At 68.7% G+C, this 55153-nt stretch carries 58 protein-coding genes and 2 pseudogenes (1 of these 60 cut by a window edge); 32 read left to right on the plus strand and 28 right to left on the minus strand.

Annotated features, from left to right (window positions below; all coding sequences use genetic code 11):
• Window positions 1-225: 225 nt before the first annotated feature.
• The gene (locus ACGFU7_RS08400; protein WP_393693592.1) at window positions 226-1050 is read right to left on the minus strand and encodes a hypothetical protein; all 825 of its coding nucleotides are present in this window, start codon (window positions 1048-1050) and stop codon (window positions 226-228) included.
• 571 nt (window positions 1051-1621) lie between these two features.
• Between ACGFU7_RS08400 and ACGFU7_RS08405 the strand changes: the two genes are divergently transcribed.
• Both ACGFU7_RS08405 and ACGFU7_RS08410 read left to right on the plus strand, forming a co-directional pair.
• On the plus strand, window positions 1622-1969 hold the full coding sequence (locus ACGFU7_RS08405; protein ID WP_393693594.1) for a transcriptional regulator: 348 nt from the start codon (window positions 1622-1624) through the stop codon (window positions 1967-1969).
• Window positions 1966-2637 carry a nucleotidyl transferase AbiEii/AbiGii toxin family protein gene (locus ACGFU7_RS08410; protein WP_393693596.1) on the plus strand — a complete coding sequence of 224 codons (672 nt, stop codon included), beginning with the start codon at window positions 1966-1968 and terminating at the stop codon, window positions 2635-2637. Before ACGFU7_RS08405 ends, ACGFU7_RS08410 begins: the two co-directional genes overlap by 4 nt.
• Window positions 2638-3091: 454 nt before the next feature.
• Here the strand turns inward: ACGFU7_RS08410 and ACGFU7_RS08415 are convergent, their stop codons facing one another.
• Both ACGFU7_RS08415 and ACGFU7_RS08420 read right to left on the minus strand, forming a co-directional pair.
• Window positions 3092-3532: a PIN domain-containing protein gene (locus ACGFU7_RS08415; RefSeq protein ID WP_393693598.1), complete on the minus strand. Its 441-nt coding sequence runs from the start codon at window positions 3530-3532 to the stop codon at window positions 3092-3094.
• Between the two features lie 45 nt (window positions 3533-3577).
• Entirely contained in the window at window positions 3578-4027 is a 450-nt protein-coding gene (locus ACGFU7_RS08420) for a helix-turn-helix domain-containing protein (protein WP_393693600.1), read from the minus strand.
• 468 nt (window positions 4028-4495) lie between these two features.
• On the opposite strand from ACGFU7_RS08420, the gene ACGFU7_RS08425 reads away from it, so the two are divergent.
• The 3 genes from ACGFU7_RS08425 (at window position 4496) to ACGFU7_RS08435 (ending at window position 6220) form a co-directional block, all read left to right on the plus strand.
• Window positions 4496-4711 (plus strand): DUF6243 family protein, encoded by a 216-nt coding sequence (locus ACGFU7_RS08425; protein ID WP_266360141.1) that lies wholly within the window; start codon window positions 4496-4498, stop codon window positions 4709-4711.
• A 493-nt stretch (window positions 4712-5204) separates the two neighbouring features.
• Window positions 5205-5552, plus strand: a complete 348-nt coding sequence (locus ACGFU7_RS08430) for a transcriptional regulator (protein ID WP_393693602.1) — start codon at window positions 5205-5207, stop codon at window positions 5550-5552.
• The gene (locus ACGFU7_RS08435; protein WP_393693604.1) at window positions 5549-6220 is read left to right on the plus strand and encodes a nucleotidyl transferase AbiEii/AbiGii toxin family protein; all 672 of its coding nucleotides are present in this window, start codon (window positions 5549-5551) and stop codon (window positions 6218-6220) included. The genes ACGFU7_RS08430 and ACGFU7_RS08435 overlap by 4 nt, the downstream gene beginning before the upstream one ends.
• 593 nt (window positions 6221-6813) lie before the next feature.
• On the opposite strand, the gene ACGFU7_RS08440 is transcribed toward ACGFU7_RS08435, so the two are convergent.
• Window positions 6814-6999, minus strand: coding sequence for a hypothetical protein (locus ACGFU7_RS08440; protein WP_393693606.1), 186 nt, complete (start codon window positions 6997-6999; stop codon window positions 6814-6816).
• A gap of 9 nt (window positions 7000-7008) precedes the next feature.
• Complete coding sequence (locus tag ACGFU7_RS08445; RefSeq protein WP_393693608.1) at window positions 7009-7293, minus strand: hypothetical protein; 285 nt, start codon at window positions 7291-7293, stop codon at window positions 7009-7011.
• Between the two features lie 10 nt (window positions 7294-7303).
• On the opposite strand from ACGFU7_RS08445, the gene ACGFU7_RS08450 reads away from it, so the two are divergent.
• Complete coding sequence (locus ACGFU7_RS08450) at window positions 7304-9730, plus strand: DUF6531 domain-containing protein (RefSeq protein ID WP_393693610.1); 2427 nt, start codon at window positions 7304-7306, stop codon at window positions 9728-9730.
• A gap of 698 nt (window positions 9731-10428) precedes the next feature.
• Here ACGFU7_RS08450 and ACGFU7_RS08455 read toward each other — a convergent pair.
• Genes ACGFU7_RS08455 through ACGFU7_RS08465 form a run of 3 tightly spaced genes read right to left on the minus strand, consistent with a single transcriptional unit; the run spans window position 10429 to window position 11999 of the window.
• A complete protein-coding gene (locus tag ACGFU7_RS08455) occupies window positions 10429-10998 on the minus strand; it encodes an AAA family ATPase (RefSeq protein WP_393693612.1) in 570 nt (189 codons plus the stop codon).
• Complete coding sequence (locus ACGFU7_RS08460; protein ID WP_393693614.1) at window positions 10995-11480, minus strand: hypothetical protein; 486 nt, start codon at window positions 11478-11480, stop codon at window positions 10995-10997. The genes ACGFU7_RS08455 and ACGFU7_RS08460 overlap by 4 nt, the downstream gene beginning before the upstream one ends.
• Window positions 11481-11489: 9 nt before the next feature.
• Window positions 11490-11999 carry a GNAT family N-acetyltransferase gene (locus tag ACGFU7_RS08465; protein ID WP_393693615.1) on the minus strand — a complete coding sequence of 170 codons (510 nt, stop codon included), beginning with the start codon at window positions 11997-11999 and terminating at the stop codon, window positions 11490-11492.
• A 285-nt stretch (window positions 12000-12284) separates the two neighbouring features.
• On the opposite strand from ACGFU7_RS08465, the gene ACGFU7_RS08470 reads away from it, so the two are divergent.
• Genes ACGFU7_RS08470 through ACGFU7_RS08480 form a run of 3 tightly spaced genes read left to right on the plus strand, consistent with a single transcriptional unit; the run spans window position 12285 to window position 16952 of the window.
• The gene (locus ACGFU7_RS08470; RefSeq protein ID WP_393693616.1) at window positions 12285-12641 is read left to right on the plus strand and encodes an SDR family oxidoreductase; all 357 of its coding nucleotides are present in this window, start codon (window positions 12285-12287) and stop codon (window positions 12639-12641) included.
• 13 nt (window positions 12642-12654) lie between these two features.
• Window positions 12655-15654 (plus strand): ATP-binding protein, encoded by a 3000-nt coding sequence (locus tag ACGFU7_RS08475; protein WP_393693618.1) that lies wholly within the window; start codon window positions 12655-12657, stop codon window positions 15652-15654.
• A gap of 59 nt (window positions 15655-15713) precedes the next feature.
• Window positions 15714-16952, plus strand: coding sequence for an FAD-dependent monooxygenase (locus ACGFU7_RS08480; protein WP_393693619.1), 1239 nt, complete (start codon window positions 15714-15716; stop codon window positions 16950-16952).
• A 179-nt stretch (window positions 16953-17131) separates the two neighbouring features.
• Here the strand turns inward: ACGFU7_RS08480 and ACGFU7_RS08485 are convergent.
• Window positions 17132-17215: pseudogene (locus tag ACGFU7_RS08485) on the minus strand (VOC family protein); the annotation flags it as partial.
• A 234-nt stretch (window positions 17216-17449) separates the two neighbouring features.
• Window positions 17450-17980, minus strand: coding sequence for a MarR family winged helix-turn-helix transcriptional regulator (locus tag ACGFU7_RS08490; protein WP_393693621.1), 531 nt, complete (start codon window positions 17978-17980; stop codon window positions 17450-17452).
• 91 nt (window positions 17981-18071) lie between these two features.
• Between ACGFU7_RS08490 and ACGFU7_RS08495 the strand changes: the two genes are divergently transcribed.
• The 4 genes from ACGFU7_RS08495 (at window position 18072) to ACGFU7_RS08510 (ending at window position 21036) form a co-directional block, all read left to right on the plus strand.
• Window positions 18072-18665, plus strand: coding sequence for a malonic semialdehyde reductase (locus ACGFU7_RS08495; RefSeq protein WP_393693622.1), 594 nt, complete (start codon window positions 18072-18074; stop codon window positions 18663-18665).
• A 135-nt stretch (window positions 18666-18800) separates the two neighbouring features.
• Entirely contained in the window at window positions 18801-20042 is a 1242-nt protein-coding gene (locus tag ACGFU7_RS08500; protein ID WP_393693624.1) for an MFS transporter, read from the plus strand.
• Between the two features lie 77 nt (window positions 20043-20119).
• A complete protein-coding gene (locus ACGFU7_RS08505) occupies window positions 20120-20641 on the plus strand; it encodes a cupin domain-containing protein (protein ID WP_393693626.1) in 522 nt (173 codons plus the stop codon).
• The gene (locus tag ACGFU7_RS08510) at window positions 20638-21036 is read left to right on the plus strand and encodes a VOC family protein (protein ID WP_393693628.1); all 399 of its coding nucleotides are present in this window, start codon (window positions 20638-20640) and stop codon (window positions 21034-21036) included. The genes ACGFU7_RS08505 and ACGFU7_RS08510 overlap by 4 nt, the downstream gene beginning before the upstream one ends.
• 523 nt (window positions 21037-21559) lie before the next feature.
• Here ACGFU7_RS08510 and ACGFU7_RS08515 read toward each other — a convergent pair.
• Entirely contained in the window at window positions 21560-21907 is a 348-nt protein-coding gene (locus ACGFU7_RS08515; RefSeq protein ID WP_393693630.1) for a hypothetical protein, read from the minus strand.
• Window positions 21908-21917: 10 nt separating this feature from the next.
• Window positions 21918-22115 carry a hypothetical protein gene (locus ACGFU7_RS08520; protein ID WP_393693631.1) on the minus strand — a complete coding sequence of 66 codons (198 nt, stop codon included), beginning with the start codon at window positions 22113-22115 and terminating at the stop codon, window positions 21918-21920.
• Between the two features lie 1404 nt (window positions 22116-23519).
• On the opposite strand from ACGFU7_RS08520, the gene folE reads away from it, so the two are divergent.
• From folE to ACGFU7_RS08555, 7 genes are all read left to right on the plus strand, one after another.
• On the plus strand, window positions 23520-24053 hold the full coding sequence (folE, locus tag ACGFU7_RS08525) for a GTP cyclohydrolase I (RefSeq protein WP_030932776.1): 534 nt from the start codon (window positions 23520-23522) through the stop codon (window positions 24051-24053).
• A 119-nt stretch (window positions 24054-24172) separates the two neighbouring features.
• The gene (locus tag ACGFU7_RS08530) at window positions 24173-25477 is read left to right on the plus strand and encodes a CynX/NimT family MFS transporter (RefSeq protein ID WP_393693633.1); all 1305 of its coding nucleotides are present in this window, start codon (window positions 24173-24175) and stop codon (window positions 25475-25477) included.
• A gap of 63 nt (window positions 25478-25540) precedes the next feature.
• Complete coding sequence (locus ACGFU7_RS08535; protein ID WP_393693635.1) at window positions 25541-26209, plus strand: NUDIX hydrolase; 669 nt, start codon at window positions 25541-25543, stop codon at window positions 26207-26209.
• 27 nt (window positions 26210-26236) lie between these two features.
• Window positions 26237-26563 carry a hypothetical protein gene (locus ACGFU7_RS08540; protein WP_393693637.1) on the plus strand — a complete coding sequence of 109 codons (327 nt, stop codon included), beginning with the start codon at window positions 26237-26239 and terminating at the stop codon, window positions 26561-26563.
• A gap of 676 nt (window positions 26564-27239) precedes the next feature.
• Window positions 27240-27581 carry a PadR family transcriptional regulator gene (locus tag ACGFU7_RS08545; protein ID WP_393693639.1) on the plus strand — a complete coding sequence of 114 codons (342 nt, stop codon included), beginning with the start codon at window positions 27240-27242 and terminating at the stop codon, window positions 27579-27581.
• Window positions 27578-28537, plus strand: coding sequence for a hypothetical protein (locus ACGFU7_RS08550; RefSeq protein WP_393693640.1), 960 nt, complete (start codon window positions 27578-27580; stop codon window positions 28535-28537). The genes ACGFU7_RS08545 and ACGFU7_RS08550 overlap by 4 nt, the downstream gene beginning before the upstream one ends.
• A 97-nt stretch (window positions 28538-28634) precedes the next feature.
• Window positions 28635-29546 (plus strand): phosphatase PAP2 family protein, encoded by a 912-nt coding sequence (locus ACGFU7_RS08555; protein ID WP_393693642.1) that lies wholly within the window; start codon window positions 28635-28637, stop codon window positions 29544-29546.
• A gap of 182 nt (window positions 29547-29728) precedes the next feature.
• Here the strand turns inward: ACGFU7_RS08555 and ACGFU7_RS08560 are convergent, their stop codons facing one another.
• Complete coding sequence (locus tag ACGFU7_RS08560) at window positions 29729-32140, minus strand: PA14 domain-containing protein (RefSeq protein WP_393693644.1); 2412 nt, start codon at window positions 32138-32140, stop codon at window positions 29729-29731.
• Between the two features lie 454 nt (window positions 32141-32594).
• Here ACGFU7_RS08560 and ACGFU7_RS08565 point away from each other — a divergent pair, with 454 nt between their 5' ends.
• Window positions 32595-33341: a DUF1838 family protein gene (locus tag ACGFU7_RS08565; protein WP_393693646.1), complete on the plus strand. Its 747-nt coding sequence runs from the start codon at window positions 32595-32597 to the stop codon at window positions 33339-33341.
• Between the two features lie 64 nt (window positions 33342-33405).
• On the opposite strand, the gene ACGFU7_RS08570 is transcribed toward ACGFU7_RS08565, so the two are convergent.
• Together ACGFU7_RS08570 and ACGFU7_RS08575 are read right to left on the minus strand one after the other, a co-directional pair.
• Window positions 33406-33609 (minus strand): hypothetical protein, encoded by a 204-nt coding sequence (locus ACGFU7_RS08570; RefSeq protein WP_393693648.1) that lies wholly within the window; start codon window positions 33607-33609, stop codon window positions 33406-33408.
• 473 nt (window positions 33610-34082) lie between these two features.
• Window positions 34083-34865 carry a polysaccharide deacetylase family protein gene (locus ACGFU7_RS08575; RefSeq protein ID WP_393693650.1) on the minus strand — a complete coding sequence of 261 codons (783 nt, stop codon included), beginning with the start codon at window positions 34863-34865 and terminating at the stop codon, window positions 34083-34085.
• A 159-nt stretch (window positions 34866-35024) separates the two neighbouring features.
• On the opposite strand from ACGFU7_RS08575, the pseudogene ACGFU7_RS08580 reads away from it, so the two are divergent.
• Window positions 35025-35360 (plus strand): annotated as a pseudogene (locus ACGFU7_RS08580) (IS1380 family transposase); the annotation flags it as partial.
• An 87-nt stretch (window positions 35361-35447) separates the two neighbouring features.
• Here ACGFU7_RS08580 and ACGFU7_RS08585 read toward each other — a convergent pair.
• On the minus strand, window positions 35448-36047 hold the full coding sequence (locus tag ACGFU7_RS08585; protein ID WP_393693651.1) for a hypothetical protein: 600 nt from the start codon (window positions 36045-36047) through the stop codon (window positions 35448-35450).
• Between the two features lie 526 nt (window positions 36048-36573).
• On the opposite strand from ACGFU7_RS08585, the gene ACGFU7_RS08590 reads away from it, so the two are divergent.
• Window positions 36574-36822, plus strand: a complete 249-nt coding sequence (locus ACGFU7_RS08590) for a hypothetical protein (protein ID WP_393693653.1) — start codon at window positions 36574-36576, stop codon at window positions 36820-36822.
• On the plus strand, window positions 36819-37220 hold the full coding sequence (locus ACGFU7_RS08595) for a PIN domain-containing protein (protein ID WP_393693655.1): 402 nt from the start codon (window positions 36819-36821) through the stop codon (window positions 37218-37220). The genes ACGFU7_RS08590 and ACGFU7_RS08595 overlap by 4 nt, the downstream gene beginning before the upstream one ends.
• Window positions 37221-37774: 554 nt before the next feature.
• On the opposite strand, the gene ACGFU7_RS08600 is transcribed toward ACGFU7_RS08595, so the two are convergent.
• From ACGFU7_RS08600 to ACGFU7_RS08610, 3 genes are all read right to left on the minus strand, one after another.
• Window positions 37775-37987 carry a DUF4287 domain-containing protein gene (locus ACGFU7_RS08600; RefSeq protein ID WP_393693656.1) on the minus strand — a complete coding sequence of 71 codons (213 nt, stop codon included), beginning with the start codon at window positions 37985-37987 and terminating at the stop codon, window positions 37775-37777.
• 69 nt (window positions 37988-38056) lie between these two features.
• Complete coding sequence (locus tag ACGFU7_RS08605) at window positions 38057-38731, minus strand: DUF998 domain-containing protein (protein WP_393693658.1); 675 nt, start codon at window positions 38729-38731, stop codon at window positions 38057-38059.
• A 502-nt stretch (window positions 38732-39233) separates the two neighbouring features.
• A complete protein-coding gene (locus ACGFU7_RS08610) occupies window positions 39234-40652 on the minus strand; it encodes a helix-turn-helix domain-containing protein (protein ID WP_393693659.1) in 1419 nt (472 codons plus the stop codon).
• A gap of 175 nt (window positions 40653-40827) precedes the next feature.
• Here ACGFU7_RS08610 and ACGFU7_RS08615 point away from each other — a divergent pair, with 175 nt between their 5' ends.
• Complete coding sequence (locus tag ACGFU7_RS08615) at window positions 40828-41547, plus strand: DUF4232 domain-containing protein (protein WP_393693661.1); 720 nt, start codon at window positions 40828-40830, stop codon at window positions 41545-41547.
• A gap of 406 nt (window positions 41548-41953) precedes the next feature.
• On the opposite strand, the gene ACGFU7_RS08620 is transcribed toward ACGFU7_RS08615, so the two are convergent.
• The 4 genes from ACGFU7_RS08620 to ACGFU7_RS08635 form a co-directional block, all read right to left on the minus strand.
• Window positions 41954-42085: a hypothetical protein gene (locus ACGFU7_RS08620; protein WP_393694284.1), complete on the minus strand. Its 132-nt coding sequence runs from the start codon at window positions 42083-42085 to the stop codon at window positions 41954-41956.
• On the minus strand, window positions 42045-42392 hold the full coding sequence (locus ACGFU7_RS08625; RefSeq protein WP_393693663.1) for a hypothetical protein: 348 nt from the start codon (window positions 42390-42392) through the stop codon (window positions 42045-42047). Before ACGFU7_RS08625 ends, ACGFU7_RS08620 begins: the two co-directional genes overlap by 41 nt.
• A gap of 180 nt (window positions 42393-42572) precedes the next feature.
• Window positions 42573-43883, minus strand: coding sequence for a carotenoid oxygenase family protein (locus tag ACGFU7_RS08630; protein ID WP_393693665.1), 1311 nt, complete (start codon window positions 43881-43883; stop codon window positions 42573-42575).
• Entirely contained in the window at window positions 43883-44434 is a 552-nt protein-coding gene (locus ACGFU7_RS08635; RefSeq protein ID WP_393693667.1) for a hypothetical protein, read from the minus strand. The genes ACGFU7_RS08630 and ACGFU7_RS08635 overlap by 1 nt, the downstream gene beginning before the upstream one ends.
• Before the next feature lie 91 nt (window positions 44435-44525).
• Here ACGFU7_RS08635 and ACGFU7_RS08640 point away from each other — a divergent pair, with 91 nt between their 5' ends.
• Both ACGFU7_RS08640 and ACGFU7_RS08645 read left to right on the plus strand, forming a co-directional pair.
• Entirely contained in the window at window positions 44526-45038 is a 513-nt protein-coding gene (locus ACGFU7_RS08640; RefSeq protein ID WP_393693669.1) for a PadR family transcriptional regulator, read from the plus strand.
• A gap of 189 nt (window positions 45039-45227) precedes the next feature.
• The gene (locus ACGFU7_RS08645) at window positions 45228-46346 is read left to right on the plus strand and encodes an NADH:flavin oxidoreductase (RefSeq protein ID WP_393693671.1); all 1119 of its coding nucleotides are present in this window, start codon (window positions 45228-45230) and stop codon (window positions 46344-46346) included.
• A gap of 34 nt (window positions 46347-46380) precedes the next feature.
• Here ACGFU7_RS08645 and ACGFU7_RS08650 read toward each other — a convergent pair whose 3' ends face one another.
• On the minus strand, window positions 46381-46866 hold the full coding sequence (locus ACGFU7_RS08650; protein ID WP_393693673.1) for a hypothetical protein: 486 nt from the start codon (window positions 46864-46866) through the stop codon (window positions 46381-46383).
• 59 nt (window positions 46867-46925) lie between these two features.
• Between ACGFU7_RS08650 and ACGFU7_RS08655 the strand changes: the two genes are divergently transcribed.
• From ACGFU7_RS08655 to ACGFU7_RS08675, 5 genes are all read left to right on the plus strand, one after another.
• Window positions 46926-47264: a P-II family nitrogen regulator gene (locus ACGFU7_RS08655; protein ID WP_393693675.1), complete on the plus strand. Its 339-nt coding sequence runs from the start codon at window positions 46926-46928 to the stop codon at window positions 47262-47264.
• 169 nt (window positions 47265-47433) lie between these two features.
• Window positions 47434-47745, plus strand: a complete 312-nt coding sequence (locus ACGFU7_RS08660; protein WP_393693677.1) for a trypco2 family protein — start codon at window positions 47434-47436, stop codon at window positions 47743-47745.
• 10 nt (window positions 47746-47755) lie between these two features.
• Window positions 47756-50710, plus strand: coding sequence for a trypsin-like peptidase domain-containing protein (locus ACGFU7_RS08665; RefSeq protein ID WP_393693679.1), 2955 nt, complete (start codon window positions 47756-47758; stop codon window positions 50708-50710).
• Window positions 50711-51149: 439 nt separating this feature from the next.
• Entirely contained in the window at window positions 51150-51377 is a 228-nt protein-coding gene (locus ACGFU7_RS08670; RefSeq protein WP_393693681.1) for a response regulator transcription factor, read from the plus strand.
• Between the two features lie 205 nt (window positions 51378-51582).
• Window positions 51583-51813 carry a hypothetical protein gene (locus ACGFU7_RS08675; RefSeq protein ID WP_393693683.1) on the plus strand — a complete coding sequence of 77 codons (231 nt, stop codon included), beginning with the start codon at window positions 51583-51585 and terminating at the stop codon, window positions 51811-51813.
• A 17-nt stretch (window positions 51814-51830) separates the two neighbouring features.
• Here ACGFU7_RS08675 and ACGFU7_RS08680 read toward each other — a convergent pair whose 3' ends face one another.
• From ACGFU7_RS08680 to ACGFU7_RS08695, 4 genes are all read right to left on the minus strand, one after another.
• Window positions 51831-52292, minus strand: a complete 462-nt coding sequence (locus ACGFU7_RS08680; protein ID WP_393693684.1) for a hypothetical protein — start codon at window positions 52290-52292, stop codon at window positions 51831-51833.
• A gap of 140 nt (window positions 52293-52432) precedes the next feature.
• Complete coding sequence (locus tag ACGFU7_RS08685) at window positions 52433-53494, minus strand: helix-turn-helix domain-containing protein (protein ID WP_393693686.1); 1062 nt, start codon at window positions 53492-53494, stop codon at window positions 52433-52435.
• A gap of 180 nt (window positions 53495-53674) precedes the next feature.
• Window positions 53675-54541: a JmjC domain-containing protein gene (locus ACGFU7_RS08690; RefSeq protein WP_393693688.1), complete on the minus strand. Its 867-nt coding sequence runs from the start codon at window positions 54539-54541 to the stop codon at window positions 53675-53677.
• Window positions 54542-54576: 35 nt separating this feature from the next.
• Window positions 54577-55153 carry the 3' portion of a JmjC domain-containing protein gene (locus ACGFU7_RS08695; protein ID WP_393693690.1) on the minus strand. 293 nt of this gene lie beyond the right edge of the window, so the window shows 577 of its 870 coding nt (coding positions 294-870); the start codon falls outside the window, past its right edge; its stop codon occupies window positions 54577-54579.

The raw sequence follows: 55153 nt of genomic DNA on the forward strand, positions 1-55153 counted from the left end.
AAACGCTCGGCTGGGAAACCCCAGCCGAGCGCCTGTCTAAACTGCTCGCGGCCTGATCAACCGACCACGTGTTGCAACGACCCCTCGAATTCGCCCATTGCCCGGGGGCCCTTTTGCTGCCCGCCTCATAGACTCCGGGCAACGAGGTCATCCCACACCGCAGCATGTCTCTTTTCAGGTTTGATAGGGCTCTCCTTTGAGTCAAGGGCCGTCTGAAAGTGCCAGTCAGCTGCTGGCTGACCTATTCACGTCCGAGCCAGCGGAGAGGCGAAGAATCTTGTCCCAAATAGCCATAACAGCCACAGCGGCGGCCGTAGCCAGGGCGACGCCGACGGCTGATGAGGCCAGGGCAAATACGATGCCGGCGAGACAGAGGGTGAACGCAGATCCTCGCAACACCTGCTGTCGCCACGCTCTGCGCTCCCGGTGGCTATGCAACAGCTCATCGCCGGATGCGTCACCGGGCGCGAGATCTTGCAGCTGACCGCTGGCGAGGACTTTCAGGATTCTCTCGACTCCGAGCAGAGCACGCTTCGCACCGTCGATGCGATCAAGTTCAACCCCGTCCCGAAGCTCGCGCACGAGGGCAGCGGCTGCTGAAAATCGAGCCACGACCTGGGGCATGGGGTTGCGGCCGTCGGGAAGCGCACGTTGCAGGGCGTATCTCTCCAGCGCAACGGCGAAGTCCTCCAACGCTTGGACTGCCGCGACATGCGGGGAGTTGAAGGGCGATGCTGTCAGAGGCACCTTCCCCTTCACTTCCAGAGGCTTGAGAAGTGCCTCATAGGCCCTACGCACCGTGGCTGTCACAGCCTCGGTTGTCCACCGTTGCATACCTTGGTTCGAGACAAGTGAAGCAATCACGCCAGTGATCAGAATGGGCGTCATGAGGGCCCCGACAGCGAGGGCGTCGCGCCAGGCATGCCAGGCTGTGCTTTCAATGGTTGCTGCAAGAACCAGCCCCGTTGAGAAAGATGTCAAGACAGGGACGATCACCTTTATGCCGAGTGCCCTCCTCGACACCTGGTAGAGGACGTCTTCGCGCTCCAAGTAGTCCAGCGTTGGATAGTCGGGACGTGTCGCCAGGGAGCTGCCGCGGATCTGACGCACCAAGTGAGCGCGACGACGACGTGCACGCACCCGCGCACGAGCCCAGCAGAGCCGCTCCAAGAATGTCCTTTTACCTCGGCGCTGCGACGTTGCCGTCATGGTCAGGGCCCATATTGACGTTGTCCAGGCAACGAAGACGAGCGCCACAAGGTCGGTTTTCGACACACTCTCCCCCTCCAGAAAGTTGTAAGACTCAGCCCCCACCGCGCGCAGCGAACAGTCGGCAGAACTCGATAGAGAGCATGTCAGAGGTGCCGGATCCGGTCGGCCGGCATCGACGCCTCCTCCACAGCCAGTCCAGTGGCCAGACACTCTCGATCGCCGCGGGCGATCTGGGGGTGGGCATCACGTTGGTGCTGGGGCCGAGTTCCACCGCCGATCTCCGAGATAGGCACTGCGGGCAGCGGCGTCTTCGGCCCCGTCGGCGGGGCAACGGGCCGGTGTCCTGCTCGCAGGAGTGATGTCTGCGGTCCGAGCGGCTCATCGTCGGCTCTTCCTGGATAATCGATGCATGGCATCACAGCCTCGCCTCTCCGACCTCCGTCGTGCCAAGTTCGTCCGGCGCCTGCCCGCAGCGCTCTCCGAGCTTGCCGGTCCCAAGCACGGCCCGGTACACCTGCCGCTCCACCTTGCCTGGTCGGGGTTGACCACGTTCGACCTCGACCGGCCCCGGCTACGGATGAGCTACTACCGAATCGTGCTGGCCGAGGGCCGGCACGACGACCTGGTCCAGTACCTCGACCACGACCTTCTCGTCGGCCTGTGGCCCACACTGCGCACACTGGTCAGCCCTGATGTCCGCGAGGTCTGGGAGAGCGCCTTCGGCGAACTGGCCGACAGCGCCCGGGCCGCTGCGTGAACCTCACGGGCCTGCACCCCCGCTTGCTTGCAGACGTGCTTGCCGTAGGTGGCGCCTACCCCCTCGCGCTCACCGGCGGCTACGCGGTCCAGGCACACGGTCTGGTCGACCGGCTCAGCCAGGACCTCGATGTCGCGACGGAGAACCCAGATCCTATGGAGGACATCGCGACCGTCGTGCGCACCGGACTGGAGCAGCGCGGATGGCAGGTGGAATCCCTGGAGACAGATCCGCTGTCCGCACGTCTGATCGTCACCGATCCCGCCAGCCGTGAAGAGTGCGAGGTCGACATCCTCAAGGAAACACTCTGGCGGCCGCCGGTGCGCACCGAGCACGGCTTGGTGCTGTCCCTCGAAGATGTCGTTGGGACCAAGGTCCGCGCACTGGCCGACCGTGGACTCGCCAGGGACCTGATCGACGTGCAGGCCGCTGCGGACCGCTGGAGCCATGTCGAACTCGAAGAGCTCGGACGGCGCCACGCGCGCGACTCCTTCGACCTGAGCGAGCTGCAAGCCCGACTGGGCGGAGCCGACTGGATCGACGACACAGAATTCGCCGCCTACGGGCTCGACGAACAAGCAATCACCGGGCTGCGGCAGTGGGCACAGGCATGGGGCGAGGACATCGGCGAACGGCTCCAGGAGCTGGAAGCTCCGCCCGAAGACTGATGGCCGCATGGAGGCTGGACGCTCGGCAGGATGCGCATCGGGCCGATCAGACCGGCCATGCCCCATCCGTGCCCAGCGGAGCGGACAACAGCGGTCAGGTACGGCTCCCAGGGACCGTAGCCAACCATCCCGTCCAACGGGAAAGCACAGGTCAGAGCACCTTCGGTAGCCCGAGAACCGTTGATTCCCAAGCTCAGAGCGCGAGTTCGATTCTCGTCACCCGCTCCATGAAAGAGCCCCAGGCCAACGGCCGGGGGCTTCTTTGCTGTCTGGTCCGCTTCAGGGGTTCGGCACCACCTTCGCACTACCAGCCCTCGCGTCACCTCATTCGGCGCCCGAGGTGTCCCGTCAGCAGGTCGGCGAAGACGGGTAGGCCGGCCTTCGCGAGACGGGCGACTGCATCAGCGAGGGTGACTGGCGGGTTGCGCTTCTCTCCGACAAGTCTGACTACCGTCTACGCCACCTCGTGCGGCAACTCCTTGTACAGCCCGCACAGGTACGAATCCGGGTCGATCACTCGCACTCCACGCTCGGCCAAATCACCGGCAGGGAAGTCGGCAAGGTTCCACGTGATCAGCGCGTCGGCACCGGCCGCCACCGCTGCCGCCGAGTGATGCCGGTCGTCGGGGTCATCACCCGGCATTTCATCCACGAGGTGCCCGTATACCGCCGCCTCGATCTCGCAGTCGGGGAAGAAACGCCGGACGGCTTGGGCAACTGCGGCAGCCGACTTCGCCGAACGCTTTCCCTCCCGGACGATGACCCGCTCCCACTCCGCGAGCAGCCGTTCGGACCACACGATCTCGTGGATAGCGTCCTCGGTGAGGGCCAGCATCACGTCCATGACCGAGAACGGAAACAGGACGTTGGTGTCCACAAAGACCCGCGCTGCCACGCTCCCCCTCTTCCTTCACTTCGACGGCTACCCGTAACGCCCGGATCAATAGGGCAGATCGACACCCTCCAAGACATCTGCGATCTGGCGCCGCCCCTCTCTGCGGCGCTCACGCTGCCGCTGGAACGCCAGCACGTCCGCAAGGCGGACCACCCGGTGGCTGCTGCCCGGCAGGTTCGTCGAGGGGATGTCGCCGGCATCAAGCAAGCGTGCGACGAACGGCCGAGACAGACCCAGAAGCTCAGCGGTCTCAGCGGGCGACAGCTGCACCTCGGACGCCAAGACCGTCACCGCATGCCCACGGGCAAGCTCACCGGCCGAGGTCAGAAGCAGGCGGACCAGCTCCCCAGGCAGCACGAGTTCGCTGCCATCCCGGGTGCGCACCACCACCTCGACCGCCTCCGGCGCCATCCGAGCAGTCGCCGCGAGCGCGCCCTGGTGCGAGGGATCCGGCTCCACCTTCTCGGCACGGGCAAGAACGCTGGAACGAGCCATGGTCGCCTCCAATCACTGACCCCACCGAACGATTCATCTGAAATAACTGTAACCGGGGGTTCGGTGCGGGCAACCCCAATGGAGACGGGATCTGCCGCGTCCCGCCGGAGCGACTTGCCCTGCTCACCGATCTGCGGGCCATCGACCCGTGGAGGCCCTCCGAACGGATACATGAGCAGCACAGGCAAAGCTGACCGCCCCGGGCGCTCGGCGACCACCGGCGGGTGCTGGCGGGTGCTGGCGGTGCTGAGATTCTCGGAAGGAAACGGCTGGCCCCGGCCGGCGCCGGGGCGGCGAAAGGCTTGGCGTGCGGGGCCGACGGAACCAGGTAACGTCTTTGTCATGTTCTTCCAGACGCCGATTTACGAGTGAGAGTGTGATGGGCCCCTGCTGACGTCCCTCGACGTCGCCGTGCCCGCCCCCCACCGATAAATCCGTAGATCACTTCACATCATTCCGGGAGAACCCATGACCGTGAGCAAGAACATCAACAACCCCGTGGGCATGGGCGGCGGCCAGCGCAAGAGGCTGTCCCGCGCCGAACGGCAGAATAATGGTCCGCACCGCAACCTCGACCGCAAGGGTGCCGCCGACCGGAAGGCGGAGCTGGTGCGCAAGATGCGCGAGAAGGCAGGCGCAGCCGAGGGCGCAGGGCAGACGGGCGACGACACCTCACAGAGCTGACGCACCGCCGCCGCAGGGCGGCACCGCATGGGGGGCAGGGGCCGGACCGCGACGCACGGTCCGGGCCCCTGCTGCCTGCCGTACCGGGGCTCTGCGGCCGTACCGGGCGCGGCCAGTCCCGCTCAGCTCTCGGCCCACCACCCGCGTCTCAGCCGACCACCCGGGGGTGGGCGTGCCACTACGTGCCAGTCAGGGCGGTGAACAGCGGTCAGCAGAGGCCCGAACGAAGCCGCTGCGGCACGCCCCCAGGGGCGCGTTTCCCCAGCTCAGAGGTGGGTAAGCCTACGCGGTACCGGGTGATTCCCAAGCTCAGAGCGCGAGTTCGATTCTCGTCACCCGCTCCATACAAAAGCCCCAGGCCAGCGGCCCGGGGCTTTTCTGTTGGCAGCTTCGCCCCGGGCGGGGTGGCGCCGGTGGGGCCCGTCTCCTGCTCGCAGGAGTGTTGTATGCGGATCAAGCAGCTCGCTGTCGGCTCTTCCTGGATAATCGACGTATGGCATCACAGCCCGGTCTTTCCGATCTCCGTCGTGCGAAGTTCGCCCGGCGCCTACCCGCAGCGCTCTCCGAGCTTGCCGGCCCCGAACACGGCGCAGTGAGTCTGCCGCTCCACCTTGCATGGTCGGGGCTGACCACGTTCGACCTCGACCGTCCTCGGCTGCGGATGAGTTGCTACCGCATCGTCCTGGCCGAGGGCCAGCACGACGACCTGATCCAATACCTCAACCGGGACCTTCTCGTCGGCCTGTGGCCCACACTGCGCACACTGGTCAGCCGTGATGTCCGTGAGGTCTGGGAGAGCGCCTTCGGCGAGCTGGTTCACAGCACCCAGGCCGCTGCGTGAATCTCACGGACCTGCACCGCCGCTTGCTGGCAGACGTGCTCGCTGTGGGCGGCACTTACCCCCTCGCGCTCACCGGCGGCTATGCGGTCCAGGCACACGGCTTGGTCGACCGGCTCAGCCAGGACCTCGATGTCGCAACCGAGAACCCAGATCGTATGGAGGACATCGCTACCGTCGTACGTACCGGACTGGAGCAGCGCGGATGGCGCGTAAGAGCCCTGGAAACAGACCCGCTGTCCGCACGTCTGATCGTCACCGATCCTGCCAGCCGTGAAGAGTGCGAGGTCGACATCCTCAAGGAAGCACTCTGGAGGCCGCCCGTACACACCGAGCACGGCTTGGTGCTGTCCCTCGAAGATGTCGTCGGCACCAAGGTCCGCGCCTTGGCCGACCGTGGACTCGCCAGGGATCTGATCGATGTACAGGCCGCCACGGACCGCTGGAACCCCGTCGAACTCGAAGAGCTCGGACGGCGCCATGCCCGCGACTCCTTCGAACTGAGCGAGCTTCAAGCGCGGCTGGGCGGAGCCGACTGGATCGATGACACGGAATTCGCCGCCTACGGACTCGACGAGGAGGCAATCAACGGGCTGCGGCAGTGGGCACAGACATGGGCCGACGACATCGGGGAACGGCTCCAGGAGCTGGAGACTCCGCACGAGGACTGACGCCCTCACGGATACCGACCGTTCGGCAAGGATGCGATTCGCGACAGGCTGCCCCACCCTGCAATTGCCGTGCCCCATCCGTGCCCTTCGGAGCGGACAACAGCGGCCAAGCACGGCCACCAGAGCCCGCACCATCCCCACCTCTGAGCACCGAACAAGGAGGTCAGCGACCTGCCCACTGAGCAAGCGCCGTTGATTCCCAAGCTCAAAGGGCGAGTTCGATTCTCGTCACCCGCTGCATAGTTTGAAACTCAAAGCCTCAGGCCAACGGCCAGGGGCTTCTTTGTTGTCCGGGCCACATCCGGCACCCCGCACCGGATCCGCACCTGGATGGCGCACCCTTGGCCTCGGCTCGGGCAGCGAACGGCGGCAGCCTCCAGCGGGCCACCTCGACCAGCGGGGCGTCCTCGCAGTCACTCACGGAGGGTGCGGGCTGCCATACGCCCCCACCTCGAAGGCGAGAACCACGGCGTCAAGACGTCAACGCCTTCACGCCGCGGCTGCCCGCCTGTCAGCGCCCGCCGGCCCCGAAAGGTCTTGGTAGCGCTGCCCGGGAATGAGATCCTGTTCGCATCTGCATTCAGTGAACGCAGTTATGTACGGGGGGACTTCACGCTGTGGCCGTAACTGTGCCCGATTGGGCCGACACCCTGCTTGACGTCATCGGCGTCAATTGGCCGAACGTCGATGAAGACGCGTACCGAGACATGGCCGACGCCCTCCGGGAGTTCGCCGAGGACGTAGAAGACGACGGTCACCTTGCCAACCAGCACGTGCAACGTTTGCTCTCATCCGGCCACGGCGAAGCCCTCGATGCACTCAGCGGCCACTGGGGCAAGATCAAGAACAAGCATGTTCAGGACCTGGCCGGCGGCGCTCGCACGATCGCCGGTGCCCTGGACAACGCAGCCACGGCGATCGAGGCCATGAAGTACGCGGCACTTGTCCATCTGGGCGTGCTGGCCGGCAAGGCGGGCATCTCCATGGCCCTGATACCGGTGACCGGCGGGTTGTCCATGCTCATCGGCGGAGGAGCCGATCGCGGTCGCCCAGCAGGCCATCCGCCGGGTCATCAAGGAGTGCTTGGAGGAGGTAGTCAGTTACATCGTCTCCGCTCTGACCGAACCGGCCGTCGCCGCGCTGGAGAGTATGGCCGCGGATCTGGCGATACAGGTCGGCGCCAGCATGCTCGGTCTGCAGGACGGCGTCGACATGAACCAGGTCGGCCAGTCGGGCAAGGAGGGCTTCAACGAAGGAGTGGCGGGCGCCAAGGAGTCCTTCCAGCTCGCTTCGGCCAATGGCCCCGGGACCGCACCCGGCAAGGGCGTGCACATCGAGCACTCGGAGCACGACCGGGCCGGCACCAGCCTGAAGCTGGTCAGTGTCGACGTTCACGGCAAAACGGCGGGCCGGCTGGCCAAGGCCGGGACGCACCATGGTCGAACCCGGGGCAGGGACGATATCGCCGGCGCCCTGGACCCCGTGCTCGACAAGGCGATGAAAGCGCTCGGCAAAGCCAACAAGGCGATGGGCGACCACCTCGGCGAGGAGCTGCCGAAGGCGGTCAAGGAGATATCCGAGGCTCAGAAGAAGATTGATCTGGATATCAAGGACGGGTTTTCCAAGGTGCGCAAGGGCGACGGAGAAACCGTCCCGCGCCCTGGAGCGCGTCGTGACTCCGCTCGCACCAAGGCGGACGCTCTCAAAAGCGCCAAGGACGAGCCGCGCCGTCACAGCATCTCCCTGGGCAAGAAGACCTGTGAGAACGACCCGGTGGACGTCGCCACCGGTGAGATGACCCTGCCGCAGACCGATGTGGCCCTGCCCGGAGTCCTTCCTCTCGTCCTCCGCCGGACACATCTCTCCGACTACCGCTACGGCCAGTGGTTCGGCCGCAGTTGGGCATCCACGCTGGACGAACGGATCGAACTCGACCCACTCGGCGTCGGCGCGGTGTGGTCACGGGAGGACGGTTCACTCCTCGTCTACCCGCGACTGCCGCTGCCCGGAGACGACGACGGCGTCCTGCCGATCGAGGGTGCCCGCCTTGCTCTGGTGTACGGCGGACAGGACAACGGGGAGACCACCTATCGTGTCACCGACCCGTACACGGGCCTGACACGCTCATTCCGTGGCGGCCCGTACAACGCGTCGCCGGCCTACTGGCTCAGAGAGATCGAAGACCGCAACCTCAACCGGATCTCCTTCGCACGCGTCAGCGACGGCAGTCCGACAACGGTCGCCCACTCCGGCGGCTACCGGATCAATCTGGCCGTCGAGGACTCCCGGGTGCGAGAGATGTCCCTGCGTACGCCGGACGGTCCGGTCACCGTCATGCGCTACGACTACGACCCTCTGGGCAACCTCGACGGCGTCGTCAACTCCTCGGGACTGCCGCTGCGTTTCACGTACGACGCGGACGCCCGGGTCACGTCCTGGACCGACCGCAACGACTCCACGTTCCGCTACGTGTACGACGACGCCGGCCGGGTGGTCCGCACGATCGGCCCGGACGGCTACCTGTCGTCCACGTTCGCGTACGACGTCCACCCGGAGACGGGCGACCGTGTCACCCGGTACACGAACTCCCTCGGCGCGACCAAGGTTCACCACTTCAACGACCGGCTCCAGGCGGTCGCGGAGACCGATCCGCTGGGCGGCGTCACCCGCCGCACCTTCGACCGCTACGACCGGCCCCTCTCCCGGACGGATCCGCTCGGCCGGACCACCACGTACACCTACGACGATCACGGAAACCTCACCCGGATCGAGCACCCTGACGGCAGCTCGGCCTCGGTCGAGTACAACGACCTGAACCAGCTCGCCGCCGTCACCGGCCCCGACGGCACCACGTCGCGGCAGGAGTACGACGACCGAGGCAACCCGACACTCTTCACCCGGCCGGACGGGTCCACAACCCGACTCACCCACGGCCCGAAGGGCCAGCTCACCGGTGTCGACGACTCCCTCGGCGCGCTGGACCGGCTGCGCTGCGACGCAGCCGGCCTCCCCCTGGCCACCCGCGGCCCGCTCGGCACAGTCACCCGGTACACCCGCGACGCCTTCGGGCGCGCGGTGAGGATCACCGATCCGCAGGGCCACGTCACCGAGCTGGAATGGACCGTCGAGGGCAGGCTTGCCCGGCGTACGGGGCCGGACGGAGCGCAGCAGTCCTGGGCCTACGACGGCGAGGGCAACTGTCTCGTCCACACCGACGCGGCGGGCGGCGAGACCCGCTTCGAGTACACGCACTTTGATCTGGTCTCCGCACGCACCACACCCGACGGCGTGCGCCAGGAGTTCACGCACGACTCCGAGCTGCGTATTTCCCGTGTCACCAATCCCCAGGGCCTGGCCTGGGACTACACCTACGACTCGGCGGGACGCCTCAGCTCGGAGACCGACTTCGACGGCCGCTCTCTCAGCTATGCGCACGACGCCTGCGGGCATCTCACCTCCCGCACGAACGCTCTGGGCCAGACGATCCGCTACACAGACACCACGGGCTGAGGCGTTCGGGAGATCCCACCCCTGTTCCGTGAAGTGGTGGAACGCAGATGGTCCATCACGGCCGTCGGTGGGCGTGCGCTCACCGACCTTCGCCCGGAGGTTCCTGGCCTCCACCCCGGCCAGCTCGCAGAAGAGACGAAGATCAACGGGAGGAGAATGACCGACTATGACCTCCCCGCCGGAAAGCGCAGGAGGAGTTCGGCGATACCCAAGTGAAGGCATACGTCTCCCTCTCCTTCGCCGATACCGACGAGGGACTCCTCACTTCGAACATCACCTTCTGCACCCCACTTCCTGATGCTCGCCCCTATATCCCGCTCCTGGAGGACGTACGGGATGCTGTAGTCGCGGAAATCTCTGCGGAGGGTTGCTCGGCATGGTCGCTACCATGGCGCTTGACCTCCTGCTCGTGCCCCATCCGTGCCCAGCGGAACGGTCAGCAGCGGTGAACAAGGACACCGAGAGACCTTGACGGAAGGGCGTCCGGAACTACGTGTCACCAGGCCAGAGGGCATACGGCCACCGTCAGGACCGTTGATTCCCAAGCTCAGAGCGCGAGTTCGATTCTCGTCACCCGCTCCATGATGAAGGCCCTAGCCAGCGGCCGGGGGCTTCTTTGTTGTCTAGAACTCTCACGCCTTGCCTTGCCCACCACGTGCAACTCGCACACCTGCAAGATCTGCTCACCCCAGGGCAGCTCAAGGCAGGCAGAACGTGAATCGCCGGGCGGCTTCCGCAGGCGTGACCCCTTGCCCCCGACCGGGGACGTCGTACACGAAGGCAGCGCCTTCCACGCGCAGCCGGGCACTGTTCGCATCCCGCCTCATGATGGCGGCGTAAGCGCTGACGTCCGCAGCAGAGACGTCGTTCCTCTCCCGCTCCTCGTTCTGTCTGAGAAGGTCCGCCTCGTCCTGGGGGAAGCGCAGCACGGTCACCGGTGCACCGAATCGTTCAGCGATGGCCACCAGGCGTGCGCGTGCCTGGAGTGTGACGTTCGTCGATTCGGCGACCGCGATGCGGCCCGCAGCGAGTCTGTCGGTGATCCGACGGTCACGCTCGTCGAAGACCCGCGCATCAACCGTGTCGGAGGCGGCATCCACCGCCTCGCCCCCGTAGAACTCCGTACGGATTTCGTCACTGGAGACAACGGCTTCCGGGTCGAGACTCCCCTGAGCGACCAGCTCACGGACGAAGGCGGTCTTGCCCGAGGCCGGCGGTCCGACGAGTACGACGAGTCCTGCGGGGATCACCGTCGGTTCGGAGCTCATGGCGCCTGGCCTGACGGGGAGGACAGGCTTGCGCGGGCTGCGGTCATGAAGGCGGCCTTGTGCTCCTCCAAGTGCTCGTTGACCTCGGTGTCGCCGATCTCGCGCCATACCGCTTGGTTGAGCGCGCGACCATACGCATGGACAGAGGCGTGCAGGTCCGGATCACAGAGCAGCACGAGGTGCCGTTCAGCGACCCAGAGTGTGGTCATGGTGGCGCCAGCAGATCCACTCCAGCCGTCGTCACCGCCCCATGAATCAGGGCGGTTGTAGGCCGCTCGTTCGGCCTCCTGGGCGCATGCGATGAATTCCTTGATCGCCTGCAGCTGTTCGGCCCGGCGCGCCTCGCCGGTGGCCGCCCTCAGCCGTCGTTCCTCGGCCCGCTCCGCGGACCGCTGGGTGACACGCTGGGAGAGGGCCGTCAGCCCGCCGCCGAGCGCGACACCCGTAAGCGAGAGGACCGAAGTCCACACCTCCAAGGCCACGCTGTCCCCCTAAGACAAGTCCTTGCGCATCAGCGTGCACATGGTCTCGTACCGGCGCAGCGAACCATCCGGCGCCTCCACGTCCCAGGCGTCCGGCCGGCTGCCGTAGGCCACGTACCCCAGGCGTTCGTACAGCACCCGGGCGCGTGGATTGCTCTCCTCCACCCCGAGTTCCGCATGCCGCAGACCACGTGACCTGATGCGGTCCTCCGCGGCGCGGATGAGCGCGGTGCCCAGACCGCACGACTGGAGGGCCGGGAGCACCCCGAGCTGCCACAGCGTGCCGGCACCGACCGCGACCTGATAGTCGACGCCACCGATCGCCACCGGAAGACCCACCGGAGTACAGACCGCCAGGTAGTCCACCTCCCCAGCCGCTGCACGCTCCAACTCACGTGCCACCTGAACCAGATGGGTCGCCGAGCCGGACCATGCACAGGCCGACAGATCAGCGGGCGTCAGATCACGGACAAGGACACGGACGACGACCTCGGCCGCCCCGGGCGGCAAGAGACTCATGCACCCATCCCAGCACTTCGAAGAAGATCCGCACAGTGGATTTCGGCGCAGGGCACGAGCCCCGAACGGCGCGTGCCACTACGTGCCAGTCAGGGCGGTCAACAGCGACCTTCCGCAGACCCCGGCAGCACCCGCGAGAAGCACATCATCGCAGGTCACAGCCTTCTGTTGGCTCAGGTGTCGGGTGATTCCCAAGCTCAGAGCGCGAGTTCGATTCTCGTCACCCGCTCTTCCAAGAGGGCCCAGGTCGGCGACCTGGGCCCTCTTCATTGTCTAGACCTCTCTATGCGCCGCGCACCACCTCCGCACCACCTGACCCCTTCTGCGGCTGCTCGCGCGCCTTCTCGCGGGAGGCTTGTACCATCCGCTCCAGCCCGCCGGCCACCTCCTTCTGCCGCTCGTGATCGGAGTGCTGGCCGGGGCGGTCGACCGGCTCTTCGGACCGATCTGACCGCCGGTTACACCGCCATCCCGGAGGTGGTCGCCGGGCTGGAGGCCATCACCGCGCTCGGCCGGATCGGCGAACCGGAGGACGTCGCCGACGTGGTGGGGTTCCTGGCAGGCACGCAGGGCCGGTGGGTGACCGGTCGGACCATCGACGTCTCGGGCGTTACCTACCTCGGGCCCCTGGCCACCGCGTGATCTAATCGCCGGAATGCGGTTCGGAATCCTCGGAGAGACTCGGGCGTGGCACGACGACGGCACCGAGGTGCCGTTGGGCGGCCCCGCACGGCGGGCCCTGCTGGCGCTGCTCCTGGTCCGCCCCGGCGCGGTCGTGTCGGCGGAGCGCCTCGCCGAGGAGATCGAGCCGGGCGGCACGGTGTCCGCGCACGCGGTGCAGTCCCAGGTCTCGCGGCTGCGTGCGGTGCTGCCCGCCGGGGCCACGATCGAACGGGGCGGCGCCGGTTACCGGATACTGCTCGAAGCGGGCGCCGCCAGAGACGCCGGGGACGCTGAAGGTGGCGGAGAAGCCGTAGGCGGCCGAGGTGCTGGGGACGGCGAACTGGCCGTGGACGCCGTCCGGTTCGAACGGCTGGCCGACGAGGGGCGTGCGGCCCTACGAGACGGCGACACGGTACGGGCGGCCTCGGTGCTGCGGCAGGCGCTCGGCCTGTGGCGGGGGACCGCACTGGCCGGGCTCCCCGACAGCGAGTCGGCCCGCTTGGCCGCGGCGCGTCTGGAGGAGCTCCGGCTCGCAGCCGTGGCGGACCGGATCGAGGCCGAGCTGCGCTCCGGCGAGCCCCGTGCCGTCGTGCCGGAGCTGCGCGAGCTGGTCGGCGCGCATCCTCTGAGCGAACGGCTGGCCGCCCTGCTGATCCGCGCCCTGTTCGCCCAGGGCTGCCAGGCCGAGGCGCTGGTGGTCTACGAGGAGACCCGACGCCACCTGGCCGACGAACTCGGCGCCGACCCCTCGATTGAACTGAGCGCGCTGCACCGCGAGTTGCTGAACGCGGGCACCGCGCCCACGCCTGCCGCACCGCCATCACCCCTCACCTCCTTCGTCGGCCGCGGCACGGAGACCTCCGAGGTCGCCACCCTGTTGCGGACGGCCCGCCTGGTGTGTCTCACCGGCCCCGGTGGCGTCGGCAAGACCCGGCTCTCGGCCGAGGTCGCGCGCGGGGCCGCGGCCGCCGGCGACGACGTGTGCTTCGTGGAACTGGCCGCGCTGCGCGACGGATCCGACGCGGCACGGATGCTGCTGAGCGCGCTCGGGCTGCGCGAGAACGGCCTCCAGATGGCGGGCGAGCCACAGACACCGCTCGACCGCCTGATCACAGCCCTGTCGGACCGCCCGCTGCTGATCGTCCTGGACAACTGCGAGCACGTTGTGGACGAGGCCGCCGCCCTGGCGGCGCGGCTGCTGACGGCCTGTCCGCGGCTGCGGATCCTGGCCACCAGCCGGGAGCCGCTCGGAGTCATCGGCGAGCACGTGTGGCAGGTCCGCCCGCTGGACGAGGACGCGGCCGTACGGCTCTTCGAGGACCGGGCCCGTGCCGTACGCCGGGGGCCCGCGCCCGACCCCGGTGCCGTGCGGCGGATCTGCGCCGCCCTCGACAGACTGCCGCTGGCGATCGAACTCGTGGCGGCACGGCTGCGCACCCTGGAGTTCGCCGAACTGGCCGGGCGACTGGACGACCTGCTCGCCGTCACAGCCTGCGGCAGCCGCGGCGCCGACGCGCGGCACCGCACGCTGCGTTCCGTGGTCGCCTGGAGCTGGGAGCTGCTCTCGGAGGACGAACAGCGCGCGGCGCGCCGCTTCGCCGTCTTCGCGGGCGGCGCGACCGCGCGGTCCGCGCGCGAGGTGTGCGGCATGGACGGCGACACCCTGGAGTCGCTGGTCGACAAGTCGATACTGGAGGCCGTCGGCGGCGGGCGCCATCGCATGCTGGAGACGGTCCGCGCGTACGCCGCCGAGCGCCTGCACGAGTCCGGAGAGGAAAAGCGGATCGGACGGCTGCACGCCGCACACGTCCTGGACCTCCTCGGCAACGCGGGTCAACACCTCCTGCGGGCGTCCCAGTTGGAATGGCTGCCACGCGCGGCGGCCGAGGACGGCAATCTCGCCGCGGCGCTCCGCCGGGCGCTCGGCGCGCACGACCACGGCACCGCCCTGCGCCTGCTCGCCTCGGCCGCGACGTCCCTGTGGATCCGCGGCGTGTCCGCCACGGCCGCCGCGCACGCGGCGGCCCTGCTCGAAGCGGTGGGGGAGGAGTTCGGGGAAAGGGCTGCCGACGCGTCCCCGGACGCGTGGGGCGAGGAGTACGCGGTGTGCGTACTCCTCGCCGCCGCCACCTCCGCCGGACAGCCGGCCTGGCGCCGCCACCGCGCGGCGGCACAGCGGGCGTTGGAGGTCGCGTGGCCCGGCGACCGGGCCGGCCGCTACCCGGCCGCCCTGCTGCTCTGGATGATGCGGAACGCCGGAGAGGCCGACCCCGGGGCGGCATTCACGCTCGTGGCGGCCCAGCACACGTGCCCCGACCCGTGGGGGCGGGCCGCCGCCGCGTACGTGTCCGGGTACGGGCCGCTGAGCGACGGCGACACCGAGCGCGCCGCGCACGACTTCCGTACCGCCGCCGACGGCTTCGGCGCCCTCGGCGACCGCTGGGGCTCGGCACTTGCCCTGGACGCCCTCGCCGGTCTCGCCGGGGCACGCGGAGACCGTGCGGAGGCGGTGGCGCTGACCGACCGCGCCCTCGCCCTCACCGGCGAGTTGGGCGCCCTTGAGGACTCCGCCGACCTCCTGGTCAACCGGGGCGACCAGCACGTCGGCCGCGACCCGGGCCTGGCGCGTGCCGACTACACCGAAGCCGCCGCCCTCGCCCGCGCCGGCGGTAGTTCCGCCGGCCTCGGGGCGGCGCTGCGCGGGCTCGGCGACATCGCGCTCCTCGACGGCGACCTGGACGAGGCGCGACGACTCTTCACCGAGGCGCTCGAACGGATCGACCCGCACTGGGTCAAGAGCCTGGGCAACCGGGTGTGCGCCCTGGCCGGCCTCGGCCGGGTCGCCGAGGCCCGCGGCGACCACGCCGCGGCCCGCGACCACTACCGCCAGGCCGCCGCATCCGTTTCCGGCCTTGGCCCTCGCCTCCCGGACACGCTCCGCCTGATGGGCCTGCAGGAAGCCGCCGCCGAGGCGGTCATGCGCGCGGGGTGAGCGGGGTCGGTGAGCGGTGTGTGAGCGCCCGGTGAGCGCACCCGGACAAGCTCTTCCCCGTGACGAACACGCGGAAGACCACGAAGCAGTTCACCAGCACCAGCACCCACACCGGAAAGCTCTCGGTCCTCATCTCCGGCGCCTCCGTCGCCGGCCCGGCGCTCGCCCACTGGCTCCACCGCCACGGCTTCGAGGCGACGATCGTGGAACGCGCCCCCGCGCTGCGCGACGGCGGCTACGCCGTCGACTTCCGCGGCCACGCGCACCTGTCGGTGCTGCGCCGCATGGGCATCCTGGACACCGTCCAGCGCGCTCGTACGGGCATGGGCTCCATGTCGTACGTCAACACCACGGGCAAGTCCGTCGCGAAGCTGCCCGCCGACCTGTTCGCCGGGGACGTCGAGATCCTCCGCGGTGACCTGGCACGCATCCTGTACGACGAGACGAGCCCGTACACCGAGTACCTCTTCGGCGATTCCATCGCCTCGCTCACCGAGGACGCAAACGGTGTCGCAGTCACCTTCGAGCGCCACGCTCCCCGCCGCTTCGACCTGGTGATCGGTGCCGACGGACTGCATTCCACCACCCGCCGGCTGGCCTTCGGACCGGAGGAGGACTTCGTCAAGCACCTCGGTGTCTACTGCGCCATCTTCACCACCGCCAACCACCTGGGACTCGACCGCACCGGCCACGCCTACCGCACCGCGAACCGGATGGTGGCGATGTACAGCGCCCGCGACAACACCGAGGCCAAGGCCGTGTTCTACTTCGGCTCCCCGGCCCTGGACCTGGACCGCCACGACGTGACCCGCCAACAATCCCTTCTGGCTGAGCAGTTCGCCGCAACCGGCTGGCAGAGCGACCGGCTGCTGCACGGCATGCGTCACGCGCCCGACTTCTACTTCGACTCCGTCAGCCAGGTGCGCATGGACCGCTGGTCGCGCGGCCGGGTCGCGCTGCTCGGTGACGCCGCGTACTGCCCGTCCTCGCTGTCCGGCATGGGCTCGGGTCTCGCCCTGGTCGGCGCCTACGTCCTCGCCGGCGAACTCGCCGCCGCCCGCGGTGATTACACGGTCGCCTTCGCCCGCTACGAGCGCGAGATGCGGGCGTACGCGGAAGGCTGCCAGAAGATGGGCGACGGTGTCGCCGGCCTCATGGTCCCCAGCAGCCGCTTCGCTGCCACGGCCCTCAACCGCTACTACAAGGTCATGCCCTACCTACCCGGCAAGAACATGGCGGCCAAGATCGCCCGCCGGGCCGCCGAGAACATCACCCTGCGCGACTACCCGTCGGCGTGACTCGCACGCCGACGTCCCCGCACTCAGCCACTCGCTCCATCCGACCAGGCCCGACCGAGGTCCTTCCCGCGCCACGACGCGCCGCACGGCGGACCCGCGGGACGCGGGAGTTCTCCCGCCTGCTGGTTGTACCAGGGGCCGCGTCCCGCCGTGCGGGGCGCGGCCCTCGATGTCCGCGACTACGACGGCCAGCCGCCATAGGGCACGGTGATGAGTTCCATGGCGTGGCCTGCCGGGTCCATGAAGTAGACGCCGCGACCACGGCCACGGCCACCCCGGCACGGCGGCGAGTTGGCCGTCGGACAGCCGGACATCTGGGCACCCCGGACACCGGGACCGTCACCGACACGCGCCTCCACGGGAGTGGCCGCCCGAAACCGCCTGCGCAGAGTGCGCTCCCTCGGCTGAAGGCGAGCTCGGGCGGGGTCGTCGGCATGGGTCATGCGCCTGAGGGTGCGACGGCCTGTCACCTCCGGCTCGCGACTGTCGAATGGTCCTCACTTGACGGTGGTGTCCCCCAGGGTCTCCAGCACCTGCCGGAGGCCCTCGGCGGTCCTCTCGACCAGGTCGCGGTCCACATCGGCGAGCAGCCGTGCGTAGTTCGCCAGATGGTCGGCGAAGGCGGCCCGGGTGACCTCGTGTCCGCGTTCGGTGAGGCGGATCTTGATGGTGCGCCGGTCGTCGCCTTCGCGCACCCGCTCGACCAGGCCCTTGGCCTCCATCCTGTCGATGCGGTTGGTGATCGCGCCGGAGGTCACCATGGACGCCTTGAGGAAGGATCCGGCGGTGAGGGCGTAGGGCGGCCCTGAGCGCTGCAGTGTGGTGAGTACGTCGAACTCGCCGTGCTCCACTCCGTGCGCGGCGGCCGTGGCCTTGGCGGACTTGTCGACCACCCGGGCCAGCCGCTGGATCCGCCCGAAGAGCTCCACCGGCCAGAGATCCTCCACCACGTCGGGGCGCTCCTTGGCCCACTGACCGATGATCGCGTCCACGGCATCACTCATCGCCACATTCCTCTCAATGGACATCTTCTCAACGTTAAGAGACTTGACGTTGAAGGAGTCGAGCTGTTTTTATCTCAACGTTGAGATTATCAAGGCTGAACGACAGGAGCACTCGATGTCCTCGCTCACCCTCCATCCCGCCGCCCAGGACCTCCTCTTCCGTGAGGCCCGTACCGCCCACACCTTCACCAGCGAGCCGGTGACCGAGGAGCAGGTCCAGGCGATCTACGACCTGGTGAAGTACGCCCCCACCGCCTACAACCAGTCGCCGCTACGGATCGCCCTGGTCCGCTCGGCCGAGGCCCGCGAGCGGCTCGCGCAGCACATGGACGAGGGCAATCGGCCGAAGACCTCGGCCGCGCCGCTGGTCGCGATCCTCGCCGCCGACAACGAGTTCCACGAGGAACTCCCCGCGCTGCTCCCGCACTTTCCGCAGGCCAAGGACGTCGTCTTCGCCGACCGCCCGGTCCGCGAGGAGTCCGCCCTGCTCAACGCGACGCTCCAGGCGGCGTACTTCATCCTCGGCGTGCGCGCGGCGGGGCTGGCCGCGGGGCCGATGACCGGGTTCGACTTCCCGGGTGTCCAGAAGGAGTTCCTGGACGACGACCACACGCCGCTGATGGTCGTGAACATCGGCCGCCCCGGCGCGGACGCCTGGCACGCGCGCTCACCGCGGCTCGCCTACGACGAGGTCGTCACCACGGTCTGAGCGACCTGCTCCACCGAGCCTCCCTGGCTGCTCGGACCACCGGAGCCTCAGACCGTCGGAGCCTCGGACTGTCCCGACCGCCTCGGCGCATTCACGAACCGTCCACGCCCACCGCCTCACCTTCCGGAGCCCGCCATGCCGCTGCTCGACCGAGCCCACCCCCGCCCCACCGCGCAGACACCGGCCCCCGCTGCCGCGCGGGAATCGCGCCATGTCCCCACCGCATGGCTGGCGTTGCTGGCCACGCCGCTCGCCGCGAGCGCCAACAGCCCGGTCCTGATCCTCCCCGACATGGCCGACTCGCTCGGCATCCGTGCGGCCACGGCGACCTGGCTCGTCACGGCGTTCGCCTGGGCCATCGCCGTCGGCACCCCGCTGATGGCGGGCCTGCAGCGTCGCCGCGGACTGGGCAGCACGCTCCGGCTGAGCGCGGCCCTGATCGTGGTCGGCACCGCGGTCGTCGCCGTGGCGCCTTGGCTGCCGCTGGCCATGACGGGCCGGGCAGCCCAGGCGATGGGCGGCGCGGGCCTGGTCACAGCGGCGATGAGCCTGGCGGGCTCGGTCCGCAGGATGGGCGTGATCACAGCAGGCTTCGGGACGCTGGGCGCGGTCGGGCCGCTGCTCGGCTCGACGATCGCGAGCACGGCCTCCTGGCGAGCGTCCCTCGCCGTCGGGGCGGTCGCACTCCTCGCCCTGCCGGCCGTCATGCGCCACGCCGACCTGTCCGCACCGCAGCAGAGCTCCCCCTTCGACGGCCGGGGCGCCGCCCTGCTGGCCCTGATGGCGACGGCCCTGGTACTCATCCCGCGCTACCCGCTCCCCGCTGTGACCGCCTCGTTGGTGATGGCCGCGCTGCTGGCCCTGCACATCCGGTCCAACCCCACAGGCTTCGTCCCGGCATCGCTGCTGCACACCAGGGCGTTCGTTCTCTCCGCGGCGCTCGCCTGCACCTTCGCGACCTCGTACTTCACGCTGCTCTTCACCGTCCCGCAGCTGCTGCGGGACCGTACCGGCTGGTCGACCTCCACGATCGGCACCGGCCAGTTGGTCGCCCTCCTCGCAGGCTCGGTGCTCTCCATGGTGCTGGCCGCCGCCTCGGCCCGGATGAGCCGCCCGCGGGTCCTGACGATCCTGCTCACGGCCGGAGCCCTGGCTCCGCTCACCGCAGTACTGACCCCCTGGGCGCCACTGCTCCTGCTGGTCGCGACGCTGGCCGTCTTCACGACGAGTGCGGGCCAGGCGACTCTCGCGGTGTTCGCCACCCAGGCCGCGCCGACCGCCCAGCGCCCCACGGCGATCGGCCTGTTCAACCTCTGCTACCAGCTCGGCGGCGCCTTCGGCCCAGCGATCGCGGCCCTGATCACCATGGGCGACTGAATCACCCTGCCCCGGTCTCCGGCGCGACGCCGGAGACGACCTGTACGACGACCATTCACAATCCTAGGATCATGATCATGAACAAGGAGACACCCACCATGTCCGCGTCCAAGACTCCGCCGGCGGCTCTACTGACCCGCCACGCAGATGCCGAGACCTGTGCCGACCCGAGCAGTGTGATGACTCTTCTGGCCGACTCGGACGGCACGGCAGGCGGCATCACGAGCTACCGATCCACCTTCGCCGAGGGCGCGACAGGGGCGCCGGCCCACTTCCACACCAGGGCAACGGAACTGTTCTTCGTGATCAGCGGAGCTCTGCAGGTTCTGGTGGACGAGGAAGTCACCGTCCTCAAGGAAGGCGACTTCCTCGCGGTGCCTCCCCACACCCCGCACGCCTTCGCGGCTGCCCCGGGCTGTGAAGCGGATGTCCTCTTCATCTTCACCCCCGGCATGGGCAGGTTCGACTACCTGCGCCTGCTCGGCCGGGTGATGCGCGGCGAAGCGGACCCGAAGGAGATCGCCGAGTCCTCGGAGCGTTTTGACAACCACTACGTCGACAGCGCTGTCTGGCGCGCGGCGCTGGAGCGTTCCGCGTGATCGACTCCACGACCCCGATCCGGGTGGCCCGGCCCTCGCGGGACCTCGCCGCCGCAGAACGCTTCTACAGGGACGGCCTGGGTCTGACCGTCCTGTGGCAGACGACCGAGCGTGTGCCGGGCGAGCACGACCTGCTGATGCTCGGCCCTACCGGCGGCACCTGGCATTTCGAGCTCACGCATGACCCAGACCACCCACTGGAGCCGACCCCGACGGTGGACGACCTGTTCGTGGTCTACCTCGGCAAGCCGGTGGACGAAGCCCTGATCGACCGCCTCGCGGCGGCCGGCGGTACCCGGGTCCCGGGACACAACCCTTACTGGGACGAGCATGGAGTGACGATCGCCGACCCGGACGGCTACCGCCTCGTACTGTGCTCACGCACCTGGGCATGACAAGCGTCCGACATCTCATGAGCGGAGCCACAGCGAGGCCGGCGGGAACCGGGCGCGATGCCGCTGATCCTTGACGCTATGGAGCACTCTCATGGACCGAATCAAGTCGAAGGAGCGAGGAGCCACGGAAATGGGTGGTGCCTGATCCGTGAGGCACACAGGCACCTGGCGCCAGGGTTTCCTCGCTCAGGACAGGCGCCGTACTTCGACCGGCCCTTTTCCGGGCCATTTTCGCAGGTCAACGACCATACTCACCCCCAAGTACCGAGTGATTCCCAAGCTCAGAGCGCGAGTTCGATTCTCGTCACCCGCTCCATGACGAAGGCCCTGGTCAGAGACCAGGGCCTTGTTTGTTGTCTAGACCTCTTTTATGGCGCGCGCCATAGGAGTCCTCCCGACCTGCATCAACGGCAAATTTCGGCGCCCGCGGGGCGGGCGCTCCACCCTCTGGTCCCATATTCCGAGATCGAACCCAAGTGGCACCCGTCACATGCACGGTGCGGGCCATCTGTGCCCTGCGCGATCAACGCCGCGCGGCCCGTGGGGCGGGTGGACCGGGGGGACGCGGCACCAGCGGTCGAACGGTCGCGCCACCACTTCCCGAGGCTGCGGACGATTGCCGGCGGCGTACATCGAGATCGATGTCGGCGGCGAGCCTTCGCTGATGTTCCTCGGTGGAGTGCTGGTAGATCAGTTGCGCCCGTTCGGAGGACTGGCCGGCTCGAACCATGAGGTCCTTGAGCTTGGCCCCAGTGTCGGCCGCGAGCGTGTTGCCCGTGTGCCGAAGGTCGTAGAAGCGGAAGCCTTCGGGCAGCCCAACCTTGTCCCGGGCCCTGCGCCACTTACGGCCGAAGGTGGTGCCGCGCAGCACCGCCCCCCTCTCATCCCCGAAGACCAGCCCCGTCCGGCCCCGGCTGGAGGAACCACTGCACGTGCTGCCGGACGCCCTCGTACAGGAAGGACGGCAGCACGATCTCCCGTCTGCCCGCACGCGACTCGGGAGCGCCGACCACGCGCTGCCTGGTGTTGAGCTCCGGCGCGGCACGGCGGACCCAGAGCGCGCCGGAGTCGAGGTCCACGTCCCGCCGCGGAGCTCGGCGAGCTCCTCGGGCCGCATCGAGGCGAAGGCGCGACCGCCCGCCGCCGAGATCTGAGATTCGCACGCCGCTGCCACTGGACCGACGTCATCACCGACGCCCTCGCACGACTCGAAGCACTCCCGGACCCCGGCTGACCAGCACGTTCCCGTCCCTGCAATCAGCATCATCCCGCCGGAGCCGTGGAATCCGGCACCCACCCGACGCGACAGCCGGGCCATCAGACTGACCACCACCAGTCCGAACACCCGAAACGGCCCGCCGAAGAAACCGACGGACCGTCACGAAAGATCGAGGCTATGGGGCAGAAAATCGGTCCTTGAACGCGACGAACTACGGGAAGAGCACACGCAAGGCAATCCATTTGGCCAGATCTACCGAGCAAGAAGGCAATTCCACCTAATCCCCGTCACCTCAGGCCGCGGGTTCGGCACAAGGAACAATCGCTTCCCAGTCCTTCACAGAGTCTCCCGTGAGAAGAAATTCACTCAGGTACATGTCCGTCTCATCGTGCACATCCTCTTCCTTTAGCCACAGGGATTCGCACTCCGGGCACATGAAGAAGATCTGGCCAGAATCCTTACGCTTGTAACATCGCACCCAACCCTGGCCGCAATGGACACACGCCACCTTCTCCATCAATTCCAACTCCTCGGAAAAGCAGTGATCACTTCGTGCGCGCACCCTGCTGGTTCACCGAGACAGCCAAAGCACGCCTGCTCCACGCTTCGTCGACCGTCTCAAGCACACCCTTGCTTCCCGTGTCGACCCCCGGGAACTTTCCGAGCCCAGGTTTGGGGACGGCTTGGGAGATGAGCGTCGTCGCGCTCAATGCGAGTCCGATGTGATGTTCAATGAGCCCGATCCACTCGGACGCCCCTGGGAGGAAATACGGTGGTACTCAGGTAATGAGGAAATCCGCGTCCCGAAGCCGGATATTCCCGAGATGCAACCTCCTAATCCAAGAAAGGGATGAACCATCAAATGACAGATGGCGAGGACCGTATGCGAGCCGCAGAAATCGTTGCGGCGAAATGGAAGACCATCAGCCCGCGAGTTCCCGGGGACTGAAGGGAGCTGCCGGGCTGGCTGAGCTCACGCATGGCGCGACGGGCAGAGTGAGCGGGGCGTGCTCCGGCGCTCAACAGGTGTTTTTTTCTTTGCCATTCGGGCGCCGGTTACCCGCCCCCACCTGGTTTAAGCATCGGGGAAACGTTCATTTTATCCGCGGCTTTGAATACGTAGGTATTAGCATATCACCCGCGCATTGGTCTGATCGGGCGTCAGCCAAGCGGGCGATGTTCTCAACGAATGCAACTGGGCGGATAGTGAAATGACTCCACCGGGTTTCAGAGCCCTTGGTGGAAGTGGGAATGGAGGCCGCAGGTGACCATTGAAGACTGGCTCAAAACCAATGTAACCACCGATACGAGGGCACTCGGTTGGTACAGCGGCCCGGAGTGCGAGGACCGCATCGTCCGGGCCTATCGCGAGCTGCTGAGCGGCTATGAGATCGACACCTCAAAGATCCTCAAGACCACCTGCCTGGTGAACGGCGAGCACACCGGCGTGGTGCGTGTCCAGGAGAACAACTTCTTCTCGATCTGCGCCCACCACTTCCTGCCGTTCTTCGGGAAGGTCAACATCTCCTACGTCCCCGGTGACCGCATTCTCGGACTCGGGAAATTCCCTCGCCTGGTCCAGGCGTTCAGCCGGCGCTTCCAGATCCAGGAGTACCTCGTCAAGGAGATCGCTGAAGAGATCATGTCCTCCGGCGGCGCAAAAGCCGTGCGAGTCACCTCCCGTAGCCGCCACCTCTGCATGTGCAGCCGCGGTCCGTCCGACCAGACCGTGATCACCGACACCTCATATGTGGCGGGCCATCAGGAGTTGATGGCCAAGTTCGGCCTGGACGACTGATCCGGACTCGCGTGGCGGGAGGTGCTCAAGGGATCGACCCTCCCGCCACGCGGCACCGGTCACCCGGCCCTGGACGACCGCCGTGCGGGACAACACGCCAGCCACCACAAGGAGAACCCGTGCGCGACAGGAAGAGAGGCAGCCACCGCTGCGTGTCGACGTCACCCTGGAAGTACGTTGTGGCGACATGGCTCGCCGGCGTGCTGGCGGCAGTCGGCCTGGGTGCCGTCTCGCCGGCGGGATCCGCCCTGCGTTCGTCACTGGGGTTGTCAGCCGGTGCGCTCGCCTGGGCCACATCGAGCATTACGGCCGTGAGCGCCGTCCTCGGCATCCCGGCGGGATGGTGGATCCTCCGCTTCGGCGCCCACCGGGCTCTGTCCTGGGGCCTGTTCGTCATGGCGGTTGCAACCGCTATCAGCGCGACCGCCGGATCCTGGGGTCTGCTGCTGGGGTCGCGTGTCGCGGAAGGAGTCGGCTACCTGCTGGTGTTCGTGGCGGGTCCGGTCGTAATCACCCGCATGACGCAGGGCGGCATCCGATCGGCGGCGCTCGCGTTGTGGGGCACGTGCGTTCCGATGGGCCTGGCCGTCACCGCGGCCCTGGGCGGAGTCCTCGCATCCCGGTGGACGTGGAACCGATGGTTGGCCCTCACAGCGCTCGGTCCATTGATCATGGCCGGGGTGCTCACCGTCGTCCTGCCTCGGCTGCCGAGGACACCCGTGCAGTACCCTCATCGCGCAGTCGGCACCTGGAATGGGGCACTGAGGCTCGGCGCGGCGTACGGAAGCCTGTCGCTGGTCGGCGTCGCTGTGGTGATGGTCCTCCCGCTCTTCCTCACCGAGCACCGAGAGGTAACGCCGACTGTGGCCGGTACCGTGGTGGCACTCGTCTGCCTGGGGAGTGCGATCGGGGGGCTTGCCGCCAGTTGGCTGCTGCGGCGCGGCTTGGCCCTCTCCTCGCTCGTCCCGCTGGGCGTACTGATGCCGGTGGCCTGCCTCCCCGCCTTCTCGGCCGAATTCCCACTCGCGGTCAGCGGCGGCGCCGCCACGCTTGTTCTCCTCGTCGACGGACTGTTGATCTCCGCAGTCTTCGCTGCCGTCCCCGCCTCGGTGAGTCGTGCTGAGCATGTCGATGTCGCCAATGGCATCCTCAACCAACTCGGCAGTGTGGGAATGCTGTTGGGACCACCGGTCTTCGGCCTGGCCATCGCTGCGGCGGGATGGGGCGCCGTCGCTGCCGCGACCTTCGTCTTCGGCGGACTTGGCACAGTCCTTCTACTGAAGGGCGCCCGTACGTCCGCGACCGGCACTGCAGACGGCGTGTCCCGGTCGCTCGACGCACCGGACGGTGTGGACGTGGGGGAGGGACCGGAGCCCTTGCGGAAGGCGCCGGATGTCAGCAAGCCCAACCGCAACAGAATCTGACCGAGCCACGGCTGTGGGGGTTCCCGAATGCTGACGGCGGCCTTCTCCTTGAAAGGGGGCAGGATGAAAATCGACTTCCTCCCGCTGCGGGACAACACCTGTGGCGAGTACTGCCTGTACTGCCACGCCGAGACCGTCGAATGGATCGTCGTGGACGGAAGGAAGCGGTGCAACTGCGGTTCGTGCGGCCGCGAGGCCGGAAGAGCCGTCGTCGTCGATCCCCGCATCTGCTGGTGGACCGATTCAGACGGCGAGTACTGGCATGAGAGCGCCGGCGTATTCGTACGTGACCCACGAGGGAGATTTCTCTTCTTCCAGAGAACTGCCTTTCCCTACCGTCTGACCGTACCCGCAGGCCATGTTGAACGCGGAGAGGACCCCAAGCGCGCGGCAGCGCGGGAGCTCTGGGAGGAAGTAGGAATCCGCGACGCGCACGGGGACCTCCGGCTCGTTGCGGACGAGCATCTCAACGGAGACGTGTGCAGAAGGGGCTCCGACGCCCATCGTTGGCACGCCTATCTGCTGGACGTCGACGACCACCGGGCAGCCGGAACTCAGGGGGAATTGACCGTGAACGAGGAAGGCGAGGATCCCCTCTGGCTCACTCTCGACCAGGCACTCTCCTCCCAGCCGACGTTCGCCGTGGAACACATCATCGATCGGTATTCCAACAGACTCCTGCACGCCGTCGGGCGCACTCCCGGGGAGGGGACTGTGAAGCGAACGGTGTAACTCCTGATCGACGTCATCCATGCGTACGTGCTCGCCCGCGTACTCGAACGCATCGAAGCCGAGCCGGATCTCGTGCATCGCTCGATTCTGGCCATACGCGAGGACACCGAACTGGAACCGGACATCGTCGCCGAGCTCGGCTTCCTCGAAACCGAGCCACGCATCGTCCGCCAGGTGAACAGGCTGAGCCGGGCGACGGTGGCGACAGTGGACGACATAGAGCCGGAGGCATACCGGCTGGCCATCCTCTACCTCATCCTTCGCATCTACGTCGGTGGCCCCTCGCTCCCCCTCGACAAACAGGTCCGAATCATCTGGCGCATCCCCGAGCCCGAGCCCAGGGCAGCCATGTGACCGACGTTATGAACGCGAGACGGGGTGCCTCTGCAGCCTCAGCGGTCTCCCAGCCGCTCCCACGGAGCAGAGGGAGATCACGCCCGGACCGTCGCGGTAGGCGTACGTGCCAGGCGGCGATGCCGCTGTCCGCACCGGCTGTGACCGTGCCACAACGTGCCAGTAGGGGCGGTAAAGAGCGGTCAACACAGATGCCGAGACGACACTCGGCTCAAGGAAGCATCAGCCTGTTCCCGCAGATCAGGTGGCATATTGATGCCCAAGCGCCGGGTGATTCCCAAGCGCAGAGCGCGAGTTCGATTCTCGTCACCCGCTCTCCCAAGAGGGCCCAGGTCAGCGACCTGGGCCCTCTTCCACTGGGGGAGCGACCCGCTCGGGTCGGGCCTCATCGAACGCTGCCTCGCCGGCTGCCCGCGGCCGGTCCGGGCGAACAGAGTCTGATCCACGGGCAGTTCAACGGAGAGGAGACGGGTCCGGCGGACACGGTGGGAATGACGTTCCGCTCGGCCCGGACCAGGTCGCGGTGAGCATCCGCCAATGCCGCGCGGGTGCGTCGAGGAGACCGCCGTCGCGCCCGCCGGTCGGGAGAGGGTGACGCTCGCTGCGGGCGCGGAGGCGCTGCCGTGATCACCCAGGGCTGGCAGATATATTTCGTAGCTCGATATATGCTCGACGCATGACAAGGCAGAACCCGTCCTTGACGGAACCGCAGTACTTCATCCTTGCTGCGCTCATGGACGGGCCGTTGCACGGTTACGGCATCATCAAGGCTGCCGAGCAGGCCACCGACGGGCGGCTCCGGATCGCTGTCGGCACTCTCTATGGCGCGCTGGAGCGTTTGGAGCGGGCCGGGCTGGTGGCCGCCGGCCATGAGGAGATCGTGGACGGGCGGGCGCGGCGCTACTACCGGCTCACGAAGGACGGCACCCAGGCGCTCGGCCGGGAGGCGCTGCGGATGCAACAGGCGGCGGCCATCGTCATCGGACGCTCGCGGGATGTCAAAGTGGCCCCGGCATGAACCGTCTGCTGCTTGCGGCCTACCCCAAGTCCTGCCGTTCCCGGCAGGGTGAGGAGTTGCTGGCCTGTCTGGCCGAGGCGTATCCCGGCCGTTCCTGGCCCCCGCCGCGGGAGGTTGTGGCCTTGGCGCGCGCCGGGGTGCAGGCCCGCGCCCGTGCCGTCGTCGACGACACGGCCCGGCCGTGGTGGCTGGACGGCATCCATCTGACCGCTCTCGTCCTCGCCGCGCTGGCGCTGGTGCCGTACCTGCAGGATGTCTGGCACTGGGGACTGCACATCGATCCCGGCCGGCATGCCATCGCCTTCCACTTCTCCGGCTGGTACCCGTGGGCGCAAGGTCCCGGCACGCGGACACGGCTCCTGCCCTACGGGCTGCTTCCGCTGGTCTGCCTGATCGCCCTGCTGCGCGGTAAGCCGTGGATCGCCCTGCCGGCCGCAGCAGCGATGATCTGCGTCGGTGCCACGTTCAACAGCAATACGTTCTTCGGCGACGAGGGCAAGGTGGGCCTGGGCTACTACGGGCTGGGCGCCCCGATAACGGCCCGTGACCTGGTGCTGTCGGGGGCACTGTGCACCGCGTGCGCCGTGCTGGCGGTCTGCCGTCCCAGCCAGCTGCGACGCCACTCGTACCGTTGGCTGGTGCCCGTCGTGCTCGCCATGTTCGTGGCCGGGTCCCTGCACATCATCTCCATCAGTCCGGCCTTTCAACGCGGCCTGTTCGCACTCGAAGTCGCCGCGCTGATCGCCGCGTGGGTGGCGACGGCCGCCACCGGAGATTACCGGTGGCTGATCCCCGTCGCGGCGTTCGCGTTCATCCGCACACAGGCGATCGTCATCCGGCCGAACTGGTTCATGCAGTCCCTGCCGGACCTGGTCGTGCTCCTCCTCCTGATCGCACCCCTCCCGGCTCTGGCGATCGCCGCCCAGCGCCAGCAGGGCCAGGCGCTCCTCGAATAGGAGCAGATCCCCGGTGGGCCGGCCGAGCCTGTCGGCCCATTGCGTGCCAGAGGAAGCACGTGACCGAACTGCTGCCGACGGACACAGAGAGAAAGCGATGACTCAGCAAGATCATTCGACCCTGTCCACGCACCCGGACACCCCCAACCAGGTCCCGGGAGCCACGGCCGAACGCAGCCCTTCGCGGACGATACGGCCACGGATCTCAGCTCTGCTGTGCCTCGCGGGGTTCCTGGCGGTCTACCTGATCGCCGTCTGCACCCCGTTCGGGCAACGGGCGGAAAATGCCCTGTTCAACAGTAGCGGCGCCAACCCGGCATGGATCTACAACTGGTCGGGGACGGCTTACAATTCGCCGGCCCTGCCGCCCCTGGACCAGACCGCCATGCCCACCCTGCTCGTGGGCATCGCGGTCATCGCGGCCGTCACCCTGGTCCGGAGGTGCTGGTGGCAAGGCGGCGCGGCGGCCGGAGTCGTCATGGCCACGCTCGGGAGCAAGGAACTCACCAGGATGATCCTGCCCCGCCCCGACCTGGTTGGTGCGCACGTCAGCCTCATCGAGCCGAGCTTCCCCAGTGGGCACGTGGCCATCCCCGCCGGGCTGGCCCTCGGCGCCGCCCTCGTCGCTTCCCCCCGCATCCGCCCCTACGTCACCGCGGCCGGCATGCTGTGGCTCGCCGTCACCGCCGGCGCCGTCCAGGCCACCTACCACCACCGACCCAGCGACGTGCTGGGCTCCACACTGCTGGCCTGCGCCTGCTACAGCCTCGCGTCCCGGTTGCTGCCACCGGCCGACGCACCAGGCGTCACGCGGCGCCCTCGTGCGCTGCCTGCGGTCGCCCTGGCACTGTCAGCGGCCGGCGCGCTCGTCGCCGGCGCGCGGGACGACTCCGTCACACAATCGCTGGTCTTCGCGGCAGCGGCCTTCCTGTGCGCGGCCCTGTTCTGGTTCACCACAGCGGAGGGGCCCGCACACACCGCACGCCGCACACGCCCCGCACTGGGGTGACCACCCGGCCGGCTCCGGGCGGGAAGACGCAAGGAAAAGAAAGCCAAGGCGAAAAGGCGCAAGATCCGCAAGATCCGCAAGAAGCGATAGGCACTGCGAGGGAACGTGCCCCGCTCACCGACGTGAGACATGAGGAGGGGACCGAAGAAACCTTCGGTCCCCTCCTCATGTCTCACGTCCGGTCAGAGCCAGGAGTCCCAGATGCCGTACGCCGCCGATCGGGTCACGGCCTCGGCGCCCGAGGCGTCCAGGCGTACGACGCGGTAGTAGTGCAGGCCGAGCCGGTCCTCGTGCACCGTGGTGTCCATGTAGAACGCGGCGTCACCCATCGTGCCCTCCGCCAGGGTGACGTAGGCGGCCGTGGCGGGGTCCCAGCGCTCCACACGGTAGCTCGCGAACCGGGAGCAGTCCCCGAGGCCGGAGCTGTCGGAGCAGCCGACGTAGAGCTCCGGGTACTGGTCCTGATGGACCTCGGTCTCCGTCCAGCCCGGCGGCCGGGTGTCGGGCAGGGTGACCGAGACCTCGGCGGGGTGGAGGACGTCGAGTGGCTCGTCGTCGTGCAGAAGCCGGCCGTCCGTGGCGGCCACCTTGTAGACGTGGGTGGCGCCGTCGGGGACTGTCGGGCAGAGGATCTCGGTCCTGGCCAGGGAGCTGCCGGTCCAGCAGTTCTCCTTCCAGACCGTCTCGCCGCTGTCCGGGTCAGTGATGCCCTGCCACACGTGGTAGCCGGTGACGTCGGCATCGGCGGGCGGCGTCCAGGTCAGCCGGACGCCGAGCGGGACGCGTTCCGCGGTCAGGTCCTGCACCGGGGCGGGACGCTCGGTGTCCGGGGTGGTCTCCGTGGCGGCCGGGCCCGGCTGAGAGACATGCCCGTACCGGTCGGTCGTCACGACTCGGTACTCGTACGTCGTCTCCGACTTGCCCTGGACGTCCCAGCAGGTGCCGTTGACCTGCTTGCGTGCGGACAAGGGGGCGTTGCCGTCCGCCCAGGTCCAGTACGTGTCCGGGGCCTCCAGCGGCTCGTCCCACGGGGTGAACGGCTTGCACTTGTCCACGATGCCGGTCTCGCCGGTCGCGGTGTCGGTGCGGACGATCTCGTACGTGGGAAGGGGCGTTTCGTCGACGGTCCACGGGTCGACGCTGCTCCACTCGACCATCACGCCCTCATCGAACCTGTGGGCGGTGGTCTTGAACGCGGGGATTGCTTCCGGCCGGTCGGCCATCTTCAGCGTGATTTCCACCGGCGCGGCGGCGTTGCCCTTGGCGTCCACCGAGCGCACCGCGTACCGGTAGCTGTCGGCGACCGCCGCCAGTTGGCGCGGCACCACGTCGGTCTGCGTGGTGGTGCTCTTCTCGGGCCGGGCGTCGCCGTAGCCGCCGGTCGCCGGGTCGTACTGGAGGACCTGGTACGAGGCGGCCCCGGTGACGGGCGACCACACCAGATGCGGAACGCCCGACCGGTACTCGACGCGGAGCTGCGCGACGGCGGCCGGCGGGGTCAGGTCGGGGGTGGTGAACGTCGTGGCGGCCGAGTACGCCGACCAGTTCCCAGCGGCGTCCCGGGCCCGGCCCCGGTAGGTGACCTTGCTGCCGTCGGCCGGATATCCGGTGTCGCAGATCGCGCCCTTGGCGCCGGAGTAGACGGTGCTCCAGCGGTTCGTGGTGGCGTCGAGCCGCTGCATCTCGTACCAGGCGATGTCGGCCGCGTTCTTCGCGGTGGTAACCAGCTGTGGGGCCGCGTAGGGCTGGTCGGGCGAGCACGCGTCCCATTCGACGAAGGGAGCGGCGGGCGGCGTCCTGTCGACGGTGGCGACGAGCTTGTCGGCGCTGCCGCCGGAGACATTGCCCGCCTTGTCGACGGCCCGCACCTCGTAGTAGTAGGCCGCACCGCTCTTCGGCAGAGTGCTGTCGGTGTACGACGTGGCGGTGGTCGTCGCGAGCGCCTTGCCGGAATACGACGTGCCCTTCAGACGCCGGTAGACCCGGTAGTTCGCGAGGTCCATCTCCCTGTTCCTGGACCAGGTGAGCTTGGCCGTGCCGGGGGCGGTGTTGTAGGAAACGGACGCGCCCGTCGGAGTGAGGGGCTTGACCTTGTCAACGTTGGCGGAGGTGCGCGGCGTGTAGGCGAACTTGACGTTCGCGGTGCCCGTCCAGTTGACGAAGTCGACGCGGAGCGTGTGCTTGCCCCTGGGGATCGTCACGTTGACCGTCTTCTTGGCGGTGGTGGAGACGTTCTTCCACAGGTTGATCTTGCGAACACCGTCGAGGTAGACCCGTATGCCGTCCTGGGCGGACGCCGTGAACGTGAAGGGGCCACCGGAGCCGAAGTCGCGCGTCACCGACCAGCGCACGCCGAAGTTGTTGGACGGTACCCCGGATGCGGGTGCGCCCGTGCCCCAGTTCTGGTTGATCGCGGAGTCGCAGTCCGTCCTCTTCGGCGTGCCCGAGAACGTCGTGTTCGCGAAGAACTGCCGCTTGAAGACGGGGGAAGTGCAGTTCACCACCGCGGAGGCGGGTACGGCGGTGGCGTAGAGCACTCCGCCTGCCGTGGCCAGAACCAAGGCGGTGGCGGTCGTGCGTCTGGCTGGGTTCATCAAGTCCTTCAGTCCTGTTCGGCGACAGATGTCGATCAGACGTCGCCGAACAGGACAGACAAGAGCGTCGATTGGTTGTACGAGCCTCAGCCGGTCACCGCGGCCGTAGCAGCCCAGTCGCTGGGGGCAAGGTCTTCGTAATGACCGCCATCACGGCGGTCACCCAGTAGTACGAGGTGGTGCCGCGTCGGGCCGGTGCGCTCGGACGCAAGGTGACGGTCAGCGGAGCCAACCCTGCGTCGATGGCGGGTGCGATGTCCTGGGGTTGGGGGTCTCACTTCGTCGTCCCGCACCGCGAGATCGAATTCAAGTGGCCTGCGTCCCTACGCGATCAGGTCGTCTCTTTCGGATCTTGCCGGGCCCGTCGGCCAGGGAGCGGCTTCTTCCGGCCGCTTCCGCCCCGGCCTGGATATTTCCCGCCCAGCCGTGGCGGCGGCCGCGCAGAGTAGTCCATATGACGACACCCGCAGAGCTGCTCCGCTCCTTCGCCCGCACCCGTGCCTCGCTCGACGGCGAGGAGGTCACGTACTGGTGGTCCGGAGACGTGTACACCTGGGCCCCCGACGAGCCCTACCAGCGCGTCTTCGGCTTCGAAGGACTCAACGTCGCCCGCCTGGTCCAGGACGCCGAAGCCGGCCCGGACGCCTACCAACTGCTCACCCGTGAGGCCGCCTTCTACCTGGACCCCGGCACCCGCGAGATCCTGGAGACCTGGCAGGACCTGCCGGTGGTGCACGTCTGGAACGATCCGGCGAACCAGAAGTGGCGTCCCTTCCCGATCCCGACGACCGAGCTCGGCGGACAGGTCTGCTTCAGCCTGGAGATCCCGCTCGCCTACCCCTCGCCGCTGCCGGTGGCCCAGTACCCCGTCCACTCGGCCGGCGACACGTACAAGGCTCTGGAGCTCTTCCAGTTCTTCGCCGACCGTGCCGACCTGGCCGGCCCGGCTCCCAGCGTCCCGGCCACCATGTCGTGGACCCGGATGTCCCCGTGGCTCCCGTGGATGGCCCGCGGCCAAGCCCCCGGCGGCCTCACCTTCCACTGCCGGGGCCGCAAGCTCGACTCGTACGCCGAGGTCCCCGAGCGCACCCGTGCCTACATCGCCGACCGTCACCCGGAGTTCGCCCGGGCCCCGGAGGAGTGGAGCGAGCCGAACGAGACCAGCTGGACGTACTTCCGCAAGCTCAACCCACCGAAGTAGCCGCCGGGCTTTCCACCCCGCCCAGCCGCCCCGGGCCCCCGGACCGGCCCCCTTCAGGTCACGATCAACTGCGCCCGCCCCGGGGCCGCTCGTCGGCGTCCTCTCGACCTGCCCCGCGGATCCGGCAGGGGTTCTTACGAATCAGGTCGTCCTCGACCGCTGTTTCCAGCACGGCTTTGAGCAGCCGGTACGACGTGGCCACCGTGGTCGCGCCGGTGACCGACAACCGCTCCGCCCGCCAAGCCCTGACACGAGCAGAACTGATCATGTTGACGTGCGGCTCGCCGAACGCCGGCTCCAGGTGGAGCCGGAACAGACGGCGGTACAGCTCGGCCCGGTCGGTGCGACGTCTCGTTCGTCGATCCAGCGCGTGGCGTACTCGGAGAACAAGACCTCGCCGGCGGTCGGGGCGATCCAGTCACCCCGCGTCTGGTCCGCTTGGACCTGGACGAGGAACGCCTTCGCGTCCCGCTTGATCTCGAAGGTGTCTGGGATGTGCAGCTGCCCGTTGAGTCGGCGGCGGCTTGGTCGGCGCCCAGAACGAGGATCGGACGCAGCCAATAAGAGGTCGCTGATGCCGACGCCGGGGAGGGCATCGTGCCCGGAGTGCGGAAGGGCCTCCCTGGGTGGCTTGTCGCTTCTCCGTCCGGGCGGCTTTCGTCAGTGGTTGGGTTCTGCTGTTCGTTTCTGTCTGCTGGTGCCGGGGGTCCGGTTCCGGATGCCAGTGCGGGCGAGCCTCACTCACCGCACGGGGAAGCCGAAGGAGTACCCCTGCTGCTTCAGCCAGGGCAGGATCTCGCGCAGAGCGGCCAAGGTCTGGGAGCGATCCCCTCCCGCGTCGTGGAAGAGGACGGTCGGCCCGTTGGAGATCTCGCTCTTGACGGTGGCGACCATGGTGTCCACACCGGGACGCTCGAAGTCTTTGGAGTCGACGTTCCAGCCCAGCGGTCGCATCCCCCGGGACGCGGCGAGCTGCCGGCTGTACGGGGTGAAAGCACCGCCCGGGGCCCGGTAGTACTGCGGCCGGACGCCTCCGGACGCCTTGGTGATCAGGCGTTCGGCATCCAGGATCTGCTGGGACTGGTAGGCCTCGGACCGGGTGTCCATGGTGGTGTCGTGCGAGACCGTGTGGTTGCACAGCCGGTGCCCGGCTGCCACGACCTCTTTGACCAGGTCCGGGTGTGCCTGGGCCTGCGTGCCCACCATGCAGAACGTAGCCTTCACGCCGTTGTCCTTCAGCAGTTGCAGCACCTGCGGCGTCCAGACCGGGTCCGGTCCGTCGTCGATGGTGATGTTGACGCCCCGGGCGCCGCGGTCCGAGGCGTGCGCGATGTCCGCCGCCACCTTGGTCACGGTCCGGTCCTGGGGCCGGGCGTCCGGCGCTGAGACACGCGCTTGCGGCTGCCGCCCTCCGACGGTGTCGGCCTGCGCGGTCCACACCGATGTGGCAGCGGCCACTGCTGTCACCCCGAGCGCCGCCGCGAGAAGCCGGCCGTGCCATCCCCTTCCCTTGTGCTTTGCCATGTCCGCCCACCCCTTTGCTGTCTCCGCCGATGCCCTGCCCTCATGAAGACATACGAACGCCCGCACAAGATCCCTCTGTTACCGATCGCAGACGAATCCGCAGGGGTCCGGCGACAAACGCAGGAGCCCCGCGACAGATGAGGGGGCGCAACGGCCTCGAAAGGGTGCCGGCGAGGGCGGCAGACGCTGATCCGCACGGATTCCGGCGGAGGCACCCACGCATGCGTCGAATGGCTCGCGAAGCAGGGCCGATGGCCGTCCCACTCGGTCGGTATGACCATCACCGAGCAGATTCACCGGTCCGTGCCGGCAGTCCCGCCCTCCGCCTGGACGCCCGCTGTCGAACCCGGCGGCGAGATCCGCGACGGCGCCCGGGTCGCCGAGCTCGACGGAGGCTGTCCGACCGGCCGGCCGAAGGGCATGCGGCTGAACGTCCGCGAGGAACAGCCTCACCTCGGCGCCCAGTTGCGCTTCACCGACGCCGACGGCCAGCGGCCTGCCCACACGCCCCAGCAAACGAAGAAGAGCCCGTCAGCAAGCTGACGGGCTCCCGCGAAAGACCGAGGCTAACCTGCCATCAGGTCAGATCGTCGGTGTGTCATCGACGACCTCCTTGTGTGGTTCGACAATGAACCTCCAGCCATCGCTGGGCTCCAGGAATCGCACTCGGGTCGGGTAGATGTCCAAGGCGCGGCGGTCACGGTTCTGGCTGCTCGTGTTCTTCCGCCCCCGGGCCGGCTCCTCGAACAGGTCGACCTTGACATCCGGCACCGCGACGACTTCCTCGCTCCAGCGCTGAACGATCCCCGCGCCGAAGGCGTCCCGGGCGGCGGAGTAGAGCGACTCCAGAGATTCCTTGTTCCCGTTGGGCACGAAGAGGGCGAGATTCAGGAGGACGCCAGCACTCTGAAGAACCTCGATTTCCTCCCCTGCCTTGTCGGCAACCCAGACCCCGCGCTCTTCGGCATTGTCCGGGAGAACGTGAATTTCCTCACCGAAGATTGTCTTCGCGGTAAAGGACCCTCCCTCAAAATTCTTACCCGGCCCCGTAAGGAAAGCCGGGGCGTAGCAGTCGAGAGGAAGGCCATCCATCTCTGCCGAGACGAAGATTCCGTCCTGGAGGCCCAACTCCGAAACCTCTTCGGCCGTAAGACGTCGAGCCGTAGCCTTCTCGGTATTCACGCCATTCCCCTTTTTTCGTGGCGTCCTGTGAATTCATTGAAACTCTACCACGAAAACGATCAGTCAGTTCCCGTTCAATTTCTTCCGGGAGAACAGCAGAAGAATCCTCCCATGTCACCGGCGAAACGCGGCAAGTGTAGAGAAATGCTGCGAGATTCAAGAGGTTGCCTACTCGCTTCAACGGTGTTTTCGGCAACCAAGTCGGTCATCAAATGGAATGCGAGCAAACTTAGCAGAATGGAAACAAGCAGACAGGAGGAGCCTTGATGCTCGGCATTGCGCTGTGCTTGCGCTCCCATCGCCATGGGCCGGATCCCCGTGACCCGACCGAGCGAACCGCGGCGGTCCGCCGTGACCGCTCCCACTGCGGCGAAGCAGAGCCCTGCCGTCGTGCCGAATGCGGTCCCCGCGTACAGGATCACGTCAGCGATTCCCGTGCCGGCTTGACTCGGCGCCGCACACCTTGGTCAGCACCCAGGGGCAGCAATCACGACCACCTTCGCGCATACTCCAGCATGCTTGTTACATGTCCTCAACGACTCGTATCACCGTCACCCTGCCCAGCGACCAGGTGGCGGAGCTCCGCAAGCTCACGGACAACGTTTCCGGCTATGTGGCGGAAGCGGTGGCCCGCCAGATTCGGCACCAGCTGCTGGGCGACGACCTACGACGCCACGAAGAAGAGCACGGAAGCTTCGGCAACGAGGAACTGGCGGAGGCCCGGTCGAAGATCTTCGGTGCCGCCGGCACCTCCAAGGACGCGGACGCCGCATGAGTGAGCGCATCGAAACCGTTGTCCTGGACTCGGAAGGGCTTTCGGCCTGGATCGCACAGGACCGCAAGTTCCTCGCGATGCTGCAAGTGTTCTACGAGATGGGCGCCGACCTTGTCATCGGGGCGAACACCATCGTGGAGGTCAGCCACTCTCGCACCAACATTCCGCGCCTCAACCGGACGCTGTCGCGGATCAAGGTGGAACCGGTCACGGAGCAGGCGGCAAAGGCCGCTGCAGAACTCCTCAAGGGAGCCGGACTACACGGCCACAAGTACGCCATCGACGCCACCGTGGCCGAAGTGGCACTTCGCCAGCCAGGACCGGTCGCGCTGCTGACGTCCGACAGCGACGACATGACAAAGCTCTGCGGTAGTCACGTCCGGATCATCTCCCTCTGACTCACCTGCGTCCTTCGCGAAGATGCGCCTCGGCGCCTCCTCATCGGAATGATCCCTGGTGTGCAACCGTGGTGGACGTGCGCAGCGCCCCGATGCTCGTGCCCCATCTGTGCCCGGCCGAGCGGTAAGCAGGGGCGCCGAGAGACCACGCCGGGAGCACCGCCAGAGCGGCGTTTCACCAGGTCAGAGCATATTCGACCACCGCAAGCGCCGGTGATTCCCAAGCTCGGAGCGCGCATTCGATTCTCGTCACCCGCTCCATAAGAGAGCCCCAGGCCGGCGGCCCGGGGCTTCTTTGTTGTCCGGACCCCTGCATGCCCCTCATGCCCCGCGTGTCATTCACATGCCATGAGTTCCCTCGCGGTGCGTCAGGTCGAGGCTTGAGTTGCCACTCCCCGCGACGGGAATGCCGCGATTCCCGAATAGAGCACAGCGCCCGTCCTCACCGGGGCTCAAGCTCATCTTCACCATCGCTCGCAGGAGAAAGGGGAGACTTCCGAGGCTTCGGACTGAGGCCTCACCGCCGCACGCGTGAGTTGAGGCCGAAGCCCTGGTTACTGGCCGTTGTCCTCGGCGAGGGTGTGGGCGACCAAGGCGTTGGCGTGGCCGTGGCCCAGGCCGTGCTCGGACTTGAGCCAGGCGACCAGTTCCATGTGCTTGGTCAGCGGCGAAGAGCGGACGAGGCTCTTCCACTCGGAGATCGGGCGGCCGTACTTCTTCTCGATCGAGGGGAAGTAGCCGGCAGGGCCCTTCACGGCGTCGGTCATGGGATGTCCCGTCTGTCGAGTGAAATGATCTTGTTGTCTTCGAGCATTGACGGCTGGATCACCGCCTGGCTAGTGCTTGTCCGGCGACGCCTCGATGAGCAGTCGGGCCGTGACGGCTGCCAGCCAGCAAAGGCCGAGTCCCGCTCCGGCGGTGAACGCCAGGACAGAGGCGGCAGAGGCCATGAACCCGGCCACGACAGCGACCGGAGCGACACGGGAGGCCAGGGCCCAGCCGCGGTGGCCCCGGGCCGCGAGCGGACGGGCCAGGACGAGGAACGCGGCGCACAACGCGAGGTAGCCGACCATCCCGACACCCATGTGGACGGCGCCGTGCGCGCTCATCGGGGGCGCTTCGGGGGCGCCGACGGGGAAGCCGGCCCCGGCGTCGGCCCGGAAGGCTGCGGCGGCCAGGAACGAAGCACCGAACACGCCGATCAGGACCGGTCCCCAGGTGCCGCCCGGCTCTCCTCGCAGCACCCGGCGCAGTCCGATCGCCCCGCTGAACAACAAGGCACCGGTGAGCAGGAAGTTCGCCGTCTGGATCCACCCCATGTCACCAAGGGCGAGCTGGCTGATCGCGTTACGGGTGAAGTCGAAGCCCTCCCGTGTAAACCCCTGGACGATGCCTGCCCCGAGGAACAGCGGGCCCGCGACGAACGCGCCGGCCAACAACCCCCGTGACGCAGGCGAGGAGACGGCCGCGGTGCGGGCGGCGGGCGGGCGGGCGCTGAGCGTCTGGGTCATGGCGGGCCTTCCTCGTTCGGGTGTTGTCGCATGTATGACTGGCGACGAACGCGGAAGTCATCGATTCGAAACGCGTGACCTGGATCACAGGGCGTCCGGAAGCCGGGCGCCCCGGCCGATGTCGCCGCGCCAAGAAGGCCATGTCACAACGTGCCAGTGGGGGGCGGTGAACAGCGGTCACCAGCGGGCACGTCGAAAGCCGTCGCACAGCCTCACCAGCAGACATTTCCGCAGGTAAGCGACCATATATGCCTCAATGTACTGAGGGATTCCCAAGCTCAGAGCGCGAGTTCGACTCTCGTCACCCGCTCCACGACGAAGGCCCAGGTCATGGACCCGGGCCTTGTTTGTCGTCCAGGCCATTTTCGGGGCCACGCGCCATAAAGGGCTTCCGCACTGCGCCGACGGCACGCGGGGAGCCGCGAGGGCGGCATCCGCCGGCGTCCGGAGGCCGGACCTGCGCACCCATGCCGTCGGCCCGCCGCAGCCCGCGCGGGTCCGGTCAGCCCTCCCGTTCGATCCACTCGCCGCCGCCCAACGGGTAGTCGTAGCCCGGTCGGCCGGTGCCGGCGCTCGTGCGGAACGGGGTGCCGCTGCTGTCGATGTGCACCGTGCCGCGGCGGGTGCCGCTGGACCAGTCCAGGCTGAGGTCCCAGCGGACGTCGTGCGCCTTGGCGTGCGCGGTGATGTAGAAGACCTCCGGGTCGGACTCGCTGACCTTGTACGGGAAGTCGCGTTGGCCGTTCTTGACGGTGACCGCGGGGCTGCCGTTGTCGAGGTCGATGTCGAACGACTTGGTGTCGACGCCACCCCCGCAGCCGACCCCCATCGCATAGTCGTTCCAGGCGAGCGGCGCGCCCTTGGCAACGACGCGTACGTGCAGCGCCTCCAGGACGACCGTGTCCTGCCCGGTGCCCTGAACGGTCAGGGCGACCCTCTGCTCCCCCGAGGAGACCGCACCGTAGGCGGCGGCCCAACGCGGCGCGTCCTGCTCGCTCGCGGGCGGGCCGACCTGCGCGGGTGCGCTGTCGACGAGGAAATGCTGGCTGCACGGGTTGTCGTAGACGTAGGGGCGGGAGGCGACGTTCAGCGGTACGGCGGCGCTGCCACCGGTGGGCTCGGCCGCGCCCTGCTCGCCGCTGTCCTTGGATGTGCCGGGCCTGGTCCTGCCCGGTTCGACGGCGGAGGCGGAGGCGGACGGCCTGCGGCTCTCACCGCTCGGGGAAGGGGTGGCGGAGCCTGTCGCTGACGGCTCTGTGCCGTCCGCCGTGCCGGTGGCGCCGGCTGCCCGCCGGCCCCCCGGGTCGTTCCCGTCCCCGCCGAAGGGCACATTGACGGCGAGGGCCACGGCTCCCAGCACGGCGGCCACCGCGACGGAGGCGATCAGCACGCTACGGCGACGCCGTGGCGGCGCGGGCTTGCGCGGCACGCCGACGACTACCGGCTCACCGTCTTCGCCAAGTCCGTGCGTTGACGCCGCGCCGGCCGAATCTGCCGGCGATCCGGTATCCACCGTCTCCGGCGAACCGGTTCCACGAGCCACCCCGGCTGAACCGGTCTCCTGAGCCGAGCCCGTCGCAGGGGTCGGATCCGCGGCGGTGTCACCCGCGTTCCTCGCCCCGGCCGCCGTGGCCTGGTCCGGCCTGCCCCTTCGTGCCGCGTCTGCCAGGATCCAGCGCCGGTGCAGCTCCACGAGCTCCTGCGGCGTTGCCCGGCACACCCGTGCGAGGCGTTCCACCGGTGCGTACTCGTTGGGCACTGCGGTGCCGTTGCAGTAGCGGTGCAGCGTCGATGTGCTCATGTGCAGCCGCTTGGCCAGCGCCCCGTAGCTCAGTCCCGAGCGGTCCTTCAGCTCCAGCAGCAGCGCCGCGAACTCGTCCGCCCTCCCGGCCCCGTTCGCCTCCGGCACTCGTTCCACCATCCCCCCATGTCCCATTCACGCGTTCCAGGGGAACTGTGTTTCCCCCGCTCAGAGCCCATTCCAGTGTTTCGGTGTTCCCAACTCCCCGCTGTCCATGGCGGCTGGGACGGATCACCCCACAAGCTCCAGTCATCCAAGCACCACACCCACCCGAACACCCAAGGGGCACGGCCACATGTCCAGCATCCGGAACTCCCGCACCCGCCTTATGACCGCCGCCGCGACCGTCGCGCTCGCCGCCCTCTCCCTGACCGCGTGCAGCGACGGAACGGGCACGAGGGACGAGGGCGCGTCAGCGGATTCCTCCACGAACGCCTCGCCCTCCCCGACCGCTCCCGCGTCGCCGACGTCCACCTCCGGATCCTCCGACCGCGCCTCCTCCCCCGGCGACGCGAAGCCGGCCACCATCAACACCTCGAAGCCGGCCTCGCATGCCCCCGCCTCGAAGGCCCCCGCCTCCTCCGGCAAGGCGGTCACCTGCGAGGGGTCCAACACCAAGACCGTCGCAGCCCCGCTGAACCGGCCCATCAACCACATGCTCCTCACCGTCACCAACACCGGCAGCAAAACCTGCTACCTGTACAGCTACCCGGCCGTCCGCTTCGGCGAGGCCCAGTCGGTGCCGCCGGTCATCGAGGACTCCCAGCCGCAGGCCGTCGTCACACTCAGGCCGGGCGAGTCCGGCTATGCCTCCGTGAATCTGTCCGCCGCCGACGGCAGCGGCTCCCACGGCCGCACGGAGAAGTCCCTGGTCGTCTACTTCCACGGCCGCTCCGGCAATGAGAGCGTCGGTGCGGGCGCCCACCCCTCGCTGCCCGCCAAGGGCCTTTACATCGACGACTCGCTCAAGGTCACGTACTGGCAGCAGTCAATGGACGACGCTGTCATCTGGTGATCTCCCGAAACATGTCCACCGTCGGGTGCCGTGTTTGGTGGCCCCTTTCGCGGGCGCAGCCTTCCATGTGCTCCCTCTGGGCGGCATCGGCGACCTCTCGCAGGAGGCGGAAGTGGTCCGGCGTCGCCACACGGCCTGACCCGTGTGCTCGCCAACAGGCGAGCGTCACGCGGTCGCCGGCAGGCGAGCGTCACCCGGCTCCGGACCCGGCAAGCGGTTCCCGCACATGAGCTACGACAACATGATCGCGCCCGTGGCCCACGGCTCGTTGGTGCGTGGCGTCAATCCCCCTCGGACACGATCCATTCACAACAAAGTGGTGGTCGGGAGTGATCTCTCGACCGCCACTTTGCGTTCAGGCTGTACAGCAGCCGGGCGTCTACCGGGTTCGCCATGAACAGCGCGATCAGCAGAAGATCACCGTGGCCTGGAGAAGATGGAACGAGAAGGAGATGTTGCCCAGCCACACCATGGTCTTGCTACGGAGCCGGCTGCCGTCACCCCGCAGATCCGACGCGGCCGCGGCACAGATGATCACGCTGACCGGGACGATCGTGGTGAGGCTGAAGTCGTACGGCTCCGGGGCGGCGATCGCGACCCGGTAACCGCCGGCGAAGACGACCGCCGTCGTCCATCAGGCGCTGCTTGGATATCCGGCGGCCCAGCGGATCGTACGCGTACCGCCGGCACTCGCCGTCCGGCGTAACCGACTCGACCGGGCGATCCTCCGCGCTCCAGGTGTATGTCCAGGTGTGACGCCGCCCGTTGAGCAGTTTCGGCGTCTCGCGGATCAGGCGGCCCTGGGTCAGGACGTCTCCGATTGCTCCTGCAGCGGTGATCCGCACGCCCGGCCGGGGGTCGAACCGCCCCCTGCATTGCAGCTGAACTTGCGTCGACCGAGCGGGGCCTGACGGTGACTCATGACATCGGCCTGCGGCTCAAGTCCACCTGCGGCCCGGCGCTCGTCCTTGCCTGTCGGATGTCCGGGCCCAGTTGCGCAACCCGGACCGTCCGGGCTCGGTTGATCAATCCGCAAGCCAGTTGCCGTGGAAGCCGTACGGCACGCGGGTCGGCAGATGAATGATCGCGACCGGGTCGGCAGCGAGGTCGCCCGCGTCCAGGATGACCAGGTCGCTGCGGTCGGTGCCGGCGTCGTGGACGTACGTCATGAGCCAGCCGGGGCCGCCCGCCGCGTCGTCGGCCGGGGCGAAGGCGGCCTCACCGGGCGTGCGGCGGGACCCGAAGTCGTGCTCCGTCGCCGCGCCGCTGCCCAGCTCGTACCGCACCAATGAATTGCCACAGGTCACGTGCCCGTAGGTGGCGTCGAGCCCGGTCAGCCGGTCATCGACCCGGGGGAACTCGCCGGGACGGTCGTCGCACTGCTCCTCGCGGACCGTCCCGGTGGCCGGGTCGATCGTCCACTTCCAGAGCACGGCCTCCTGCCTGCGGTCGATGACGTCGCCGGTCCGCCGCCACAGCTCCGGGTAGCGCATGACGTGCAGCACGATGGTGCCGTCCGGCGCGTCGTAGGCGTTGAGCGGGTGGAACACGTAGCACGGGTCGATGCCGAACCAGCGCACCTCGCCGTACGGGTCGTTGCGGCGCAGCACCCCCAGCCGGGCGCCGTAGCCGTCGTCCCAGCGGTAGGGCATCGTCCCGGCCTTGGCCAGGTTCGGGTCGAAGACGACGGGCAGGTCCATGAAGACGACGTGCTCCGCGGTGAGGTTGAAGTCGTGCATCATCGTCGGTCCGGGCACCTCGACGGACCTGCTGATCACCAGCTCGCCCGAGGCATCCGCCCGGTGGTAGGTGAGGTAGGGGGCCTCCAGCATCCCGTAGCCGAAGAAGTGCAGCTCCCCGGTGACCGGGCACGCCTTCGTGTGCGCGGTCATCGCGGTGCCCAGCTTCCCGCCGAAGTCGTACGCGCCGACCGTGTCCAGGCCGCAGGTGAGCTCGTAGGGCAGGGCCGTCTCGACCAGGGCGAGGGTCCGGCCCGCGTGCCGGATGACGTGGGTGTTGGCCGAGCCCGCGGTGAGGTCGCGGTGGCCCTGGTCGTCGTAGGGCCGGGCCCCGTCGGTGAAGCTGCGGGTACGCACCCAGCGGTTGCGGTACGAGGTGGCCCGGCCGCCCTCCAGCCGGACGCCGTGGATCATGCCGTCGCCGAAGAACCAGTGTCCGGAGGCGGCGTCGGCCGGGTTCGGCCCGTTGCGGAGGTACCAGCCGGCCAGTTCGGCCGGGATCCGCCCGGTCACCGGCAGGTCGTACGCGGTGAGTTCTTCGCCGACCGGGGCGTAGTTACCCGCCAGATGGGGCCGGGCCCGGTGCGCGGAGGTCATCAGACACCGGCCTTGGCCTGGACGTGAGCGATGTAGCGGACGGTGAACATCATCGGGATCACGAAACCGGCGACCTGGATGAGCGTGGCGAGGGTCGAGTGGGCGTTCCCTTCGTGCGCCACGAAGGCGAGCACGACAGCGGTCAGGGCGAAGGCCGCGGTCCAGACGGCGGTGATGACGACGTTGGTCCGGATGAACGGCTTGAGCCCCCAGACCTCGCGCGGGGTGGTGCGCTTGGCGATGCCCGACGTGAACGGCTTGCCGATGGCCAGCGAGACCCCGGCGATGACCGCCAGTGTGCCCGACGACAGCGCCGCCGAGTAGTCGTGCACGCCCGAGTCCGGGTTGGCGAAGGCGATGACGGCCAGCACGGCGAAGAAGACCGCGGAGCCGAGCTCGATGATCAGCGCGTCGAATCCGGCACCCGCCCGTACCTGCTGGACGATCACCGCCACCGCGACCACCAGGGCTGCCAGCGCCGCCCACTGCCAGTTCCCCGAGGGCAGCACGGCGAAGACGATCCACGGGAGGAAGGTGCGCAGGTAGGACATGAGGTCTCCGCTTCAGTGTTTCCGTTTCTGACATGTCAAAACTAGAAGGTCCGACACCAACATGTCAATAGTGGAATGTAGACTGTGGAACATGAGCCTTCGACACGCACTGCTCGGGCTCCTCTCCGAGCGCCCCGCCAGTGGCTATGACCTGCTGAAACGGTTCGAGACGTCGCTGGCCACCGCCTGGCCGGCGACCCAGAGCCAGATCTACACCGAGCTGACCAAGCTGGCGGACACAGGGCTGATCATGGTGGCAGCCGAGGGTCCGCGAGGCCGCAAGGAGTATGCCCTCACCGACGAGGGACTGGCCGAGCTGCGGCACTGGCTGACCGAGACCAAGCCGCAGCGGAACACCCGCAGCGACATTCTCCTGCGGGTGTTCTTTCTCGGGGTGCTGACGCCCGAGCAGGCGCGCGGCTACCTCACCGAGCTCATCGAGATGTCCGATCAGGGGTACCAGGCTCTGCGCCGGCTGGAGAAGTCCGTCGACTGGGACGACGACAATCTTTCGGTCTACGGCCGGATCGCCCTGGAGTACGGCCTGCGGTTCAACGCCATGCGCCGCGAGTGGGCCGAGTGGGCGGCCGGCCAGATCACCTGACGGCTGGTGGACCGACGGGAGCGCTGCGGGAGCCGGACTTCCCTCGCGCTGGTTCGTCGGTGCGATCGAGCGAGAAGGAACAACAGGGCCGTGGAGACCTCGACCACATCCGGCCCGGAGCGGGATGCCGAGGCGATGCGCGAATGTTGGCGACGGATGGACACTCCGAGCCTATGAACAGGACATGACGTGACAGACGTGAACGCCAGCCGCGCAGCAGACACCCTCTCGCGCCCGTTCGCGGTCCGCGGACTTACCTCGCGCAACCGGATCGCCATGGCACCCATGACCCGGCAGTTCTCCCCGAGCGGCGTCCCGGGCAAGGACGTGGCGGACTACTACACTCGGCGGGCTGCCGGCGGCGTGGGACTGATCATCACTGAGGGCACCTACATCGACCACCGCTCTGCGGGCACCAGTGACCGGGTCCCGCGGTTCCACGGCGAGGACGCGCTCGCGGGCTGGGCGGGTGTCGCGGACTCCGTGCACCGGGCGGGCGGCGCGATCATCCCGCAGCTGTGGCACGTGGGTGTCACGCGCACCGAAGGTGCCCCGCCGGTGGTGGACGCGGAGCCGGTCGGCCCCTCGGGCGTGTCCCTGACGGGCGAGCCCAAGGGGCGCGCCATGACGCAGAAGGACCTCGACGATGTCATCGCCGCATTCGCCGACGCGGCCGCCGCCGCCGAGCGTATCGGCTTGGACGGCGTCGAACTCCACGGCGCGCACGGCTACTTGATCGACCAGTTCCTGTGGGCCGGCAGCAACCGCCGCACCGATGCCTACGGCGGCGACATCGTCGCGCGAACCCGTTTCGCGGCCGAGATCGTGGCGGCCTGCCGCGCGGCCGTGTCCGACTCCTTCCCCCTCTTCTTCCGTATGTCTCAGTGGAAGATGGATGCCTACGAGGCGAAGCTCGCGCAGACGCCCGAAGAACTGGAAGCCCTGCTCACACCGCTGGCCGAGGCCGGTGTCGATGTCTTCCACGCCTCCACCCGCCGCTACTGGCTGCCGGAGTTCGACCACTCCGACCTGAACCTCGCCGGCTGGGTGAAGAAGATCAGCGGCAGGCCGACGGTCACCGTCGGCTCGGTCGGTCTGGACAGCGACTTCTTCAGCGCCTTCCAGGGCAACGGCTCCGGAGTCACGGGCATCGATCAGCTGCTGGACCGGCTGGAACGCGACGAGTTCGACATGGTCGCCATCGGCCGTGCGCTGATCGCCGACCCCGAGTGGGCAGCGAAGACCCTGCGGGGGCGCACCGAGGACATCACTCCGTTCGGCGCGGAGATGCTGAAGACCCTGCACTGATCAGGTCGTGTCGGGGGAGCGCGGCAGCGGGCCTTCAGCGGGTGGTACAACCAGGCGATTCTGTAAGCCGGTCGAGAACCGTACCGGCACGGAGCACCGCTTCCTCGGCGGTCAGTCGTGCGCCGTGGCTGAACGCCTCTGTGAAAGCGGATGCGCCCAGGGCGGCTCGTGCCGACGACGTGATGCGGTCGACGTCGGCGCGTTCGGCGGGTGGGAGCGGGGCTCCCGCGCGGCGGCGGGCCGCGGCCGCCGCGCCGAGGAGGAGGGCCGAGCACGCGGCTGCGGGTTCGTCGCCGTGCAGGGCGGCCGCGCCGGCCAGGCCCTTTCCTGGAGCGGAGCAAGCCCGGCGCCATCGGCTCCCTGACCATGTCCGCGTACGGCGGCGCGGCGCGTTCCGTACGGCGTACGACGCCACCATCGACCAGCTGATGGGCCTGCGGCCTCCGCGGAGGAGTAGCTCATGGGCCTGGACCAGACAGTGCACGCGGAGAGCGCCTACGATCACGGCGCCCTGGGTCATGGCGCTCCGCAGACCCCGGCACTGTCGACGTCTCTTTCGAAGGACAGGAACCCCGCCCCATGAAGCTCATCACCGCGATCGTCAAGCCGTACCGCCTCGACGAGGTGAAGACCGCGCTGCAGGAGCTCGGCGTGCACGGACTGACCGTCACCGAGGCCAGCGGATACGGGCGCCAGAGCGGCCACACCGAGGTGTACCGGGGCGCCGAATACCGGGTCGACCTGGTGCCCAAGGTCCGCATCGAGGTCGTCGTCGAGGACGCGGACGCGGACCTGGTCATCGACGCGGTGGTCCGCGCCGCCCGGACCGGCAGGATCGGCGACGGCAAGGTGTGGGTGCTGCCCGTGGAGACGGTGGTACGGGTCCGCACGGGCGAGCGAGGCCCGGACGCGTTGTAGCGCAGCACCCCGCCCGCGCGGCAGGTTCCCGTCCGCCCTGCGCTGTGCCGCACCGAAGCCCCGGTTCCTGTGCACAGGTACGGGGTGGACGGGCCGTGGGGCTGATGGGCGATGATGTGGCCCTGTTCAGTGGGTAGTTGGTCGCGTGAGCCGGTTGGGGGTCCTGCTTGTGAATGATGCGGTCGAGTTGGCGGACATGATCGCGCAGCTGCGCCAGGAGCTGAGCCGGGCCATGGCAGCCGGTGAGGGCGCCGACCTGCGGTTCCAGGCGGAGCGGGTGGAGCTGGAGCTGACGGTGGGGGTGGAGAGGACCCATGAGCCGGGGGTGAAGGTGAGGTTCTGGGTCTTCGATGCCAGTGCGACGGCGAAGCGGTCGGCCACGGTCACTCAGAAGCTCACGTTGACGTTGCAGCCGGTACGGGCGGACGCGCCGGACCGGATGGCGTTGATCTCCGGGGACGAGCTGCTCGGTGAGGACTGACGGGGCGGCCGTGAGCGGCGGACTGGACCCGCACCGCATCGCGGAGGTCATCGTCACCACCACCGCCGGTGGCGGACGGCGCGGGTCGGGGTACCGGGTCGGCGACACGGCGGTGCTGACCGCGTTCCATGTGGTGGCCGAGGCCGCGGGCGTGCAGGTGCGATTCGATGCCGACCGGCCGGGGCAGTGGGTCGCGCCCGCGGAGGTGGCCTGGTCGGACAGCGGCACCGATGTGGCTGTGCTGACCTTCGCGCCTCCGCCGGGTACCGCCCCCCTCGCGCCCGCACGGTTCGGGCGTATCGGCGACGACCGTCATGCCGTCATCGATGTGCATGCGGCAGGCTTCCCGCTGTGGAAGCGGCGACGCGGCGCCGATGGGAGGCAGTTCCGGGAACTGCACCAGGCGGACGGGACTGTGGCGGCGCTGTCCAACCTGAGGACCGGCACCCTGGAGATCACCGTTCCGGTGGCGGCCGCCGACCCCGACCCCGGAGTGTCGCCATGGTCGGGGATGTCCGGCTCCGCCGTATGGGCCGGGTCCCACATAGTCGGGGTGGTTGCCGAACACCACCGATGGGAAGGGCTGGGCCGGCTGACAGCGGCCCGCATCGACCACACCCTGAGCCGGGTCGGCGAGCCACGCCGGAGCGAGCTGGCCGGGCTGTTGGCGATCACCGATCCGCAGTCACTGCCCGACGTGGGCCCCGGGCCGGCCCTTGCAGATTCCGTGCCTCCACAGGCAGGTTCCAAGGTCATCGGGCTGCCGGTCACTCATGGGCTTGAGCTGTTCAAGGACCGTGCTGAAGAACGCGAGATGATCGGCCGTCACCTCTCCGATCCGGCCGTTCGCATGGTGACCGTCACCGGACGTCGGGGCATGGGCAAGAGCGCGGTCGCGGCCAAGGTCATGGAGTTGCTGGAGCAGGGTGAGTGGCCGGGCCACGCCCGGGCTCCGGTTCCGTCGGGGCTGGTCAATCTGAGCACCCGCACGTCGGGGATCTCCCTGGAACGCCTCTACTTCGACTGCGCCCGCGTGCTCGGGCCCGATCGCGAGACGCGCCTGCTGGGCATCTGGGCCACGACCCGCCCCGTGCAGGACAAGATCGGCGAACTGTTCGCCGCGATGGGTGACCAGCTCTTCATCATCCTGATGGACAACCTTGAGGACCTGCTCGACGACGACGGCGGGCTCGACGACGAGGACGAACTGGCGGTCTTCCTCGACTGCCTTTTCCGGGCCAGATCCACGCCACGGCTGCTGGTCACGTCGCAGATACCGTTGCGGCTCGCGCCCGAGTTGCGCCGTTTCGCCGCGGAGGTCGAGCTGTCCGACGGGCTGCCGCCCACCGAATCCGTGGCTCTGCTGCGCGAACTCGACCAGGACGGCAGCCTCGGTGTGGCGCAGCTGTCCGACGAGCAGCTGCTGCAGGCGTCGGTCCACGTCCACGGGGTTCCGCGCGCGCTGGAGCTGTTGGTGGGCGCCATGGCCGACGACATGCTGACTCTGCCGACGCTGCAGGACGTACTGGAGGACTTCACCCTGCGGGGCGACGTAGTCGCCGGCCTCGCCCAGGACCGGTACCAGCGACTCGGCCCCGACGGCCGCACCGTGCTGAACGTCCTCGCGGTGCTGCGCACGCCCGTGCCACGGGAGGCGATCGAGTGGATCGTGGCCGGCCTGGATCCCGGACTCGACGTCGCGCCGGTCCTGTCCCGCCTGCTGCGGATGCGCATGCTGTCGGTGGACCGGACCAGCCGCACCTTCGCGCTGCACCCGATGGACGCCGACCTCGCGTACGGCGCCATGCCGCGCGATGGCGCGCTGGGACGGCAGTCCGTGGAACGGCGGGCGGCCGACTGGTACGCGAGCATCGCCCCGCCCCGCCCGGACTGGCGCAGTCCGGACGACATACAGCCGCACCGGCGCGAATTCGACCACCGTGTGCGCGCCGGGGACATGGACGATGCCGCACTGGTCCTCGGCACCATCAGCGAATGGATGATCTGGCAGGGCTCCGTGCTTGGGGCGATCTCAATGCATCTGACCGTGGAGGGACAGTTGACCGACGACCGGGCGCGTCTTGCCCATCTCATCGGCTTCGGGCACGCCCGGCTGAGCGGTGGCCCGTTGGCACAGGCGGCGGACCTGTTCACCGAAGCGGCCGACCTGGCCGAGCACCTCGATGACCGCCGTGCGCTGCAGAACGCCATGTTCGGCCTGGGCGACGCCTACCGCCAGCTGGGCCGCCTCGACGCCGCCATGGGCCCGCTGGCCCGGGCCGGCGACCTGGCACACGAGAACGGCGACGCCGAAAGCGAGGTGCATGCCGTCCTGGGCCTCAGCCTCGCCCACAGCACCCTGGGCGACGGGGCGGCGGCCCTTGCGGGTGCCGACCGGCTGAGCGAACTCGCACGTACGTCAGGGGATCTGCTCACCGAGGCCCGTTCATGGAACGCCCGCTTCACGGCCCTGCTGGCCATGGGTCGATGGGAGGAGACCATCGCAGCGGGCGACAGGGCCGTGCGCGCCTACCAGGACGCGAGCATCCAGGAAGCAACGGACTACGCGCTGAACGCCAAGGGTGTGGCCATGCTCGCGCTGGGGCGGGTCGCGGAAGCTCTGGCATCGCTGGAGGCGGCGCTCGGCGCGGCCTCGACGATGGAGAATCCGCGCACCGAGGGAGTCTGCCTCTACAACATGGCGTGGGCGTACTGGACCGACGGCCGCTATGGACAGGCGGCCGAGACAGCCGAGCGGGCGGCCGCCTCGCTGCAGCTCGCCGGGGCGGCGGAAGCGGCGGCGGCGGGGGCGCTCACCGAGGCGGCCCGCGCCCGGACGGTGCCCGACCCGCAGGCGGCCGCCGAAGCGCTGGCCCGGGCCGCCGACGGCGTCGGACGCAATGTCGAGATGGTCCGTCCGGCCTGGCTCATCGAGGAGGCGGAGCGGTTGCGCGGCAAGGCCTGACGCCGCGCGGTCCGCGCCCGTGCAACGTCTCCTCCGTCAGCGGCCGCACATCCCAGTCCTGGAAGAGCAGGATCGGGATCCCGCCGCCGACCAGCACCTCGTGGTCATGACCGCTGCCCCGGGGTCCGCCTCGAAGGAGAGCCTGCACTTCCTCGCATCCTGGGCCGGCGCCGACCCGGCCCGCGACGCAAGCCGGTCCAGCCAGATGTGATCGGTCTCCCCGCGTCGCCCCATGGAGACTCCCCTCACCGATCGGTGGCGCGCTGTGCGGCGATTCGTGCCCTTTGTCGCCACCTCGCTTTGCTGTCAGGCAGGTTGATGAGGTGTCCGGCCGGTCGCGACCGGATTCACAGGTGGCCCAGTGTGGTGGATGTCCGGACGGGACGGGCCCTCGACGCCCTCGCCCCCCCGGTCACCCGTCGACGAGGAGGAGCCCGCCATGCCGGACGCCCTGAGCACCGTTGTCTGTGAGCCCACACTGACCCCCCGCGAGCGACAGGTCCTGACGCTGCTCGCGGGCGGCGAGACGTACTGGGGGATCGGCCGCCGACTGGGCATCAGCCCGCACACCGTCGACACGCATCTGCGCCGGCTGCGCGACAAGACGGGCACGACCAACCGGACCCAGCTCGTCGTGCTGGCCATCCAGCGGGGCTACCTGTCCTGAACGTGCCTATGCAGCCGTGGAGTTCGGATGATTTCAGGCATCTTTGGGCCATTTGAACCCCCTTCATTTTACGGTCACGCACCTTGGTGAGGGGCTCGCTCCCGTACATACGCGACGGGCCTGGGCCAGAGTTGTCCACACACCGCACGAACCGGAACGGGCCCGCCGAAAGGGCGGGCCCCACACCACGCCCCTGGGGGGAATCATGCCGAAGCGCCTTGCCGTGCTCCTCACCGCCACCGCCGCCCTGTTGGTCCTCCAGCCCGGCTCCGCCGCGCACGCCGCCGACATCGATTGCGGCGGCGTCGGGCTCTCGTCGGTGCCGGTCTCCGCCGAAGGGACCACGGGCGACCCGTCCACCGGATGGAACATCGCGGACGGGGAGCTGTCGGGCCAGGGGCAGGTGACCCCGTGCGACACCTCGTGGGGTGGCTGAGTCCCCGGCACGGAGGCCTAACTCCCGGGTGGCGTCAGGTCGGTGACCACGTACTGAGCGCCCGGCGTCAGTTCCACCGTCCAGGACCAGCGTGCCGGGATGTAGAGGACTTCGCCCGACCGCAGCCGGTGCCGGAAGGCCCCCGCACCGTCGGTTCGGTCCCCGCGCAGTCGCCACATCCCCGCACCCTCGGTCTGATGAATCACCAGATGTGCGGCGGGGTTCCGTGCACCGCCGCCTGTGCGACTGCCCCGGCCGCTGCTCGCGACCAGACCGGTGCGCAGCCCGAGTTCGGCGGCCAGGCCGTCGAGCGCCTCCGGCCGCTCCGGGGTGCCGAGAGCCGGATGCTCGTACTCGGGCCACATCACACCGGGCGCCCGGTCCAGGTGCACCGAGAGGAACAGCAGCAGCTCCCGCAGGTGGAGCCTGCCTTCGCTCTCCGATGAGAGCGCCGGGGATGCCAGGGGCAGGCCGTCCATGTCCCTCCTTCCCCGCGCACGCCGCCGAAGCTCCGCCCGGGAGACGTCCCGCGCAGACTGTCCTGACAGCATCCGATACCGGACGCCCCGGGGCCAGTCGCGTGATTTCGCTCCCGAGAACACCTGACGGCCACGGCCGGTCAGTCGTCGGGCCCGCCGGGTGGTCCCCCCGCGGGAACAAGGTTCGGCAGGAGCCCCCGCGCGGCAGCACGGGCGCCCGCCTGGAAGCGGCTCGTGGCATCCAGCTCTTCCATGATGTCGGCGATGTGCCGGCGGGCGGTACGCAGCGACATGCCGAGCCGGCGGGCGATGGCCTCGTCCTTCAGCCCGGCGGCGAGCAGCCGGACGATCGTCTCGTGGATCTCCCGGGAGACCTCTTCCAGGCCCTGGCTGACGGCGTCGGCGAACGGGGTGGCCCGGTCCCAGGTCTGCTCGAAGATCTCGCACAGATACATGACCGTGGACGGATCCCGTATGACGACGGCGCCCCAGCTGTCGTCCCGTACGGGGATGAAGGCGAGTTCGCGGTCGAAGACAATGAGCCGGCCGAAGAGTTCATGTGCGGTGCGGTACCGGCCGCCCAGCGCCGAGGCGGCGGCCACATATGCCTGGCTGGGGCCGTTGAAGCGGGCCGTGTGGTGGTAGAGCGTACGCAGCTGGATGCCGCGCTCCAGCATCGACTGGTCCCGCACCAGCGCCTCCCGCATCGCCTCGGGATCCCGCGCCCCGCCGCCGGGCTGGCTGGTCAGCACCTCCTTGCGGCAGCGGTTCGAAGCCTGGTTGAGGGTGTTGCGGACGTCCTGCACGTTCTCCAGCAGCTCCAGCGATTCGCTGCGGGAATGCCGCCGGTGGTAGCACGCGACGAAGGGGCCGAGGTCCTGGCGCATCCCCGCGAGCCCGTCCTGCTGTTGGCGTATCTTCGCCTCCACGGGCGCGGCTAACTGCGCCAGCGCGGTCTCCGGCGCGACCGCGAACAGCGCCCGGGAGTCCCCGGGAGCGTTCTGCGCGTGCAACAGCCGGGCCCGCCGCAGCCGTTCCAGGCTCAGGGCGGCCTGCTCGGGGCCGATCCCGATGGCCTCGGCGACGGCCACCGGGTCGCCCGTACGGTGTTCCAGGACCCAGCCGTACACGGCGAGGTCGTCCTCCCCCAGCCCCCGGGCCGCCTCGAACGACCCGGCGCGTGCCTGCTCCTGCCCTTCCACGTACCCCCCTCGTTGCCGTCTGACGGGTGGTGCCGACCGGCGAATCGGACGCCCCGGGAAAGGATAGGCAGAAGGGACGGGCAGAAAAGATCTTGTCGCGTCAGGACTGCGCAAAGCCCCCGAGCACAGGGCTTCGGGGGCTGTGGGCGAACGGCGGCAGTTCGGGGACGGCCGCAGAGGTCATGCCGCCGCGCGCATGGCGGCGCGCGCATGGGCCACCAGCGTCTCGGGGGTCAGGGCCGCCAGGGTGCGGCGGGTGTGGCCGATCAGCGTCTCGGCGGCGTCGGCGAGTGCCTCGTCGTCCAGTGGCCGGCCGGGGATGACGGCTCCGTCCGCGAGAAGTGCCTGCAACAGCGCGTACAGGTTCGCGGTGCCCGCCTCGCGTACGGTCAGCGAAAGGTGGACGGACGGGGTGTCACCCACGGCGTCGGCGTGGTGCGCGAACCCCCTTGGTACGTACAGGACTTCGCCGGGGCGCAGTACGGTCTCCAGGAGCACCTCGCCCGGGTCGCCGTCCTCCCTGGCCGGTTCCCAGTTCCCGTCGGCGGGTCCGGCGTGGACGCGCCAGCGTTTCTCGCCGCTGATCTGGATCGCGAGGACGTCCGCGTCGTCCCGGTGGAGGGGGCGGCCCTGGGTGCCCGCGGGGGTGAGGAAGCAGAACGCCTCCACCTGGCGGCCGAGTTGCCCGGCGAGGCCCGTGGTGAGTGCCCGTACGCCCTGGTGCCACTGGTCCACGTACCGCAGCAGCACGGTGGCCCGCTCGTGCTCGACCAGGTGGCGCACGAGTTCCGCGTCCGCGTAGTCCTCGACGACCTCGCCGAGCACCACCCGGGGTGTGCAGAACCGATCGGTGGGTACGTGACGGTCCTCGTGGACGAGCCCTATGTAGGGCACTCTGAGCAGCCCGGCGTCGAGCAGGCCGTCCAGTTCGGCGGTGCTCAGGATGTCCACCGGGGGATCGTCGGGGCGCAGAACGGCCGGTGCGCGGCGCCAGTGCGCGGCGAAGAACTCCTGTTCGTCCCGCACACATCGCTTCAGCCAGTCCATCGTTGGTCTCACTCTCCGTCGGGTGCTCCGGCCGGTCAGGCCGTGGGGCGGCTGCTGTAGGCGTGCACGCGGGCGCTGCGCACGAGGGACTCGGCGCTCGCGCCGTCGAGCCTGTCGCGGAAGTGGCCGAGGAGGGCGGCGGCCGTCCTGGTCAGATCCGCGTCGTCGAGGGGGCGGGCGGGCAGGGCGAGGCCGTCGGCGAGAAGGGACTCCAGCTCCGCCCGCAGGTGTCCGGCGCCGGCCTCGCGCAGCGCGATCGTGAGGTGCAGCGAGGGGCCTTCCTCGGTGGCCTGCGCGGTGTGGGCGTAGCCGTTCGGGACGTACAGGACCTCGCCGGGCCGTACGACGGTGTCGAGCAGGACGGGCCCCGGGTCGTCCTCCCGTACGGGCTGCCAGGCCGCGTCGGTGGGGCCGCCGTACACCTGCCAGTGCTTGGCGCCGCTGAGCTGGATCACGAGGATGTCGCCGTCGTCACGGTGCACGGCGCCGAAGCGTCCGGGCTGCGAGTAGAAGCAGAACGCCTCGACCAGCCGCCCGAGTTCCTGGGCGAGACCGGCGGTGAGCTCCCGGACCGGCGGGTACCAGTGGTTGACGTACCGCAGTTGCAGGGTG

It is taken from the genome of Streptomyces sp. NPDC048473 (genome assembly GCF_043200155.1).
GTDB lineage: Bacteria > Actinomycetota > Actinomycetes > Streptomycetales > Streptomycetaceae > Streptomyces.

Excerpts from the sequence above, each read along its gene's own strand:
- ACGFU7_RS08405 (WP_393693594.1), top strand. The coding sequence starts at position 1,622 with ATGGCATCACAGCCTCGCCTCTCCGACCTCCGTCGTGCCAAGTTCGTC.
- ACGFU7_RS08420 (WP_393693600.1), bottom strand. The coding sequence starts at position 4,027 with ATGGCTCGTTCCAGCGTTCTTGCCCGTGCCGAGAAGGTGGAGCCGGAT.
- ACGFU7_RS08425 (WP_266360141.1), top strand. The coding sequence starts at position 4,496 with ATGACCGTGAGCAAGAACATCAACAACCCCGTGGGCATGGGCGGCGGC.
- ACGFU7_RS08430 (WP_393693602.1), top strand. The coding sequence starts at position 5,205 with ATGGCATCACAGCCCGGTCTTTCCGATCTCCGTCGTGCGAAGTTCGCC.
- ACGFU7_RS08445 (WP_393693608.1), bottom strand. The coding sequence starts at position 7,293 with ATGACCCGGCGGATGGCCTGCTGGGCGACCGCGATCGGCTCCTCCGCC.
- ACGFU7_RS08455 (WP_393693612.1), bottom strand. The coding sequence starts at position 10,998 with ATGAGCTCCGAACCGACGGTGATCCCCGCAGGACTCGTCGTACTCGTC.
- ACGFU7_RS08465 (WP_393693615.1), bottom strand. The coding sequence starts at position 11,999 with ATGAGTCTCTTGCCGCCCGGGGCGGCCGAGGTCGTCGTCCGTGTCCTT.
- ACGFU7_RS08470 (WP_393693616.1), top strand. The coding sequence starts at position 12,285 with ATGCGCCGCGCACCACCTCCGCACCACCTGACCCCTTCTGCGGCTGCT.
- ACGFU7_RS08475 (WP_393693618.1), top strand. The coding sequence starts at position 12,655 with ATGCGGTTCGGAATCCTCGGAGAGACTCGGGCGTGGCACGACGACGGC.
- ACGFU7_RS08490 (WP_393693621.1), bottom strand. The coding sequence starts at position 17,980 with ATGTCCATTGAGAGGAATGTGGCGATGAGTGATGCCGTGGACGCGATC.
- ACGFU7_RS08495 (WP_393693622.1), top strand. The coding sequence starts at position 18,072 with ATGTCCTCGCTCACCCTCCATCCCGCCGCCCAGGACCTCCTCTTCCGT.
- ACGFU7_RS08500 (WP_393693624.1), top strand. The coding sequence starts at position 18,801 with ATGCCGCTGCTCGACCGAGCCCACCCCCGCCCCACCGCGCAGACACCG.
- ACGFU7_RS08505 (WP_393693626.1), top strand. The coding sequence starts at position 20,120 with ATGAACAAGGAGACACCCACCATGTCCGCGTCCAAGACTCCGCCGGCG.
- ACGFU7_RS08535 (WP_393693635.1), top strand. The coding sequence starts at position 25,541 with ATGAAAATCGACTTCCTCCCGCTGCGGGACAACACCTGTGGCGAGTAC.
- ACGFU7_RS08545 (WP_393693639.1), top strand. The coding sequence starts at position 27,240 with ATGACAAGGCAGAACCCGTCCTTGACGGAACCGCAGTACTTCATCCTT.
- ACGFU7_RS08550 (WP_393693640.1), top strand. The coding sequence starts at position 27,578 with ATGAACCGTCTGCTGCTTGCGGCCTACCCCAAGTCCTGCCGTTCCCGG.
- ACGFU7_RS08555 (WP_393693642.1), top strand. The coding sequence starts at position 28,635 with ATGACTCAGCAAGATCATTCGACCCTGTCCACGCACCCGGACACCCCC.
- ACGFU7_RS08560 (WP_393693644.1), bottom strand. The coding sequence starts at position 32,140 with ATGAACCCAGCCAGACGCACGACCGCCACCGCCTTGGTTCTGGCCACG.
- ACGFU7_RS08565 (WP_393693646.1), top strand. The coding sequence starts at position 32,595 with ATGACGACACCCGCAGAGCTGCTCCGCTCCTTCGCCCGCACCCGTGCC.
- ACGFU7_RS08570 (WP_393693648.1), bottom strand. The coding sequence starts at position 33,609 with ATGATCAGTTCTGCTCGTGTCAGGGCTTGGCGGGCGGAGCGGTTGTCG.
- ACGFU7_RS08575 (WP_393693650.1), bottom strand. The coding sequence starts at position 34,865 with ATGGCAAAGCACAAGGGAAGGGGATGGCACGGCCGGCTTCTCGCGGCG.
- ACGFU7_RS08590 (WP_393693653.1), top strand. The coding sequence starts at position 36,574 with ATGTCCTCAACGACTCGTATCACCGTCACCCTGCCCAGCGACCAGGTG.
- ACGFU7_RS08595 (WP_393693655.1), top strand. The coding sequence starts at position 36,819 with ATGAGTGAGCGCATCGAAACCGTTGTCCTGGACTCGGAAGGGCTTTCG.
- ACGFU7_RS08600 (WP_393693656.1), bottom strand. The coding sequence starts at position 37,987 with ATGACCGACGCCGTGAAGGGCCCTGCCGGCTACTTCCCCTCGATCGAG.
- ACGFU7_RS08605 (WP_393693658.1), bottom strand. The coding sequence starts at position 38,731 with ATGACCCAGACGCTCAGCGCCCGCCCGCCCGCCGCCCGCACCGCGGCC.
- ACGFU7_RS08610 (WP_393693659.1), bottom strand. The coding sequence starts at position 40,652 with ATGGTGGAACGAGTGCCGGAGGCGAACGGGGCCGGGAGGGCGGACGAG.
- ACGFU7_RS08615 (WP_393693661.1), top strand. The coding sequence starts at position 40,828 with ATGTCCAGCATCCGGAACTCCCGCACCCGCCTTATGACCGCCGCCGCG.
- ACGFU7_RS08630 (WP_393693665.1), bottom strand. The coding sequence starts at position 43,883 with ATGACCTCCGCGCACCGGGCCCGGCCCCATCTGGCGGGTAACTACGCC.
- ACGFU7_RS08635 (WP_393693667.1), bottom strand. The coding sequence starts at position 44,434 with ATGTCCTACCTGCGCACCTTCCTCCCGTGGATCGTCTTCGCCGTGCTG.
- ACGFU7_RS08640 (WP_393693669.1), top strand. The coding sequence starts at position 44,526 with ATGAGCCTTCGACACGCACTGCTCGGGCTCCTCTCCGAGCGCCCCGCC.
- ACGFU7_RS08650 (WP_393693673.1), bottom strand. The coding sequence starts at position 46,866 with ATGACCCAGGGCGCCGTGATCGTAGGCGCTCTCCGCGTGCACTGTCTG.
- ACGFU7_RS08655 (WP_393693675.1), top strand. The coding sequence starts at position 46,926 with ATGAAGCTCATCACCGCGATCGTCAAGCCGTACCGCCTCGACGAGGTG.
- ACGFU7_RS08670 (WP_393693681.1), top strand. The coding sequence starts at position 51,150 with ATGCCGGACGCCCTGAGCACCGTTGTCTGTGAGCCCACACTGACCCCC.
- ACGFU7_RS08675 (WP_393693683.1), top strand. The coding sequence starts at position 51,583 with ATGCCGAAGCGCCTTGCCGTGCTCCTCACCGCCACCGCCGCCCTGTTG.
- ACGFU7_RS08680 (WP_393693684.1), bottom strand. The coding sequence starts at position 52,292 with ATGGACGGCCTGCCCCTGGCATCCCCGGCGCTCTCATCGGAGAGCGAA.
- ACGFU7_RS08690 (WP_393693688.1), bottom strand. The coding sequence starts at position 54,541 with ATGGACTGGCTGAAGCGATGTGTGCGGGACGAACAGGAGTTCTTCGCC.